This window comes from Onishia taeanensis, assembly GCF_013349955.1.
GTDB classification, from domain to species: Bacteria; Pseudomonadota; Gammaproteobacteria; order Pseudomonadales; family Halomonadaceae; genus Onishia; species Onishia taeanensis_B.
The window spans coordinates 57,672-115,342 of sequence record NZ_JABVXC010000010.1 but is presented as its reverse complement, the minus strand read 5'-3'; the positions used below and the strand labels follow the sequence as shown (position 1 = coordinate 115,342).

General features: G+C 60.4%; 44 protein-coding genes (1 of these 44 only partly in view). 25 read left to right on the top strand and 19 right to left on the bottom strand.

The features are described from left to right. Positions 1 to 112: 112 nt before the first annotated feature. The 3 genes from lon to HUS66_RS12420 all read left to right on the top strand — a co-directional run bounded on the left by lon (position 113) and on the right by HUS66_RS12420 (position 5,079). Positions 113 to 2,521 carry an endopeptidase La gene (gene lon / locus HUS66_RS12430; RefSeq protein ID WP_175071225.1) on the top strand — a complete coding sequence of 803 codons (2,409 nt, stop codon included), beginning with the start codon at positions 113 to 115 and terminating at the stop codon, positions 2,519 to 2,521. A 176-nt stretch (positions 2,522 to 2,697) separates the two neighbouring features. Next, positions 2,698 to 2,970, top strand: coding sequence for a nucleoid-associated protein HU-beta (gene hupB, locus HUS66_RS12425; RefSeq protein ID WP_092528694.1), 273 nt, complete (start codon positions 2,698 to 2,700; stop codon positions 2,968 to 2,970). A 288-nt stretch (positions 2,971 to 3,258) separates the two neighbouring features. Further along, positions 3,259 to 5,079, top strand: a complete 1,821-nt coding sequence (locus HUS66_RS12420) for a SurA N-terminal domain-containing protein (RefSeq protein WP_175071224.1) — start codon at positions 3,259 to 3,261, stop codon at positions 5,077 to 5,079. Between the two features lie 124 nt (positions 5,080 to 5,203). Here HUS66_RS12420 and HUS66_RS12415 read toward each other — a convergent pair whose 3' ends face one another. Next, positions 5,204 to 6,337 (bottom strand): histone deacetylase family protein, encoded by a 1,134-nt coding sequence (locus HUS66_RS12415; protein ID WP_282847289.1) that lies wholly within the window; start codon positions 6,335 to 6,337, stop codon positions 5,204 to 5,206. A gap of 296 nt (positions 6,338 to 6,633) precedes the next feature. On the opposite strand from HUS66_RS12415, the gene HUS66_RS12410 reads away from it, so the two are divergent. The 7 genes from HUS66_RS12410 to rpsA all read left to right on the top strand — a co-directional run bounded on the left by HUS66_RS12410 (position 6,634) and on the right by rpsA (position 17,760). Further along, positions 6,634 to 7,701 carry a CobW family GTP-binding protein gene (locus tag HUS66_RS12410; RefSeq protein WP_282847287.1) on the top strand — a complete coding sequence of 356 codons (1,068 nt, stop codon included), beginning with the start codon at positions 6,634 to 6,636 and terminating at the stop codon, positions 7,699 to 7,701. A 120-nt stretch (positions 7,702 to 7,821) separates the two neighbouring features. After that, the gene (gene gyrA, locus HUS66_RS12405) at positions 7,822 to 10,557 is read left to right on the top strand and encodes a DNA gyrase subunit A (RefSeq protein WP_175071222.1); all 2,736 of its coding nucleotides are present in this window, start codon (positions 7,822 to 7,824) and stop codon (positions 10,555 to 10,557) included. A 42-nt stretch (positions 10,558 to 10,599) separates the two neighbouring features. Beyond that, entirely contained in the window at positions 10,600 to 11,700 is a 1,101-nt protein-coding gene (gene serC / locus HUS66_RS12400) for a 3-phosphoserine/phosphohydroxythreonine transaminase (protein ID WP_175071221.1), read from the top strand. A gap of 88 nt (positions 11,701 to 11,788) precedes the next feature. Continuing rightward, positions 11,789 to 12,880 (top strand): prephenate dehydratase, encoded by a 1,092-nt coding sequence (pheA, locus tag HUS66_RS12395; protein ID WP_175071220.1) that lies wholly within the window; start codon positions 11,789 to 11,791, stop codon positions 12,878 to 12,880. 5 nt (positions 12,881 to 12,885) lie between these two features. After that, on the top strand, positions 12,886 to 15,222 hold the full coding sequence (locus HUS66_RS12390) for a bifunctional prephenate dehydrogenase/3-phosphoshikimate 1-carboxyvinyltransferase (RefSeq protein WP_175071263.1): 2,337 nt from the start codon (positions 12,886 to 12,888) through the stop codon (positions 15,220 to 15,222). Next, positions 15,219 to 15,902 carry a (d)CMP kinase gene (gene cmk, locus HUS66_RS12385; RefSeq protein WP_175071219.1) on the top strand — a complete coding sequence of 228 codons (684 nt, stop codon included), beginning with the start codon at positions 15,219 to 15,221 and terminating at the stop codon, positions 15,900 to 15,902. Before HUS66_RS12390 ends, cmk begins: the two co-directional genes overlap by 4 nt. Before the next feature lie 184 nt (positions 15,903 to 16,086). Next, positions 16,087 to 17,760, top strand: coding sequence for a 30S ribosomal protein S1 (gene rpsA / locus HUS66_RS12380; RefSeq protein WP_175071218.1), 1,674 nt, complete (start codon positions 16,087 to 16,089; stop codon positions 17,758 to 17,760). A gap of 149 nt (positions 17,761 to 17,909) precedes the next feature. Here the strand turns inward: rpsA and bioA are convergent, their stop codons facing one another. Next, on the bottom strand, positions 17,910 to 19,199 hold the full coding sequence (bioA, locus tag HUS66_RS12375) for an adenosylmethionine--8-amino-7-oxononanoate transaminase (protein WP_175071217.1): 1,290 nt from the start codon (positions 19,197 to 19,199) through the stop codon (positions 17,910 to 17,912). A gap of 247 nt (positions 19,200 to 19,446) precedes the next feature. Between bioA and HUS66_RS12370 the strand changes: the two genes are divergently transcribed. Beyond that, positions 19,447 to 19,824, top strand: coding sequence for a histone-like nucleoid-structuring protein, MvaT/MvaU family (locus tag HUS66_RS12370; RefSeq protein WP_175071216.1), 378 nt, complete (start codon positions 19,447 to 19,449; stop codon positions 19,822 to 19,824). Positions 19,825 to 20,459: 635 nt separating this feature from the next. Here the strand turns inward: HUS66_RS12370 and HUS66_RS12365 are convergent. The 6 genes from HUS66_RS12365 to pilB form a co-directional block, all read right to left on the bottom strand. Then, complete coding sequence (locus HUS66_RS12365; RefSeq protein ID WP_175071215.1) at positions 20,460 to 21,371, bottom strand: DNA replication terminus site-binding protein; 912 nt, start codon at positions 21,369 to 21,371, stop codon at positions 20,460 to 20,462. A gap of 12 nt (positions 21,372 to 21,383) precedes the next feature. Further along, positions 21,384 to 21,611 carry a DNA gyrase inhibitor YacG gene (gene yacG / locus HUS66_RS12360; protein WP_175071214.1) on the bottom strand — a complete coding sequence of 76 codons (228 nt, stop codon included), beginning with the start codon at positions 21,609 to 21,611 and terminating at the stop codon, positions 21,384 to 21,386. Positions 21,612 to 21,704: 93 nt separating this feature from the next. Further along, a complete protein-coding gene (gene coaE / locus HUS66_RS12355; protein ID WP_175071213.1) occupies positions 21,705 to 22,316 on the bottom strand; it encodes a dephospho-CoA kinase in 612 nt (203 codons plus the stop codon). Beyond that, on the bottom strand, positions 22,313 to 23,164 hold the full coding sequence (locus HUS66_RS12350) for a prepilin peptidase (RefSeq protein WP_175071212.1): 852 nt from the start codon (positions 23,162 to 23,164) through the stop codon (positions 22,313 to 22,315). The genes coaE and HUS66_RS12350 overlap by 4 nt, the downstream gene beginning before the upstream one ends. Before the next feature lie 92 nt (positions 23,165 to 23,256). After that, positions 23,257 to 24,486 carry a type II secretion system F family protein gene (locus tag HUS66_RS12345; RefSeq protein WP_175071211.1) on the bottom strand — a complete coding sequence of 410 codons (1,230 nt, stop codon included), beginning with the start codon at positions 24,484 to 24,486 and terminating at the stop codon, positions 23,257 to 23,259. 64 nt (positions 24,487 to 24,550) lie between these two features. Then, on the bottom strand, positions 24,551 to 26,320 hold the full coding sequence (gene pilB, locus HUS66_RS12340; protein ID WP_175071210.1) for a type IV-A pilus assembly ATPase PilB: 1,770 nt from the start codon (positions 26,318 to 26,320) through the stop codon (positions 24,551 to 24,553). A gap of 358 nt (positions 26,321 to 26,678) precedes the next feature. Here pilB and HUS66_RS17975 point away from each other — a divergent pair, with 358 nt between their 5' ends. Next, on the top strand, positions 26,679 to 27,146 hold the full coding sequence (locus tag HUS66_RS17975; RefSeq protein WP_282847285.1) for a pilin: 468 nt from the start codon (positions 26,679 to 26,681) through the stop codon (positions 27,144 to 27,146). A 262-nt stretch (positions 27,147 to 27,408) separates the two neighbouring features. Here HUS66_RS17975 and HUS66_RS12330 read toward each other — a convergent pair whose 3' ends face one another. The 10 genes from HUS66_RS12330 to HUS66_RS12285 form a co-directional block, all read right to left on the bottom strand. Then, positions 27,409 to 28,572 carry a GGDEF domain-containing protein gene (locus HUS66_RS12330; RefSeq protein WP_175071209.1) on the bottom strand — a complete coding sequence of 388 codons (1,164 nt, stop codon included), beginning with the start codon at positions 28,570 to 28,572 and terminating at the stop codon, positions 27,409 to 27,411. Between the two features lie 5 nt (positions 28,573 to 28,577). After that, a complete protein-coding gene (locus HUS66_RS12325) occupies positions 28,578 to 29,168 on the bottom strand; it encodes a hypothetical protein (RefSeq protein WP_175071208.1) in 591 nt (196 codons plus the stop codon). 226 nt (positions 29,169 to 29,394) lie between these two features. Then, the gene (locus HUS66_RS12320; RefSeq protein WP_175071207.1) at positions 29,395 to 29,676 is read right to left on the bottom strand and encodes a hypothetical protein; all 282 of its coding nucleotides are present in this window, start codon (positions 29,674 to 29,676) and stop codon (positions 29,395 to 29,397) included. Between the two features lie 461 nt (positions 29,677 to 30,137). Continuing rightward, positions 30,138 to 32,057: a bifunctional diguanylate cyclase/phosphodiesterase gene (locus HUS66_RS12315; RefSeq protein WP_175071206.1), complete on the bottom strand. Its 1,920-nt coding sequence runs from the start codon at positions 32,055 to 32,057 to the stop codon at positions 30,138 to 30,140. Between the two features lie 43 nt (positions 32,058 to 32,100). Beyond that, on the bottom strand, positions 32,101 to 32,805 hold the full coding sequence (locus HUS66_RS12310) for a transglutaminase-like cysteine peptidase (RefSeq protein ID WP_175071205.1): 705 nt from the start codon (positions 32,803 to 32,805) through the stop codon (positions 32,101 to 32,103). 57 nt (positions 32,806 to 32,862) lie between these two features. Next, entirely contained in the window at positions 32,863 to 34,077 is a 1,215-nt protein-coding gene (locus HUS66_RS12305; protein ID WP_175071204.1) for a cation diffusion facilitator family transporter, read from the bottom strand. Between the two features lie 204 nt (positions 34,078 to 34,281). Further along, positions 34,282 to 35,442 carry a 1-acyl-sn-glycerol-3-phosphate acyltransferase gene (locus HUS66_RS12300; RefSeq protein ID WP_282847282.1) on the bottom strand — a complete coding sequence of 387 codons (1,161 nt, stop codon included), beginning with the start codon at positions 35,440 to 35,442 and terminating at the stop codon, positions 34,282 to 34,284. Positions 35,443 to 35,491: 49 nt separating this feature from the next. Then, positions 35,492 to 36,418 (bottom strand): recombination-associated protein RdgC, encoded by a 927-nt coding sequence (locus tag HUS66_RS12295; RefSeq protein WP_175071203.1) that lies wholly within the window; start codon positions 36,416 to 36,418, stop codon positions 35,492 to 35,494. Between the two features lie 114 nt (positions 36,419 to 36,532). Continuing rightward, positions 36,533 to 37,309, bottom strand: a complete 777-nt coding sequence (locus tag HUS66_RS12290; RefSeq protein ID WP_175071202.1) for a UDP-2,3-diacylglucosamine diphosphatase — start codon at positions 37,307 to 37,309, stop codon at positions 36,533 to 36,535. A gap of 133 nt (positions 37,310 to 37,442) precedes the next feature. Then, positions 37,443 to 37,955 carry a peptidylprolyl isomerase gene (locus HUS66_RS12285; RefSeq protein WP_175071201.1) on the bottom strand — a complete coding sequence of 171 codons (513 nt, stop codon included), beginning with the start codon at positions 37,953 to 37,955 and terminating at the stop codon, positions 37,443 to 37,445. A 177-nt stretch (positions 37,956 to 38,132) separates the two neighbouring features. On the opposite strand from HUS66_RS12285, the gene HUS66_RS12280 reads away from it, so the two are divergent. Next, positions 38,133 to 39,812 carry a glutamine--tRNA ligase/YqeY domain fusion protein gene (locus HUS66_RS12280; RefSeq protein ID WP_175071200.1) on the top strand — a complete coding sequence of 560 codons (1,680 nt, stop codon included), beginning with the start codon at positions 38,133 to 38,135 and terminating at the stop codon, positions 39,810 to 39,812. 1 nt (position 39,813) lies between these two features. Next, positions 39,814 to 41,199 (top strand): cysteine--tRNA ligase, encoded by a 1,386-nt coding sequence (gene cysS / locus HUS66_RS12275; protein ID WP_175071199.1) that lies wholly within the window; start codon positions 39,814 to 39,816, stop codon positions 41,197 to 41,199. Between the two features lie 57 nt (positions 41,200 to 41,256). Here the strand turns inward: cysS and HUS66_RS12270 are convergent, their stop codons facing one another. Further along, positions 41,257 to 42,342 carry a DUF1853 family protein gene (locus HUS66_RS12270; protein WP_254628811.1) on the bottom strand — a complete coding sequence of 362 codons (1,086 nt, stop codon included), beginning with the start codon at positions 42,340 to 42,342 and terminating at the stop codon, positions 41,257 to 41,259. A gap of 56 nt (positions 42,343 to 42,398) precedes the next feature. On the opposite strand from HUS66_RS12270, the gene osmF reads away from it, so the two are divergent. The 11 genes from osmF to HUS66_RS12215 form a co-directional block, all read left to right on the top strand. Then, positions 42,399 to 43,307, top strand: a complete 909-nt coding sequence (gene osmF / locus HUS66_RS12265) for a glycine betaine ABC transporter substrate-binding protein OsmF (protein WP_175071198.1) — start codon at positions 42,399 to 42,401, stop codon at positions 43,305 to 43,307. A 26-nt stretch (positions 43,308 to 43,333) separates the two neighbouring features. Next, complete coding sequence (locus HUS66_RS12260) at positions 43,334 to 44,524, top strand: ABC transporter permease (RefSeq protein ID WP_340162760.1); 1,191 nt, start codon at positions 43,334 to 43,336, stop codon at positions 44,522 to 44,524. Next, a complete protein-coding gene (locus HUS66_RS12255) occupies positions 44,517 to 45,653 on the top strand; it encodes a betaine/proline/choline family ABC transporter ATP-binding protein (protein ID WP_175071197.1) in 1,137 nt (378 codons plus the stop codon). The genes HUS66_RS12260 and HUS66_RS12255 overlap by 8 nt, the downstream gene beginning before the upstream one ends. Continuing rightward, positions 45,643 to 46,404, top strand: coding sequence for an ABC transporter permease (locus HUS66_RS12250; protein ID WP_175071196.1), 762 nt, complete (start codon positions 45,643 to 45,645; stop codon positions 46,402 to 46,404). Before HUS66_RS12255 ends, HUS66_RS12250 begins: the two co-directional genes overlap by 11 nt. Positions 46,405 to 46,726: 322 nt before the next feature. Beyond that, complete coding sequence (locus HUS66_RS12245) at positions 46,727 to 47,962, top strand: thiamine pyrophosphate-dependent dehydrogenase E1 component subunit alpha (RefSeq protein WP_175071195.1); 1,236 nt, start codon at positions 46,727 to 46,729, stop codon at positions 47,960 to 47,962. 1 nt (position 47,963) lies between these two features. Beyond that, a complete protein-coding gene (locus HUS66_RS12240; protein WP_175071194.1) occupies positions 47,964 to 48,941 on the top strand; it encodes an alpha-ketoacid dehydrogenase subunit beta in 978 nt (325 codons plus the stop codon). Between the two features lie 28 nt (positions 48,942 to 48,969). Continuing rightward, on the top strand, positions 48,970 to 50,691 hold the full coding sequence (locus HUS66_RS12235; protein ID WP_175071193.1) for a dihydrolipoyllysine-residue acetyltransferase: 1,722 nt from the start codon (positions 48,970 to 48,972) through the stop codon (positions 50,689 to 50,691). Between the two features lie 182 nt (positions 50,692 to 50,873). Then, positions 50,874 to 52,712, top strand: coding sequence for a protein kinase domain-containing protein (locus tag HUS66_RS12230; RefSeq protein WP_175071192.1), 1,839 nt, complete (start codon positions 50,874 to 50,876; stop codon positions 52,710 to 52,712). Positions 52,713 to 52,876: 164 nt separating this feature from the next. Continuing rightward, the gene (locus HUS66_RS12225; protein ID WP_175071191.1) at positions 52,877 to 56,569 is read left to right on the top strand and encodes an ATP-binding protein; all 3,693 of its coding nucleotides are present in this window, start codon (positions 52,877 to 52,879) and stop codon (positions 56,567 to 56,569) included. Further along, positions 56,566 to 57,192 carry a condensin complex protein MksE gene (locus HUS66_RS12220; RefSeq protein WP_175071190.1) on the top strand — a complete coding sequence of 209 codons (627 nt, stop codon included), beginning with the start codon at positions 56,566 to 56,568 and terminating at the stop codon, positions 57,190 to 57,192. Before HUS66_RS12225 ends, HUS66_RS12220 begins: the two co-directional genes overlap by 4 nt. Continuing rightward, a protein-coding gene (locus HUS66_RS12215; RefSeq protein WP_175071189.1) for a hypothetical protein crosses the window boundary here: on the top strand, positions 57,189 to 57,671 show its beginning. Its footprint extends 762 nt past the window's final position; the window shows 483 of its 1,245 coding nt (coding positions 1–483); it begins with the start codon at positions 57,189 to 57,191; its stop codon lies beyond the right edge, outside the window. The genes HUS66_RS12220 and HUS66_RS12215 overlap by 4 nt, the downstream gene beginning before the upstream one ends.

The window sequence follows — 57,671 nt, the reverse complement described above, 5'->3', positions numbered from 1 at the left end:
CGGCCCCTTTTTTTCGCGCTCTTTTGTCCTGGTGGCCCGCCGCCGCGCTTGTAAAGAGCGCCCGTTGCCCCCATCACCTGTTCAATCATTCGAGCATTGAGGAACGTCTGCGATGCAGCAGAACGCCGAACAGACCCAGAGTCTGCCCCTATTGCCGCTTCGCGATGTGGTGGTTTACCCGCAGATGGTGATTCCGCTGTTCGTGGGGCGAGAGAAGTCCATTCAGGCGCTTGAGGCGGCCATGGCCGCCGACAAGCGCATCCTGCTCGTCGCCCAACGTGAAGCCGGTCAGGACGAGCCCGATACCAGCGATCTGTTCGCGGTGGGTACCGTCGCCGAGATCATGCAGCTGCTGAAGTTGCCCGATGGCACCGTGAAGGTGTTGATCGAAGGCGCCGCTCGCGCCGATGTCGGTGATATCACCGTGGTCGACGAGGGTTATAGCCGCGCCGAGGTGACCCTGCGCGAAAGCGAGCCGCTCACCGAGCGAGAGCAGGAGTCGCTGGTGCGCGTGCTGCTCAATCAGTTCGAGCAGTACGTCAAACTGTCCAAGAAGGTCCCCAATGAGGTGCTCAACTCTCTGTCCGGGATCGAAGACCCCAGTCGGTTGGTCGATACCATCTGTGCCCATCTGTCGCTGAAGATTGGCGACAAGCAGCAGCTCCTGGAAATGGACCGGGTGCGCGATCGTATCGAGCATCTGATGGCGCTGATCGAGTCTGAAATCGATCTGCTGCAGGTCGAGAAGCGCATCCGGTCGCGGGTCAAGGACCAGATGGAGAAGTCGCAGCGCGAGTACTATCTCAACGAGCAGATGAAGGCCATCCAGAAAGAGATGGGCGAGCTCGACAACGTGCCCAATGAGGCCGAGAAGTACGAGCAGGCGATCGAAGAATCCGGCATGCCCGACGAGGCGCGCGAGAAAGCCACCCAGGAGCTTGGCAAGCTTAAGATGATGGGGCCGACCTCTGCCGAGGCGACGGTGGTGCGTTCCTATCTCGACTGGCTGATCGCGGTACCCTGGAAGAAGCGCACCCGGGTCAAGCATGACCTGCTGCGGGCCCAGAAGGTCCTCGACGAAGACCACTACGGGCTCGAGGAGGTCAAGGAACGTATTCTCGAGTACCTGGCCGTGCAGAAACGTGTCAAGAAGCTCAAGGGCCCGGTGCTATGCTTGGTGGGGCCGCCCGGCGTAGGCAAGACCTCTCTGGGGCAGTCGATTGCTCGAGCGACCAACCGGAAGTACGTGCGACTGGCGTTGGGTGGTGTGCGTGACGAATCCGAAATCCGCGGCCACCGCCGTACCTATATCGGCTCGCTGCCGGGTAAGGTGGTACAGCGGATGAGCAAGGCTGGGGTCAAGAACCCGCTATTCCTGCTCGATGAAGTCGACAAGATCGGCATGGACCATCGTGGTGACCCGTCGTCTGCATTGCTCGAGGTGCTGGATCCGGAGCAGAACGACAAGTTCAGCGATCACTACCTCGAGCTTGATTACGATCTGTCCGAAACCATGTTCATCTGCACGGCCAACTCGATGAATATTCCGGGCCCGTTGATGGATCGTATGGAGATCATTCGTCTGCCGGGCTACACCGAAGACGAGAAGTTGGCGATCGCCAAGCGTTATTTGATCCCCAAGCAGCTCAAGGCAAATGGCCTCAAGGACGACGAGCTTTCCTTCGGGGATGATGCGGTGCTGGAGTTGATTCGCTACTACACCCGAGAGGCGGGCGTGCGCGAGCTGGAGCGTCAGGTCGCCAAGGTCTGTCGCAAGGTGTTGCGTGAACGTATCGAGGCGCAGGGCAAAGAAGGCGCTCAGGCACCCCAGCAGCTTGGTGCTGAAGGCATCGAGCGCCACGCCGGTGTGCGTCGCTTCAGCTATGGGCTCGCCGACCAGGAAGATCAGGTCGGGCGCGTCACTGGGCTTGCCTGGACATCGGTGGGTGGTGAGCTGCTGACCATCGAGTCCGTGCTGACTCCGGGCAAGGGCCGGATCAACAAGACCGGCTCTCTCGGTGATGTGATGAAGGAGTCGGTGAGTGCCGCGCAGACCGTGGTGCGTGCTCGGGCCAAGGCGCTGGGCATCGATTCCGAGCGCTTCGAGAAGGAAGACCTGCATATCCACGTGCCCGAGGGGGCTACGCCGAAGGATGGTCCCAGTGCCGGCATCGCCATGGTCACTGCCATGGTTTCTGCCTTCACCGGACGCGCGGTCCGTTGCGACGTGGCAATGACCGGCGAGGTCAATCTGCGCGGCGAGGTAATGCCGATCGGCGGCCTCAAGGAGAAATTGCTGGCCGCTAGGCGCGGTGGTATAAAGACCGTGCTAATTCCCGAGGAAAATCGTCGAGACCTCAAAGAAGTGCCGGACAATATCAAGGAAGCATTGGATATTCGTCCTGTGCGTTGGATCGATGAGGTGCTAGAGGTTGCTCTCGCCGAAAAGTCTACCCTCGAATCTGATGAAAATCGTCCGGATGATTCTGCTTCTTCTCAGACGGTGATCAGCACTCACTAGTGGCGATTTTTATCCCCATGCCAAGGACGAAACCTTGGCATGGTGGGGCTTGGGACCAATAGTTGCTTGACGATCTTTTGCGGCATTGCTATAAATTACGCTTTGCTGTGATCGTTTAAGTCGCCTCAAGATAGCGCCGATTTCCAGTAATTTCTGAAACAGTCAAGGGGTGAAGTGTGAACAAATCCGAGCTGATCGAAGCCATTGCCGCGTCTGCCGATATTCCCAAGGCGGCTGCAAGCCGTGCGCTCGACGCCATGGTCGATAGCGTCACTGAAAGCCTGAAGCAGGGTGATTCCGTCTCTCTGGTAGGGTTTGGCACTTTCTCCATCAAGGAACGTGCTGCGCGCACCGGCCGTAACCCGCAGACCGGTCAGCCGATCGAAATCAGTGCCGCCAAGGTGCCTAGCTTCAAGGCAGGCAAGGCGCTCAAGGATTCCGTCAACTGAGACGCTGGGCTTTGCCTGGCGGACTGACGGTCCTCTGTATGGCGCATCGCTCAGCGGTGCGCCTTTTTATTGGGCGCGATTCCCGTGGTGTCCTGGACGCAGCGCTGAGGCGCCGCCCCTGACACATGACGCTCGAGGCAGCACTTATGGCATTGAGTCATGGCACTTGAGTCATGGCACTGTGTCGATAGCGCTTGATGCAAAGTCTCTGAGTCACGGTTGCCCCAGGCCCGTACCAGGCGCCTATAATGAAACGTTTTTTCTGCCAATCTCCAGCCGAGGCCAGTAATGCTGCAACGTATTCGGGACCGCTCCACCAGCTGGGGCGCCAAGATCATCATCGGTGCGGTGATCGCGACCATGGCCCTTTTCGGGGTCGACTCTCTGGTCGGCCTGCTGTCATCCGGGGGGGATGATGTCGCCACCGTCAATGGGCAGTCGATCACCCGCCAGCAGGTCGAAATGGAGGTGCAGCGCGCGATCCGCAGCGGTCAGGTGCCGCCAGAGCAGGAGCGTCAGCTGCGTGGGCAGGTGCTCGATCAACTGATCCGTACCTCATTGCTGGATCAATACGCAGAGAAGGGCGGCCTGCATCTCTCCGAGAGTCAGCTCGATAACCTGATCGTGACGTTGCCTGAGTTCCAGGACCAGGAGGGCAACTTCTCCCGGGAGTTGTTCAAGAACCGTCTGGCCAGCGCCGGCTATACACCGCTGGCGTTTCGGGCGCAGCTGCGTGATGACATGCAGCGCCAGCAGCTGCAGCAGGGGCTTTCCGCTAGCGAGTTCATGCTCGATGACGAGCAGCAGCAACTGGCGGCTCTGCAAAACCAGACGCGGCGCTATCGCTACCAGCAGCTCGATGCCTCGGACCTAGCTGAGGCGCCGCAAGTCAGCGAGGCGGACCTGGAGGCCTATTACCAGGATCACCGTGATGATTACCAGCGTCCGGAGCAGGTGAAGCTGGCCTACCTGGTGCTCGATCGTAGTGAGTTGGCCGATCAGGTCGAGGTGGACGAGGCGCAGTTGCGCTCGCTCTATGCTGAGCGAGCCAGTGAAGCCGAGCGTCGTGTCTCGCATATCATGCTGACCTTTGGCGATCAGCGCAGTCGAGAAGAGGCGGTTGCACGTCTCGAGAAGGTCGAGGAACGTCTGGCCGCCGGTGAATCCTTCGCCTCGCTTGCCCAAGAGGTGTCGGATGATACGTCGACTAGTGATAGCGGCGGCGATCTGGGCGTGATTAGCCGCGGCTTCTTCGGCGAAGCCTTCGAGAATGCCGTGTATTCTCTGGACCAGGGGCAGGTGTCGGATATCGTCGAAACCGACAACGGACTGCACCTGCTCAAGGTCACTGAGATCGAGATTCCGTCCTTCGAGGATCTGCGTGGTGAGTTGCGCGACCAGGCAGCGCTTGCCGACGTGGATGACCTTTTCAATGAGCGTGTCCAGCAGCTGATTGATGAAAGCTTCGCTGCCGATGACCTGGCGAGTATCGCCTCGGATGTTGGTGTCGAGCTCCAGACCAGCGACTGGGTGTCGGCCGACGGCGCCGAAGGTGTGCTGGCCGAGCCTGGGGTAATGGATGCCGCATTCACGCAGGACGTGCTCGAGGAAGGCTTCAATAGTGAGGTGATTGAGCTGGATGAGGACCGCCGTTTAGTGCTGCGTGTGCGCGACCATCGTCCGGCGACCACGCTGGCCCTTGATGAGGTGCGCGAGCGCGTGTCTGCTGCGGTCGAGAGGCTCAAGGTGCAGCAGGCGCTGACGTCGCTTGCCAAGGAGCGTGTGGCTGCGCTGAGTGATGGCTCGGCACAAGTCGCCGACTGGCAGCAGGTCGAGTCTGCTACACGTCAGAATGGCGGCGATGTGCCCGCGGCGGTGAACGCGCTGGCCTTCCGGTTGCCGAATCCGGAAGGTGAAGCGCCGGTGTATGGCCAGACTGCCGTCCAGAACGGTGTGGCGCTGGTGGCCTTGGATGCCGTGCAAGAGGGCGAGGCGTCCGGTGCGACCGAGTCTCGAGTGGCTCAGCTGGTCGAGCGCCTGCGCGCGCAGGCTGCGGTCAGCGGGCTGCTCGAGCAGCTGCGCAACGATGCCGAGATCGAGCGCCTATAGTTCGGGTTGCCGGATAGCATGACCCGGCGCTTATCCGCGCATGTAAAAACGCGACCCGCTGGGGTCGCGTTTTTTTGTGGGCTTGGCTTTTGTTGGCTGCATGCGTTGATGTTTTAGTGACTCGTCAGTGCTCGGTCGGTGGTTGGGCTTCGGTCAATGGCGAGTCGGAAGTAAACGCCGTTTTATGGAAGTCGCTGGCGGCCGCCACCTCGGCCAGGCCAATTTCCTCGGGAGTGGGGGCTTCGCCACCGGCTAGGACCTGCAGCACGGTATGGACGCCCTGAGACAGAGACTCCAGGTGATAGCCGCCTTCGAGTACCAGTGCGAGCCTGCCTTCGCAGTGTTGATCGGCCAGTGATCGAACGATCTCGGTCATGGCGGCAAAGCCCTCGTAGCTCACGTTCAGGCACAGGTCGAGGCGATGCGCATCGAAGCCGGCCGAGACCAGGATCAGGTCCGGCTGGAACCAGGCAGCGGCAGGCACCAGGATGTCGCGAAAGGCACGCAAGATGGCTTTGTCGCCCGCACCACCGGGAAGTGGCACATTGACGGTGGTGCCTTCGCCGAGGCCGGCGCCCACCTCTTCCAGTTGGCCCGACCCCGGGTAAAAGGGCGCCGCGCGATGGGTATCGAACAGCATGACGTCTGGCGATGCCCAGAAAATGTCTTGCGTACCATTGCCATGATGGGCATCCCAGTCGACGATCAGGACACGCTCAATTCCCAGCTCATGCTGAGCATGGGCGGCGGCGACCGCTACGTTGTTGAAGAAACAGAAGCCTCGGGAGCGGGCCGGTTCGGCGTGATGTCCTGGTGGGCGGCAGAGTGCAAAGGCGCTTTGGGCTCGACCCTTACAGACGGCTTCCACTGCCGCTACAGCGGCGCCGGCGGCGACCTCGGCGGCTTCGATGCTGCCCGGTGATACGGCAGTGGTGTCGACATCGAGCCAGGCATGCTTGCCGCGCATGCGCTCGATTTCCCTCAGGTGGGCACTGGTGTGTACGCGCCCCAGTTGCTCGAGAGTGGCCGGCGCTGCGGTCTCGAACCTCAGGCCCGGAATGGGCTCGGCATCAAGGCGCTCCATGATGGCCGTTATCCGGCCGGGGTGCTCGGGGTACTTCCATTGAATCGCCAAGCCATTGAGTATCTCCCTGACTCGGCGATCCAGGCGCCCTGGCAAGAAAGGATCCTGGATATCGGGTTGATGATTAAGCATGCGGTCGTCATTGATCACCAGCACTGAGCGGTCGCCGATCACGAGCAATCTCCGTCATGTTAGATAGTGCCCGCCCCGGGCGCCGGGAGGGCTGCTTGCTTCAGTGTCGTCCTCTCTTGCGTCTCAGGCAATTCGGCGTGTCTGCTGGGCAGGGCTTGTCAGTCATCAAGAGGGATGCGATCTGATGAAGCGGGCAAAAATGTTATAAAGTAACGTTTCCGTGCTTGCTACATGTCTACCAACGTCATCGAGGACTCGTGCCCGTGCCTTCTCCATCGCCTTCATCCGTTTCTCGTTCACCCGCTGCTCGCTCAAGCACGCCGCTCGCGGGTATTCCCGTGCATGTGATTACCGGGTTTCTCGGCAGTGGCAAGAGCACGCTGATTCGCCACCTGCTGGCCCACAAGCCTGCCGATGAGCGCTGGGTCGTGGTGATCAACGAGTTCGGTCAGGTCGGTATCGATCAGGCCATGTTCGAAGAGCGTGAAGATGTGGTGGTCAAAGGATTGCCGGGCGGCTGTCTGTGTTGCCAGTTGGCCTTCGTGCTGCAGGCGTCGCTGGTGAATCTGCTGCATCGCCATCGTCCTGATCGGCTGATCATCGAACCTTCGGGACTCGGCCACCCCGCGGGCCTGTTGGACTTGCTGCGCAGTGAGGCCTTCGCCGAGGTGCTGGAAGTGCGCGATATCATTGCGCTGCTGGATCCACGCCGGCTCGATGATCCGCGTTCACGCGAGCACGACACCTTTCGCGATCAGCTGGCGATGGCTGATGGCGTGGCGCTTACCATGACCGATCTGGCTTCGGATCGGCAGTACCAGCAAGCCCAGGCGTATCTTGCCGATCTATGGCCTGCCAAGCGCTGGATCGAGGCGGCGCCACACGGGCAGCTGTCGGTGTCGCGTTTGCTCGGCCAGCCGGTTCATAAGGATGACTCGGCGGGGGCTTCTGAACATCAAGCCAAGAGCGCCTCGATACCGTCCCGAGCGGGGGTGCACTCCGGCGCTCATGATGGACAGGCTGCGGTCATGCTGGATACGTTCGCCTATCGTGAGCCCGCTCCTGGCGTGCCGGTATGCGACGAGGGTGGATCGCTCGGCTTTCGCAGCCTGGGGTGGCGCTTTCATGCAAGCGAGGTGTTTTCGTTGGATGCGTTGGCGCAGCTGCTGGCGTCGTTGCCTGCGGCGCTGCGCATCAAGGCGGTGGTACACACCGAATCAGGCTGGAAATGCTACAACCGGGCCGCGGGGCGGGTGACGTTGACGGCAGCCAGCTGGAGGCGGGATTCGCGTCTCGAGTTGATCATGGAGGCGGGCAGCCAAGGCGTGCCTGAACCAGTGTTGCTGGAAGCGAGCCTGCTGGCCTGTCGAGAAGCGGGATACTCAGCGCCGAACTCGCTCCGCTAGGGGCGCTGACGCTGCCTTTAAGGGGCGGTGAGTGGTACAATTTCGCATTGCTATCACGAAGCTAGCCTTGCCAGCCTCCCGTAGCGCCAAACAGTCGCAGTGCAAAGGATTTGACGACCCATGGGTGACATCGCCAGAGAGATTCTGCCAGTCAACATCGAGGACGAACTCAAGCAGTCGTATCTCGATTACGCCATGAGCGTGATCATCGGCCGGGCGCTGCCCGACGTACGTGATGGCCTCAAGCCGGTGCACCGGCGTGTGCTGTTCGCCATGCACGAATTGAACAACGACTGGAACAAACCCTACAAGAAGTCGGCCCGTGTGGTGGGTGACGTCATCGGTAAGTATCACCCGCATGGTGACAGTGCGGTGTACGACACCATCGTACGTATGGCGCAGGATTTCTCGATGCGCCACGTGCTGGTCGACGGCCAGGGTAACTTCGGTTCCATCGACGGTGATAACGCCGCCGCCATGCGTTATACCGAGGTACGCATGGCCAAGCTCTCCCATGAGTTGTTGGCCGACCTCGAGAAAGATACCGTCGACTGGGTCGATAACTACGACGGCACCGAACGCATCCCCGAGGTGCTGCCGACCAAGGTTCCCAACCTGCTGATCAATGGTAGCTCCGGCATTGCCGTGGGTATGGCTACCAACATCCCGCCGCACAATATGAGCGAGGTGATCAGCGGCTGCCTGGCGTTGATCGACGACCATACGCTGTCGATCGATGACCTGATGGAATACATCCAGGCCCCCGACTTCCCCACCGGCGGCATCATCAACGGTAAGGCCGGGATTCTCGATGCCTACCGTACCGGCCGTGGCCGCATCTATGTGCGCGCGCGTCATACCATCGAGCATGATGACAAGACCGGCCGAGACCACATCATCGTCAACGAGTTGCCGTACCAGGTAAACAAGGCGCGTTTGATCGAAAAGATCGCCGAACTGGTCAAGGATAAAAGGATCGACGGCATCGCCGAGCTACGCGATGAGTCCGACAAGGACGGCCTGCGCGTCGTGATCGAGGTCAAACGTGGCGAGAGCGGCGAGGTGGTGGTCAATAACCTCTTCGCCCAGACGCAGCTGCAGAACGTTTTCGGCATCAACATGGTGGCATTGTCCGACGGCCAGCCGAAGACGCTGAACCTCAAGGAGATGCTTGAGGCCTTCATTCGTCACCGTCGCGAAGTCGTCACCCGCCGGACGCTCTTTGAGCTGCGCAAGGCGCGTGAACGTGGCCATATTCTTGAGGGCCTGGCGGTCGCGATCTCCAACATCGACGAGGTGATCGAGCTGATCAAGGCCTCGCCGTCGGCTGCGGAAGCCAAGGACCAACTGCTGGCCCGTAGCTGGCAGCCGGGGCAGGTGACCGGCATGCTGGAGCGCGCCGGAGCGACCTCCTGCAAGCCCGAGGATCTGGAAGAGGGCTTCGGTCTCGACGAGGCAAGCCAGCAATATCGCCTCTCGCCGGCCCAGGCTCAGGCTATTCTCGAGCTGCGTCTGCATCGTCTGACCGGTCTCGAGACCGAGAAGCTGCTCAACGAGTATCTGGGTATTCTCGAGAAAATCGCCGAGCTGACTGCCATTCTGGCCTCTGCCGACCGCCTGCTCGAGGTGATTCGCGAAGAGCTCGAAGCCATCCGCGATCAGTATGGCGATGTGCGCCGCACTGAGGTCCAGATCAGTCATCTCGACCTGCATATCGAAGACCTGATCGCCGAAGAAGACATGGTGGTGACCATTTCTCGTAGCGGCTATGCCAAGACGCAGCCCCTTTCCGACTACCAGGCGCAGCGCCGCGGTGGGCGCGGCAAGTCGGCGACGGCGATGAAAGATGAAGACGTCATCGAACACCTGCTGGTGGCTTCGACCCACGACACCGTGCTGCTGTTCACCAACAAGGGCAAGGTCTACTGGCTCAAGGTCTACGAGATGCCCAATGCCAGCCGCGGCTCCAGGGGCAAGCCGCTGGTCAACCTGCTGCCGCTGGACGAGGGCGAAGCGGTGAGTGCCATGCTGCCGGTGCGCGAGTATCGCGAAGACAGCTTCATCTTCTTCGCTACCGCCAAGGGTACGGTCAAGCGTACCAGCCTCGATCAGTTCTCGCGTCCGCGTAGCGTTGGCCTTATCGCCATTGATATCGACGAGGATGACCAGCTGATTGGTGCTGCTATTACCTCCGGCTCGGACCACGCCATGCTGCTGTCTTCCAACGGCAAGGCGATCCGCTTCGAGGAATCCCATGTGCGCGCCATGGGGCGTACCGCTCGCGGCGTGCGCGGCATGCGGCTGCAGGATGGCGCGCGGGTGATCAGCCTGATCATTCCGCAGTCCCAGCAGGTCGATGTCGAAGACGATGCCGAAAACGATGCTGAGGCCCCGACGGACGTGGCGGCCAATGATGGGCAGATCTACATCCTGACCGCCTCCGAGCGTGGCTATGGCAAGCGTACCCGCCTAGAGGAGTTTCCGCTGCGTGGGCGCGGAGGCCAGGGGGTGATCGCGATGCAGACCAGCCAGCGCAACGGCGACCTGGTCGCGGCGATGCAGGTCTACTCTGCCGACGAGATGATGCTGATCACCGACAAGGGCACGCTGGTGCGTACCCGCGTCGAGGAGGTTTCCACGACGTCGCGCAACACCCAGGGCGTGATGCTGATCCGCCTGGGCGAGGGCGAAGCGCTGGTCAAGACGGTGCGCATCGACGAGCCGGAGGAAGAGGCGCCTGGCGGTGAGACACTTGACGGAGCTGCTGGCGAAACGCTTGAGACGGGTGCCGACGATGCCTCAAACGCAGCCTCCGCAGAGGGGCCTGACAGCGATGCGCCGGAAGGCGATCACTGAGCGCCGTTAGCCGAGACACCATCATTCTGGAATACAACGCTGATGACACGTCATTATAATTTTTGTGCGGGACCGGCGGCGCTGCCGGCCGCCGTTCTGGAACAGGCCCGGGAAGAGCTGCTCGATTACCAGGGGCGAGGCCTCTCGGTGATGGAGATGAGTCACCGTAGCGCCGAGTTCGTTGCCATCGCCGAGCAGGCCGAGGCGGATCTGCGCGAGCTGCTGGTCGTGCCCGATAACTATCGGGTGCTGTTCCTGCAGGGCGGAGCCTCGATGCAGTTTGCGATGTTGCCCTACAACTTGCTTGGCCAAGGCGGCACGCCCAACTACCTCTATACCGGTATCTGGGGCAAGAAAGCCATTGCCGAAGCGCGTCACCTGGGCGGCGCCCATGTGGCGGCGTCCAGCGAGGCCAACGGCCTCATTGCCGTGCCGCGCCAGACGGATATTGCGCTGTCCAGCGATGCTGCCTACCTGCACTATACGAGCAACGAGACCATCGGCGGCCTCGAGTTCGACTATGTGCCCGAGGGGCGCCTGGCCGATGGCAGTGAGGTGCCGGTGGTCTGCGACATGTCCTCGTCGATTCTCTCCGGTCCGCTGGACGTCTCGCGGTTTGGCGTGATCTACGCCGGGGCCCAGAAAAACATCGGCCCGGCCGGCCTGACGCTGGCGATCGTACGCGATGATCTGCTTGACCGTGCGCGCCCCGAAACACCGACCATGTTCAATTATAAGGTCATGGCCGAGCATGGCTCGATGTATAACACGCCGCCTACCTATAGCTGGTACTTGGCGGGTCTGGTGTTCCAGTGGCTGAAACACGAGATCGGCGGTCTTGAGGCGATGAATGCCCTCAACGATCGCAAGGCCGCCAAGCTGTATGCCGCCATCGACCAGAGCGATATGTATTCCAATCCCATCGCGGTGGCCAATCGTTCGCGCATGAATGTGCCTTTCGTGCTGGCCGATGAGCGTCTCGACAAGGCCTTCCTGGCCGAGTCCGAAGAGGCTGGCTTGCTCAATCTCAAGGGTCACCGCAGCGTGGGGGGCATGCGTGCGAGCCTCTACAACGCGGTGCCCGAGGCCGGGGTCGATACCCTGGTGGAATTCATGGCCGACTTCGAGCGTCGGCGCGGCTAGCGTCGCAGCGGACGGCAAGGCCGGGCCATTGGCGCTCGGTGCTGGCCGTACCATTGTCGAATCAGGGGTTTAGTGTAGGGGAAATCGAATGAGTGACACCCCCATCGATCTCGATGCGCTGCGTCAGCGTATCGATGGCCTGGATGGTGAGATCCTTCGCCTGATCAGCGAGCGCGCCCAGTGCGCGGGTCAGGTGGCCAAGGTAAAGACCGACTCCGACCCGGATGCGGTCTTCTATCGGCCCGAGCGTGAGGCCCAGGTGCTCAGGCGCATCATGGCCCTCAACCAGGGGCCTCTGGATGCCGAAGAAATGGCGCGGCTGTTTCGCGAGATCATGTCGGCCTGTCTAGCACTCGAGAAGCCGGTCAAGGTGGCCTATCTGGGGCCCGAAGGTACCTTCACCCAGCAGGCGGCCCTCAAGCACTTCGGTGAGAGCGCGGTCAGTTTGCCGATGGCCGCCATCGATGAGGTATTCCGGGAGGTCGAGGCAGGTGCCGTCAATTACGGCGTGGTGCCGGTGGAAAATTCCACCGAAGGCGTGGTCAACCACACCCTCGATTCCTTCATGGACTCCTCCATGCGGATCTGCGGCGAGGTGGTGCTGCGCATTCACCATCACCTGTTGGTGTCGAGCAATACGCGCCGTGACAAGGTTTCGCGGGTCTATTCGCATCCTCAGTCCTTTGCTCAGTGTCGCAAATGGCTGGATGCCCATTATCCGCATGCTGAGCGGGTTCCCGTCTCATCCAACGCCGAGGCGGCCAAGCTGGTCAAGACCGAGTGGCACAGTGCGGCGATTGCCGGGGACATGGCGGCCAAGCTGTATGGACTCGAGAAGATTGCCGAGACCATCGAGGACCGTCCGGATAACTCGACTCGTTTTCTGATCATCGGTAATCAGGACGTACCGTCCTCGGGTGAGGACAAGACGTCCATTGTGGTCGCCATGCGCAACCAGCCCGGCGCTCTGCATGACCTGCTGGAACCCTTCCACCGTCATCAGATTGACCTGACTCGCCTCGAGACGCGGCCGTCGCGCAGTGGGGTCTGGAACTATGTCTTCTTCATCGACTTCAGCGGGCATCGCGATGATGCCCGTGTGGCGGCGGTGCTCGAGGAAGTGCGGTTGCGCTGTGCCGAGCTCAAGGTGCTGGGCTCCTATCCGGTGGGCGTGCTCTGATCATGATGGCGTCTTCCAGGCCTCAGTCGGCGACGCCGTGCGCTCCGGATGCGAGTAGGCTCGGCGAATCCCAATTATTGATCGTCGGGCTCGGGCTGATCGGCGGCTCCCTGGCGGCGGCCCTCAAGGCCGGTGGCTTTACGGGAACCATTCTGGCCTGCGATCGGGATGGTGACGAGATCGCTCGCGGTATCGAGATGGGCATCATCGACGGCGGCGATACCGAACTAGCGGCGGTGCTGCCCGGCAGCAGCCTGGTGGTGCTAGCGGTGCCGGTGCTGGCCATGGATGCGGTGATGGGGGCTTTGGCTGCCGGGCTGCATACGGCCGCTGCCGATGTCGTCATCACCGATGTTGGCAGCACCAAGGCGGCCATTCGCGATACCGCCGAGCGCATTTTCGGTGAGCTGCCGGCCAATCTGGTGCTGGGGCATCCGATTGCTGGCTCCGAGAAGAGTGGGGTTGCGGCCTCCAATCCCACCTTATATCGCCAGCACAAGGTCATCTTGACGCCCGGCGAGAGGACGGCGCCCCAGCCGCTGTCCCGAGTGCGTGCCCTGTGGCAAGCCTGCGGTGCCACGGTGCTCGAGATGCCGATTGAGCATCACGACCAGGTGCTGGCTCGTACGAGTCACCTGCCGCATCTGCTGGCCTTCTCGCTGGTGGATACCCTGGCTCGCCAGGATGAGCGTTTGGATATCTTTCGCTACGCTGCCGGTGGCTTTCGTGATTTTACCCGTATCGCCGGCAGTGATCCGGTGATGTGGCGGGATATCTTTACGGCTAATCGCGATGCAGTGCTGCAGGCACTGAATGATTTCGAGGGCGGCGTGGCGCGATTGCGTCGCGCCGTGGAAGAAGGCGACGGCGATGCCATGCTGGGCATCCTCGACCGTGCCAGCCATGCTCGGCACTATTTCGATACGCTGTTAAACCAGACCAGTTATCAGGCGGGTTATCAGACCATGCAAGACAATTCCATGCGCTACCGGGTCAGCCCCGGTGGCAGCGTTTCCGGGCGCATTCGCGTGCCCGGCGACAAATCAGTGTCGCACCGTTCCATCATGCTGGGCGCGTTGGCCGAAGGTGTCACCGAAGTGAAAGGCTTTCTGGAAGGTGAGGACAGCTTGGCGACGCTGCAGGCCTTCCGCGAAATGGGGGTGGCCATCGAAGGGCCGCATCAAGGGCGGGTGACCATCCATGGCGTCGGCATGCATGGCCTCAAGGCGCCGGCAGGGCCGATTTACGTGGGCAATTCCGGTACAGCGATGCGCCTGTTTGCCGGCCTGCTGGCCGGGCAGGCTTTCGACAGCGAGCTGACCGGCGATGCTTCGCTGACCAAGCGGCCCATGGGACGGGTGGCCGATCCGCTGCGTCTGATGGGCGCGACCATCGATACCGCCGAGGGGGGACGTCCGCCGCTGAAGATTCATGGCGGACAGCCGCTCAAGGGCATTGATTATTCCATGCCGATGGCCAGTGCCCAGGTCAAATCGTGTCTGCTGCTGGCCGGCATGTATGCCGAGGGTGAGACCCGCGTCAAGGAGCCGGCACCGACTCGCGACCACACTGAGCGCATGCTCAATGGCTTTGGATATACGGTTGAACGCGACGGTGATACTGCTTGGCTCAGTGGCGGCGGTTCCCTAGCGGCAGGGCCCATCGACGTGCCCTCTGACATTTCCTCGGCGACCTTCTTCCTGGTCGCCGCAGCGATCACGCCAGGCGCCGATCTGACGCTCGAGCATGTCGGCATCAACCCGACCCGTATCGGGGTGATCAATATCCTCAAGCTGATGGGCGCCGACCTCGAGCTCTCCCACCAGCATGAGGTTGGCGGTGAGCCGGTTGCAGATATCCGGGTGCGCTATGCGCCGCTCAAGGGTATCGATATTCCCGTCGACCAGGTGCCGCTGGCCATCGATGAGTTCCCGGCGCTGTTCATCGCCGCCGCCAATGCGCAAGGCAAGACTCGCCTGCGCGGGGCAGAAGAGCTGCGCGTCAAGGAATCCGATCGTATCCAGGCCATGGCCGATGGTCTGGATGTGCTCGGTGTCGAGAATACCGTAGTGGCCGATGGTATCGATATCCTCGGCGGTGATGACGGTTCCGGCGCGCCGAATTACGCTGGCGGTCATGTCGATAGTCTCGGCGATCACCGCATTGCCATGGCCTTTGCAGTGGCCGGGCTGCGCGCGCGTGACGAGATCGTGATCGATGACTGTGCCAATGTGGCCACCTCCTTCCCCGGCTTTGTCGAGCTGGCGCGCCGTGTCGGCCTGACCGTCGCCCCTGAGTCCGACGCGGAGTCTGTGGCCAATGAACAGCAGGGGGATGCATGAGCGATGCCGAAACAAGGGTGGTGACCATCGATGGTCCGGGTGGTGCCGGCAAGGGCACCATCAGTCGTCTGGTGGCCGAGCGGCTGGGCTGGCATTTGCTGGATAGCGGCGCTCTCTATCGGCTGACCGCGCTTGCGGCGATGCGTCATGCGATTCCGCTTGATGACGAGAGTGCCCTGGCGTCGCTTGCCGCTAATCTGGACGTGGTCTTCTTGCCCGACGAGGGTGGTAGCCGCGTGCTGCTGGAAGGGGATGACGTTAGCCAGGAGATCCGCACCGAGCAGGCCGGCGACCGGGCCTCTCAGGTAGCAGCGCTACCGCAGGTTCGCGAGGCGCTGCTGAATCGTCAACGTGACTTTCTCAAGGCGCCGGGCCTGGTGGCCGATGGCCGCGACATGGGGACTGTGGTATTCCCATCGGCCCCCCTTAAAGTGTTCCTGACCGCCAGCGCCGAGGAACGGGCCAGGCGTCGCCATCGGCAGTTGCGGGAAGCGGGACAGGATGCTAGTCTACCGAGTCTTTTAAAGGAGATTCAGGCCCGCGATGCGCGAGACATGCAGCGCAGCGTTGCCCCTCTCGAACCGGCATCCGATGCCATCGAGCTGGACACCACGAGCCTGACAATTCCGGAAGTGGTGGAACGGGTGAAGGATCTGCTTGCCCAACGTGGCATTGCTTGATCGTCTAACGATCCATTACGGGCCTCGGGATGATGTAACGACATGGGCGGACAGCACGTACTGAGAGTCCGCTCAGGTCTAACCAGCGTTAACATCCCCGGGGCATATTGCAGTAGGCCCGCACTCGCTGGTGGTGCGGAGAAGGCGGTAAGCCGCCATTCAACGTTGATCACGTAGGAACATCATGAGCGAAAGCTTTGCTGACTTGTTTGAACAGTCTCTCCAAGACATCAACATGGAGCCGGGCGCCATTGTCATGGCGACCGTCGTCGACATTGAAGGTGATTGGATCACCGTCAATGCCGGTCTGAAATCCGAAGGCCAGATCCCGTCCGCGCAGTTCCGCGACGAAAACGGTGAGCTGACCATCGGTGTGGGCGATGAAGTCAAGGTCGCACTGGAAGCCGTGGAAGATGGCTTCGGTGAGACCCGTCTGTCCCGCGAGAAGGCCAAGCGCGCCGAGGCGTGGAAAGAGCTGGAAGCAGCCTTCGAGAAAGATGAGATCGTCAAGGGCGTGATCAACGGTAAGGTCAAGGGCGGCTTCACTGTCGACGTGGCTTCTATCCGTGCCTTCCTGCCGGGCTCCCTGGTAGACGTGCGTCCGGTGCGCGATACCGCTCACCTCGAGCACAAAGAGCTGGACTTCAAGGTCATCAAGCTCGACCCGAAGCGCAACAACGTGGTGGTTTCTCGTCGCGCGGTGCTGGAAGCCGAGAACAGCGCCGAGCGTGAAGCGCTGCTGGCCACGCTGCAGGAAGGCCAGCAGATCAAGGGTATCGTCAAGAACCTGACCGACTATGGTGCCTTCGTGGACCTGGGCGGCGTCGATGGTCTGCTGCACATCACCGACATGGCCTGGAAGCGCATCAAGCACCCATCCGAGATCGTTGCCGTCGGCGACGAGATCAACGTCAAGGTGCTGAAGTTCGACCGCGAACGCAACCGTGTGTCCCTGGGTCTCAAGCAGCTGGGCGAAGATCCCTGGGTCAACATCAAGGGCCGCTACCCGGAGAACACCAAGGTCAACGCGCGCGTTACCAACCTCACCGACTACGGCTGCTTCGCCGAGCTGGAAGAGGGTGTCGAAGGCCTGGTCCACGTGTCCGAAATGGACTGGACCAACAAGAACATTCACCCGTCCAAGGTCGTCCAGGTTGGCGACGACGTCGAGGTGATGGTTCTGGACATCGACGAAGAGCGTCGTCGTATTTCTCTGGGCATCAAGCAGTGCACCACTAATCCGTGGGAAGACTTCAGCGCTCGCTACAACAAAGGCGATCGCGTTGCTGGCAGCATCAAGTCCATCACCGACTTCGGCATCTTCATCGGCCTGGAAGGCGGTATCGACGGCCTGGTGCACCTGTCCGACATCTCCTGGTCCGAGACGGGTGAAGAAGCCGTACGCAACTTCAAGAAGGGCGATGAGGCCGAGGCCGTCATCCTGTCCATCGATCCGGAGCGTGAGCGCATCTCTCTGGGCATCAAGCAGCTGGACAGCGATCCGGTTGCCGAGTACCTCGCCGTCAACGACAAGGGTAGCGTTGTTACCGGTCGCGTCGTCGAAGTCGATGCCAAGGAAGCGCACGTTGAGCTGGCAACAGACGTTGTGGCCGTGCTCAAGGCGTCCGAGATCAGCGCCGATCGCGTTGAAGATGCGCGTAACGCCTTGAACGAAGGCGACAGCGTCGAAGCCCGCATCGTGAGCGTGGATCGCAAGAGCCGCGTCATCAACTTGTCCGTCAAGGCCAAGGATCAGGACGACACCCGTAAAAACATGGGTCGCCTGCGCGAGCAAGAGTCCGAGTCTACACCGACGACCATCGGTGATCTCATCAAGCAGCAGATGGGTCAGGACTAAGTCCAGCCCCGATGTCTCGGCCTGCCGAGACGTCCTGAAGCTTGAACAAAAACGCCGCCCCTCAGGGGCGGCGTTTTTTTGGTTCTGCTTGTGGACTCGGGAGAGTTATTAACCTTAGCCGCAAAGCATGCGCTTTGCCGTTGCGTCATTCAGTCGTCTGGTGCTGGCGAAGCATTCAAGAACCAGTCTTTCATGGTCGTGGTGATCTGGCGCATTTCCTCATCGAGGGTGACATAGGCGGGCATGGTATAGAGCCAGCGACCGAAACTTCTTAGCCAGACACCGCGACTGCGGGCGAAGTCCTGGGCTCCTTCGAGGCTTGCCGCATCGTGCACTTCGATCACCGCGGTAGCGCCGAGTACGCGGACGTCCTCAACGGCAGGGTGTGCCTTTAGGCTGGCATCCTCGACCAATTCCTGGCGAAGAATCGCGTTCAGAGAGGCGATCTTGCCCAGGTAATCTTCCTCCTCAAAGACCGCCAGGCTTTCCAGGGCCACGCGGCAGGCGAGCGGGTTGCCCATGAAGGTGGGGCCATGCATGAAGGCGCGGTTGGGGTCTTCGCTTAGAAAAGCTGAGTAGACGGTATCTGTGGCCAGCGTCGCTGCGTGTCCCAGGTAACCCCCGGTCAGCCCTTTGGAAAGCACCATGATGTCCGGTGTGACGCCGGCATGTTCGGCGGCAAACATCTTGCCAGTGCGCCCGAAACCGGTGGCCACCTCGTCGAAGATCAGCAGTACGTCGAATTCATCGCATAAAGCCCTTGCCGCCTGGACATAGTGGGGGGAGGTCATATTAAGGCCGCCTGCAGCTTGCAGTAGAGGCTCCATGAGCAGCGCGGCGATCTCGTGATGGTGCGCCTCGAGCATCTTTCTCAGGCCTTGGATGTCGGCTTCCACGGCGTCTCTCGGGGCGTCGAAGGCTGCCGTGGGGGCGGGTGCAAAAAGGTGTCTGGGCAAGAAGCCGGAAAACAGCGAATGCATGCCTTCTGCGGGGTCGCATACCGCCATGCAGCCTGCCGTGTCGCCATGATAAGCCTTCATCAGCGACAGCATCCGGTGCTTGCCTGGGCGGCCGCGCTGTACTTGGTACTGCACCGCCATTTTCATGGCGACTTCCATTCCGACCGAGCCACTATCCGAGAAAAAGACATGATTGAGACCTGGCGGTGTTATGCGAACCAGGGCGGTCGACAACTGGTCGGCAGCTTCATGCGTCAGTCCACCGAGCATGACATGGCAGAGAGCATCGGCTTGCTGTTTGATTGCCGCAACGAGTCTGGGATGCCCATATCCATGGATCATGCACCACCAGGAGCAAGTGGCATCAAGAAGTTGCTCGCCATTTTCCAAGGTAAAGTGCGCTCCAGTACCACCTATTACCTTTAGGGCGGCGGGTTGAGTCTGCATCTGTGCATAGGGATGCCAAAGTGGCTGGCTCATGTAGCCCTCTTTGTTAACAAGGTCATATATTCAAGGTTAACAGATTCTCTTCGTTTCGGTCATCCTCTCGGGCATCCTTTTGGCGTCTATGTAAGAATGAGTAAAAATTAGCCAATGAGAATGTGTTGGGTTTCTGATATTGTCGTTTAAAATAAAAACGATTAGACTTGGGCCAGGTCGATTACATCCCGGCTTTGCTGATCCACTATCCCGTGGTGTCTACCAGAAGCATATATAAGGAATTGCCATGTCCCTGCTCAACGATTACATGCAGAAAGAACAGATGCTCAAGCAGCTCACTGACGAGCTCCAGAAGATGGAAAACGACAATCGTTTGAAGTCTGAGCTTGAGTTCAAGGAAAAGCTCGAAGCACTGATGAAAGAGTACGCTAAAAGCGCCGCTGACGTCATCGAGCTCGTCGACCCCAAGGCCGCTTCCCGTGCCGCTGCGGGTAAGCCGGAATCTTCCGGTGGCCGTCGTAAGCGCAAGCTGAAGATTTACAAGAATCCAAATACCGGTGAAGTCGTCGAGACTCGCGGTGGCAATCAGAAGACCCTCAAGGCCTGGAAGGACGAGTACGGTAACGATACCGTCGAGTCCTGGCTGGTCCGCGTGGAAGAGTAACGTAGCCTCTTGTTCGGATATCGCCCCCGGCCTTGCCGGGGGCGTTTTTTTTGGAAGTTAAAATGTTCTTTGGGACATCAGTTCGTGGTGTTTGCTCGCTCGGTTCTTCAAGTGTGTCGCCATAAAGCAACACGTGGCTGACGGCGTTATTATGTACTTTTGCTCCCTTGTGTAGTGAAAAGGCGTTAATAGTTCCCGTCGCCAGGAAATATTTTATCGCCTGCCAGTCAGTCGTCGCCATCACTAGTGCCATGCCGCTGGTTATGACGCTTATTCTCTGCATGGTTTCCACGGGAAGCTCGGTGTGCCAGAGGCGCCATGCGGTCCAAAGGCTAATGGTTGTTTTGGGCAGGGGAGTAGTGAAATAAACTGTGGCCATGAGCCTGAAGTGGCTTCAATGGGGCGTAAGGTGTGGTCAAGGCGTATGTAAATGTATGCGGCGTATTTGCTGCCTACTGCCTGCTAGCTACTGCCTGCTAGCTACTGCCTGCTACCTACTGCCTGTAAGGGGGTTGAGGAGTATCTTGGCTGGACTCGCGGACGAGATGGGTTAATGCCCTATAGCTGGGCGAAGGCAATTTTTGCCATTTTTTTGCTACTTTTTAGCTGCTTCTTAGGAAGTTTTTAGGCAGCGCCTAGCGATAGCGGTAGATCCTAAGGCTTGGCAGGAAAGGGGTGTCCTCAAGGCGCTCGTCGCTTCTTTTGGCACGCGTGCGCTTCTCCTGCGGGGTGGGCTGGGGCTGATTATGATCAGGCAGCAGGCCATCTGGGCTGGGAATAAATAGCGGCAGTGCGACGTTCATGGCGCGACGCTCGCGGCCGTCGGCGAGTGGTTCGGTAAAGAAGAGATTGGCGCGCATCAGAGGCGCCTGCTTCTGGACCTGGGCCAGTGGCTCACTGTCAGGAATGCCGGCCAGGTGCTTGAGTTGAATGCGGATATGCGGCGATTCTGTATCGAGTGCCAGCAACTTTTTCTCAGCGTCGCGGACGCTCAGCTTCTTGATCGAGCGACCGCTTGAATACCAGGCCAGACGCACGCGGGAAAGGGGGGCATTCGCCACCGGTATGGCGCGCCAGCATTGCTTGAGGTGAAGTCTGGCAAGGCCTTGGCCGGTGAGGTGTGCATGCAAGGCCGGGTGGCGAAATGGCAGTACCGCCTTGATCTCGGGGATAAGGTCGGCGGCATGCTCACGAATCTTTGCCAGTATGCCGGCGAAGTCGTCTTTGGCTTCATTGACCTTTTCCACATGCTCGAGGATCTGCTGGTCGGCGGCAATCAGCCCGATATAGCTGCGGGTGGCGCGTCCATCCTGTCCGTCCTGATACCAGAAGTCGAGCAGTGCGGCTCTTAGCCAGTCGGCGTCGGGTGTTGTGTGGTGCAACGCCCAGGCGCCGACGCCTCTTTCACGGTTCTGTTCCCGGAAGCACTGAACCAATGCCTCGATGCGATTGATGATCGTGTCGAACGCCGCTTCCAGCTCGGCCAGTAGGCGGTACTGTAGCGGTTGAAGGTCTTTCGTCTGATCCAGGTGTTGGTCGTCCTGCATGGTACTGGTTCGTCATTCCTGGCCGCGTTCGGCGCGCATGATCATCTCGTCGATTTCGGTCTCATCCATGGCGGGCTCGCCGGCAATGCGATGGGACTCATCGGCCCAAGCGCCCAGGTCGAGCAGTTTGCAACGTTTTGAGCAGAATGGTCGATGCATGTTGTCCTCTACCCAAGCTACCGTTTTGCGACACTGAGGGCAGGCGACTTCCAAAGGGCGAGAAGCGTGTTCTTGGGTCATATGGGTCTCGTGCGGATTAAGAGTTGCGTCAGCATGCCCAATCGTCGCGGCCAAGGCAATTCAGCTTGACTGAGCCTTCCTCAAGGGACGTGCTCAAGAGGCCTCGCGAAGACGGCGATATAGGCGATCGAGTCTGGTGACCTGGTGAGCTAGGTCATCGCTATCCCCGCTGTTGTCGATAACGTCATCGGCTTTCGCAAGCCGTTTTTGCCTGGGCATCTGAGCCGCTACTATCGCGCGGGCCTGCTCTTCATCAACGCTGTCGCGGTTGGCGGTTCGGCTGATTTGCAGGGCTTCGGGAATATCGATCACCAAGCAGCGGTCAACCAGTCTATGCTGATCCGATTCGAATAATAGCGGGGACACCAGCAGGTGATAGGGGGCGTCCGTTGCCGCCATGCGCGCTAGGTGTGCTTCCAGGCGTTGCCGAATTCGCGGATGGGTGACCGACTCCAGCCATCGCCGCTCGGCTTCATCGCTGAAGACAATGCTGCGCAACGCGCGGCGATCCAGGTGACCATCGGCGGTTAGTACACCTGGGCCGAAGTGATTGGCGATATCGTCAAGGGCGGGCTCGCCCGGTTCGACGACTTCGCGTGCCACATCATCGGCATCGACCCAGTCGATGCCGTGGGCCGCGAAGGCTCGTGCAACGGTCGACTTGCCAGAGCCGACGCCACCGGTAACACCGATCGTAAGGCTCATGATATCAGGCCCAGATAGGCGGCTTGCAGTGGCGCCCCGGCCAGCAGGGCAATCCAGCCGGCCATGGCCAGGAAGGGGCCGAAGGGCATGGGAGCGCCACGCAGTCGTGGAACGGCGATCTGGATGAGGATGCCAATGATGGCGCCCACCCCAGCCGATAGTATCAGCACCATGGGTAGGGTCTGCCAGCCTAGCCAGGCGCCCAGCGCGGCCAGCAGCTTGAAGTCGCCATAGCCCATGCCCTCTTTGCCAGTGATGAGCTTGAAGAGCCAGTAAAAGCTCCATAGAGAAAGATAGCCGGCCATGGCGCCAATGACCGCCGAGGTCAGCATGAGTGGTTGAAACATCAACTGGTAGCCAAGCCCGGCCCATAGCAGAGGAAGGGTGATGATGTCGGGGAGCAGCTGAGTGCGAAAGTCGATCACTGCTAAAGTGAGCAAGGCCAGGCAAGCGCCTATCAGGAAAAGGCTCTGAAGGCTGGCGCCGTGGATGGCGATGACGGCCACTACCAGCGCCATTCCAGCAAGCTCAATCATCGGGTATTGCAGGCTAATCGGTTGCTTGCAGCTCGCGCATTTTCCCCGCCGCTTCAGGAAGCCGAGCAGGGGGATATTGTCGTGCCAGCTGATGGGAGCGTTACAGGCTGGACACTGCGAGGCTGGGGTCATCAGGTTGAAACTGGCCGGAGATTCTTCTTCGAGCTCCAGTGCTTCGCGGGCTTCCGCTCGCCAGCCTTGCATTAACATCACCGGCAGCCGAGTGACCACGACATTCAGGAAACTGCCCAAGCATAGACCGAGGGCAACGGTCAGCGGCCAGAGTAGGAGAGGGGGAAGATCGGCAAGCAAGGGGGGCTCCTAGGCTTTGCATGTTCAGGAAAAATGAGCATTGTGCCTGTTCTGGGCAGGCCCGTGGTGGCGATGGGCCTGCCAGCGTTTGGCTAGATGACGCTGCCCAGCTCGAAGATTGGCAGATACATTGACACAACGAGGCCGCCGACCAGAACACCGAGCACGACGATAATGAATGGCTCGAGCAGCGAGGTCAGGGCATCGACCTTGTTGTCGACTTCCTCCTCGTAGTACTCCGCCACCCGACTGAGCATGGCATCCAGCGAACCTGCTTCCTCGCCTATGCCCACCATCTGCACGGCGAGCGCCGGAAATTGCTCGGTCAGCCGCATGGCGAAGTGGAGCTGCTGCCCGGCCGAGACATCATCGCGCACCTGGAGTACGGCACGTTCATAAACCTTGTTGCCGGAGGCACCAGCGGCAGTCTCGAGCGCCTCGACCAACGGGACACCGGCACCGAAGGTGGTGGCGAGTGTGCTGGAGTACCGCGACACCGATGATTTGTCGAGAATGTCGCCGATCACCGGTATCTTCAGCGCCAAGGCATGCATCCGATAGGTAAAGGCATCGGAGCGTCGCATGCCCTGGCGAATCAGTATGATACTCGCAACAACCAGACCGATTCCCCAAAGCCAGTATTGCTGGGCGAATTCTGACAGGGCGATGGTCATGCGTGTCATTGCCGGGAGTTCTGCACCAAAGCCCTGAAAGAGGCTCTCGAACTGCGGAACCACTTTGATCAGCAGTAGTGCGGTCACGCCAATACCTACCGAGATGACAGCGACGGGATAATAGAGCGCTTTCTTGACGCGCCCCTTGAGCGACTCGATCTTCTCTTTGTAGCTGGCCACCTTCTCAAGCATATGATCGAGCGAGCCCGATTGTTCGCCTGCTTCGATCATGTTGGTAAATAGGCGGTCGAAGTATTTTGGGTGCCTGCGCAGAGCGTCGGAAAAGCTGGTGCCTGACGCGATGTCGTTCATCAAATCCTGGACCAGGGCGCTCATGGTTGGGTTCTTGAGGCTTTCCGCTACCACGGAGAAAGCCTGCAGCATTGGCACGCCTGCCTTGATCATGGTGGCCAACTGGCGAGCGAAGATCATGATATCGCGCGACTTGATCTTGCTCACTCCAATGCCAAAGCTGCTTTTGCGGCGTATGCTCTTGACGAGAATGTTCTGGCTAGTAAGTTGCTGCTCTACCTCATGCTTCTCTTTGGCAGCGATCTCTCCTGACACCCGCCGGCCGCCGGGGCCCTTGCCCGACCATTTCCAGCGTTGCAGCTTTGCTGACTTTTGTTGCTTGGGCTGTCGCGCCATGGGCGTTCCTCTAAGATGATGATAGGCCCGTTTGGGTCATGATCGACAACGATGTGGCGTCGGTTCAGTCCCGAATAATACGGTTGATCTCTTCAAGGCTGGTCATCCCTTGCATGACCTTGAATAGGCCACTTCGGCGCAGATCCGGGTGGCCTTCACGCCGTGCCTGCTCGTCCAACTCCAAGGCGTTGCCATTGCGCATAATCAGCTGGCTGATGGCGTCGCTGATCGGCACCACTTCATAGATGCCGACGCGTCCCTTGTAGCCAAGCGTGCAATGACGGCAGCCGACCGGGTGATAGATGGTCGCCTGCTGGATTTCGTCTTCATTGAAACCTTCTTCTCGAAGCACTTCTACCGGGAGGGTCACCGGTTCCTTGCAGTGCTGGCAAAGCCGACGTGCCAAGCGTTGGGCGATGATCAGGGACACTGAGCTTGCGATGTTGAAGGGTGCGATTCCCATATTCGACAAGCGTGTCAGGGTCTCTGCGGCCGAGTTGGTGTGCACGGTGGATAGCACCAAATGGCCGGTCTGAGACGCCTTGACGGCAATCTCTGCCGTCTCGAGATCACGAATCTCGCCGACCATGACCACATCCGGATCCTGGCGCAGGAAGGCGCGAAGGGCGCTGGCGAAGGTCAGGCCGATCTTTGGCAGCACGTTGACCTGATTGACGCCGGGTACCTTGATCTCGACGGGATCTTCGGCGGTAGAGATGTTGCGCTCACCGTTGTTGATGATGTTGATACCGGTGTACAGCGATACCGTTTTACCGCTGCCGGTAGGGCCGGTGACCAAAATCATGCCTTGAGGCTCGGAGAGCGCCTGCTCATATAGCTTTCGCTGGGGTGGTGTGAACCCCAGCGAGTCGATGCCCATCTGGGCGGTGGTGGGGTCGAGGATACGCAGCACCAACTTTTCGCCGAATACTGTGGGCAGGGAACTGACGCGAAAGTCGACCGAGCGCTGCTTGGAGAGCTTTAGTTTGACGGCGCCGTCCTGGGGTAGGCGCCGCTCGGAGATGTCCAGCCGTGACATGACTTTCAAGCGAGCAGCGATGCGGGTGCGCATGCCGAATGGAGGGCGTGCGGACTCCACCAGGATGCCATCGATGCGCATGCGAATCCGATAGCTGGATTCGTAGGGTTCGAAGTGGATATCCGAGGCCCCGCGACGAATCGCGTCCAACAGCACCTTGTTGACGAACTTGACCACCGGAGCATCGTCGCTGCCGGCGGTAATGGCCTGATCGTCTTCAGGATCGTATTCTTCGTACTCCAGTCCTTCCAGGCCGTCATTGGCGTCATCCAGGCCACCAAATATTTCGGCATTTTCATGGTGGCTGAGATAGCTCTCGAGTACCGGTCCCAACTGATCCACTGGGGCCAGCACGCCCTCGACCGTGAGGTTGGTGGCGAACTGAAGCTCGTCCAGCAAGGCCAGCGTCGAAGGATAGGGGACGGCCACGGTCAGGCGGTGCTCGCTACGGTAGAGAGGCATCACGCTCAGCTTGCGGAGAATTTTCTCCGGCATTTCCTGTGGCGGCGGCAGGCTATCCAGCCGCAGGGCGTCCAAATCCAGCAAGGGTAAACCATATTCCCAGGCCGCCGAGAGAGCCGCCTGCCGCGCCGGCACCAGGCCATTTTCCACCACATGGCGCATCAGCGAGATGCCTTCTTCTTCCGCTTCCTGCAAGGCACGCTGCGCGGCGGCTTCGGTCAAGTTACCGTCGACCACCAGGCGCTGAGCTAATCCCCGCAGCGATGAGGACATGCTGGCACCATTGGCTGGAAGGCCATGGTGGGCTTCTCCCCGCGACTGTGATTCCTGCATAGGCACTCCTGAAACAATCGCTTCGAATATGGTGACTATCATTCTATCTGGTTAGGCAAGCGTTAGGCAGTGTCAGCCCCTGCTGCACGACGCTAAGGGTCGGAATGCCGGAAAGTCGCCCATTTCAGCGCCTTGCCGTTGTCATCTGTCTAGCTTAGTGTGATGCGTAGAAACGCGCTGGTGGAAGCTACCCTTGGGGGTAATTAAGCATTAGCGCACTCAGAAATGCTGATGCCACGCAACGAAATCGCTAGTATCATGCTGTTCAGCCAGGCAAGCCAGCCGACTGAAACGTATGGATCGGCAACGTCGCCCTAACGGGCAGTCATGCAAGGGGGAAGGTATGAGGAAACAAGGTATGAAACACATCAAGGGAATGCAGTCAGGGCAGGGCGGTTTTACTCTGATCGAGCTGCTGATCGTTGTGGCGATTATCGGGGTGTTGGCGGCCGTGGCTATACCCAGGTATCAGGATTATGTAACTCGGTCTGAGGTGACTTCAGCATTTGCGACTGTCAGGGGTACACAAACACAAGCTGAAGTGGCAATTCAAAATGGCGATGATTTGTCATTGTCAGGTTCGGATGCAGGGTTCATTGGTATTGGCGCTAATGCTGCTGGAACTTTGGGTACTATCAGTGTACAAGACACTACAGATGGAGATGGTGCAGCACAAAATGCATATGTAAGGTTCACGTTCGATGGGGATGATGCAAGTTCCAATATTTCAGATGACTACATCCAGATTGAACGTCAAGATGACGGATGGACTTGCGTTACCGATGTCGATGATGCATTTAGGCCTGATGGTTGCACGAGTGTTTGATTTTTGAATATCTATGTGTAGTTGAAAGTGGTGGCTAATTTATTTTTGGCCACCACTTTTACTTTTTCTTGAGTGTTTTTTTTACGGTGTTAATCTGGCTTTTTCAATTTTTTACCATTGGGTATAGTTGGATGGTTGTTGGATCGAACCTGCTGGTTTACTGCATGATGGTTGAAAGAGCCTAGTAGAGTTTTCTGGTGTGGATTTAAACCCTGTCCGGTTTTTGAGCGTTCGTTGGTCAGGTGTTTTTTTAGCTGGAGCGTTAGCCCCTGGTGCTGGGCATATAAGATTCTACTTGATCTCTTCCGCCGGCCTTTGCTCGGTACAGCGCTTCGTCGGCCTGTGCGTAGAGAGTGTCAAAGTCGTAGTCATCCTGATGGTGAGTCGTCGTCAGGCCAATGCTGACCGTCAAGGGAATGGTATCTTCCCTATGGGTGATTATCATGCTTCTGCTGCCTCTTAGCAGCCTTTCGCAGAGCTCGTTGGCGCCTCGTGAGTCAGTGTTTGGCATCAGTAAGCAGAATTCTTCGCCTCCGATCCGTGCCAAGATGTCCGAGTCCCTTGCGCTTTGTTTTAGTTGTAGGGCGACTTGTTTAAGAACCTTGTCGCCGAAGGGGTGACCGTACTGATCATTGATACGTTTGAAATGATCAATATCTATAATGGCGAGACTAACGGGTTCGTCTGATCGCCTAGCAAGCGTCAAGATATGCTTTGCTCTGTTCATGGCAGCTCTGCGATTCTCTAGGCCAGTCAGTTCATCCGTTATCGACAGGTGTTCGAGTTCATTTTGCTGGCCAAGAATCTTTTCTATGGCGACTAGCAGTCCGAATATGACTACTAGCACCAAAGTGCCCAAGGCCATGATGATCTTTGTCATCACCGACATGATGTGCTGCTGCTCGGTGGCGCCACGGATCATAAGCGCATGAAGTTCGCTGTAGATGTAGGCCAAGCTGTTATCGATGTCCTCAGTGAGATCAAGTAGGGAGGGAACTTGTTCGGGTTGCTCAAGCGCGTTGTCTGCTATGTTTTGGGCTTTGCGGAGTAAAGTATCAAGGTGAGAAAACTCCACCATGATATGACCTAAATCCTCTTCCGTCAGGCTGCTTCGTAGAAGGTACTGTTCGATGGTGACCTGACGGCTATTGATAACCCATAGCGCTTGGAGAATCTGTCGTTGATGCAGGGCCTCTGGGTGGTCAAGCAAGTTGAGGGTGGACTGCCGTAGAGAGTCGCCGTCGTGTTGGGCTCTCACTATCTCGCTGGAAAAAGCGATGTAGTCGGCATCCATCTGCTGCCTAGCGTAGCTGTCATAAAACTTGATGGCGATTACCGCCACCGTTGACAGAATCAGGAAGCCGATACCAATCAGCAGGCGGCGACGCGAGAAAACCAAAGCGTAGTTGGCCGTGGATGCTGCCATGGCGTTTAGCTCGCGTTGATTCTGGTCAGGGCCCATATCCACTTGTCATAGGGGACTTTTCCATCAAGCACCGCTTGCTCGTCAGCTGGCACTATCAGCATCAGTGGGCCAAGCTGGCTCCGGGGTACAGGGGCGTCGTCGAAGCGGGTGACGACCAGGTAGTCCTTTTCCTCGAGATGTTTTTGGTCGAGAAAAACGGAATAATTATCGACAGCGGTTAGCCGAAGGCGTGTTGCCTCTTCCATATCGTAGGCTGAGAGCAAATCTATGAGGCGTACACCACTGTAAGTGCCTTCGGGACCCTCGGGATGTTGTAGCGTTGCATCATATAGTGGCAGGCGCTCGATGCTAGCCAGCGAAAGCTGCTCCTGGCGTTTTGAGGTCTGCAGGGTGAGAATCGGCGTGGTGTCTTGGGAGGGGACGAGCACGCTTGGCGTTAACTCTGCGGCCTGCAGGCTGGAGCTGAGCAGCAGGCCCATCAGCAGGCCCGCCCCCCAGCGCGCCTTGCCGACAGGGCATCCGCTTGTCTCTTTGGTCGTTGCTTCTGATGTGGCTGTGGGGTCGATCCAGGACAGAAATTCGCTGAACATCATCATGATTTTCCCTGCGTAGCCGCCGCCGTGCATCTTAATAGTTGATGTCGATGGCTTGTATCGTTATTGGAAGCGGTGATCATTCATGTGGCCCGGTGAGGCATCACCGCTTTGTTACCAAGGGTAACTCTAGACGAGGGGCATGCATGTGTGAACAGGAAAAAGCCACACTGAAGCTTTGATGAGCCATATAGATGCGTGGATCGCGTCAGCATCGCCTTATGACGATTCAGTACATGGCCTGTTCTTCGCCGACGATTTCCTTGAGTAGCTCCAGGTAGAGCTTGTCGGCCTCGGAGTGTTCGCTGGGATCTTCGGGGATATGCACGCTGGTGGTGTCGGAAATGTCGTTGGCGATACGGGCCATGATGGTAGCGTCCGAGCCTTCCGCCAGGTGCTTGCGAGCCACTACCAGAGACTGTTCGAGGATCTGTGGGTCCTGCAGCAACTTCTTTATGAATCCGCGTAGTTCGTTGATAACGCGTGTTTTCTGTATCTCGGATGCGGACATGTCATGTTCCTCACGATGAAAAGGTACCCGGCAGAACGCCAGAGCGGTGATGGCGTGACCATAGCATATTGACTGCCGTTTCTGTGAGGCTGCAATTGTTCCTGCTCGCCAGCGAAGGCCCTGAGTTTCGGAAGATCCTCGAACCCCGTATCTGTGAATGCTGGAACAGGCCTGCAATCCGACCAGTATTGACATGATGGATGAGCAGATGGGGTGATAGCGGTGGACAGCTCAAATGTTGACGCCTTGGCAGAGAGCTTGAATCGTTATCAAGTAGCGATGAAAGGATGCACAGGCGATGTATATGAGGGCGGTATGCAGTCGCAAGCGTAATGCCAATGAAGGGCGTGTGGTCCAACAGCGGACTTCTTGACAGCCTCGGCGCCAACTTCCAACGGCATGCGACAGTCCAATGGCTCCAACGGCCGATTATCAGGTCCTCATGCCAGGTCGCATGCCGACTAGTCATGTGATTCTTGGTCTGCGGAATTGACCGCCGTTCCCGTCACGCCATCCATGCCAAGCTCTATAAGCACTCGGTGCTCCTCTGGGGTGGATACGCCCTCGGCGATCGCCAGGATGCCCAATGAGTGACTGAGGGTGGCCATTCCACGAAGCAGGGTTTGCTGGGCCGGCTGATGATCAACGCCTCTAGTAAGCGAGGTATCGAATTTCAAGTAGCTAAGGCCACTGTCCTGAAGATCGGCTAGGTGAGTAAATTGCTGGCCGACGTGTTCGAGGCCAATGCGGCATTCGAAACGGCGCAGGTCATGGCAAAGTGACTTGAAGTCCTCCATATGGTGGATGGCAACCGATTCGGGTAGCTCCAGCCATAAACGTTTTGCCTCGCGAGGGTAGGCCCTCAGCAGTTCGATCAATCGCTGCCGGAAACCGGTACTCGAAATGGCCCTTGAAGAGAGGTTGAGTGCCAGAGGTGTCTCTGATTTTTCTAGGCAATGGAGAGCGCTGGTGATGCTGGCAAGATCCAGTGCGTCATCCATCCCGAACCGGGAGATCCAGCCAAGATAAACGCCTGCTGGTCGCCACTCGCCTGCCAGCCATAGCCGTGACGGGCATTCGTCGTGTAACAAGTTACCATTGGCATCCATGACCGGGTAACTAGCCAACTGGACGCCATGAGCCAGTGCAGTCTCCAGGGCGCTTCTCCATTCGGCATGGGTGCTAAACAGTAAGTGGTTCGCTTTCTGGTCGGCCACCCATACCGTCCTTCCGCCACGACGCTCAGCCTTGGCGAGCTCACCGTCAAGTCGACTCAGCAGAACATCACGGGATTCGTGTCGTGAGATGTCCACAATGCCGATGGGCAGGTTGAGGAGCACAGGTTGTCGATCGGCAATCGGGTGCAGGCGCCGCTTGAGCTGGTCCGCCACATCATCAGATGACAGGTCATTGGGTACCAGCAGCGCAAAATCACTGCCATTGAGTCGGCCTGCCTGGCTTCCTGGATACTCCAGGGCAAACTGATGGAGTGTGGTGGCCAAGTCATGGAGGAGGCGGTCGGTCTCGGGGCGCCCCATTCCTTCATTCAGGCCTTCGAGGTCGGTCACGCGCACTAGTGCCAAGCAGCCATGATGGAGTTCTTCGTCGCTTTCCAGCATGTATTCAAGGCGTGTCATGAAGTATGCACGGTTGGCAATGCCAGTGGTTTCATCCTGTTGCAACTTGCGCCTTAATTCTTCGAGCTGAGCGCTTTCCCGGGTCAGCATCTGGCGCACGCTACCAGATAGTCTGTTCATGGCCATGACAAGGTCGCGAAGCTCTCGCGTCTTTGGCTCTGGTGAGGTTGTGAAGCGCCGGTTGCCAATGTCGTTGGCCTGGGCAATCACAGCTGAGAGCGGGCGGCGGACCTGCAGGACAAGCAGCCAGGCGATCAGCATGCTGATCAGGGCGGCGAAGGCGAACCAGGTAACCAGTTGCTGGCTACTCCGCCAGAGAGAGCGGTAGGCATAGCTATGCTGACTCTGCAGTGTCAGCGTGCCGTACTGACGCCAGTTGTCTTGAACGACAGCGTTGCCGGCGGGCACGGTGATGCGCGCCAGATTGACGAACCAGGCCGGTACGTCGCCGATGAAGGGGGATGCTTCACGGCGCAGAATGAGGTTGCCCTGGGGGTCACGTAACTCGATGCGCTGATAGTGACCGGTATCGAACTGGGCGGACAGCAAGAGCTCGATGTTGACGGGGTCTTTATCGAGCTGACTCATGGACAAGGCGAGGGCATTGGCATTGTCCTCGTTTTTGATGCGTACTTCCTGCTCGATGTAATGCCGACTGGTCGATAAGCCCACGATCAAACTGCCGCCGAATGCCAGCAACAATACGACTGCAATGGAGAGCCATAGCTTTGTGATCAGAGACATTCCGTGGCCCCTCCGTGCCGCCCATGGGCGGTGCTGTCTATCATCATAGGAAACCTTGCTCCTGCATTCTGGCCAGCACGTTACGCCAGCGCGATAGCCGCTGGACGGGATCGGCACGCGAGCGGCTGGAGCCGCCTGCCCAAAGGCCGTTGCTATTGAAACTGAACACGGGGGTGAGATCGATCCGCTCGCTAGCCGGTTGGATAGTCTCCACTAGGTTGTCCAATACCTGCGGTTCTGCCCCGGGAAGCTGGTAATAGCCCAACACCATGTGTGCTTGCGAAAGCCCACCACGCCCAATGCTCGCGCGCACGTAGATCAGTCGTAGCCGCTCGATAGGAATACCTAGCTGCATCAGGGTGATGTACTTGGCGATGGTAAAGTCCTCGCAGTCGCCATCACCCTTTCCCAGCGTTTCCAGCGGCGTTGCCCAGTAATCTTCTTGCTGCCAGATGGCCCGGTCATCCAGCCAGCGAATTCGTTGGTTGAAGAAGTCGTTGACGCCCCTTAGCTGTGCGGCGATACCCAGTGGTTGCAGGCGGTCAATCAAAGCCAGCCAGTCGTTCAGGGCGGCCGTGCCCTCGGCGCCGAAGCGAGACTGCATAACCTGGCGTAAACGTGCGGGGTCGGGGGCCGCGGCGACCTGCGGCGACAGGCCCAGGCAGGCACCCGCCAATAAACTTCCCAACCCCATCAACAACTGACGTCTCTGACGGCGAAAGGTGGGGCTGGCAAGTGGTCGAGCCATCGACGATTTCCTGCCCGAAGGGCCTGTAGGAGAGGTTTTTAAGCCAAGGCGAATATATCAGGCCCTGCCTGGCCCCTGCCAAATACGTAACCGGCCGAGCCAGGGTAAGCTGGCAGCGTGTTTACGCAGACTATCGGCCGCCTCGTCGAGGTTAACCTCGGGCTGCAATGGCTGGACGTAGAGGGACACGTCGATGTGCTGATCCAGATAATGCAAATCCAGTGTCAGCCTGGATTCCCAGGCGGCGAGTCCGCACCAGGCCTTGGTGAGTTCGGCCTCCACTTCCTCACGTAGCGGCAGCGCATGAAGACAGCTTTGCGGTGGTGCGTACTGATCGTCTTCGGGGTCAATGTGGAACGTCACATCGCTGAGGTCGGGAAATGACTGATGCAATTGCCGGCAGACCTCATTACCGACTTCGTGGGCTTCAGAGACGGTGACGCGCGGGTTCACCACCAGGTGCAGGTCGAGCAATATCTGGCCACCGACGGTGCGCGTGCGCAGGTCGTGCACCCCGCGAACACCCGGGACCTGTGCGGCGGTTTCTCGCATGCGTTGCTGGTCGGAGGCGGGGAGCGCGGTGTCGATCAGTTCTTGGCTCGCTTCCCACAAGAGCGAGCCGCCTATCTTGCCGACCATGACGGCGACCACGACAGCCGCTGCGCCATCCAACCAGCCGGCCCCGAACTGAGCGCCAATCAGGCCAACCAGCACCACCACGGTAGATAGCGCATCGGAGCGCGAGTGCCAGGCATTGGCCTCGAGAAGTTTGGAGCCTACCTGCTTGGCGATCTTCATCGTGTAACGGTAGATCCACTCCTTGGCGAGTAGCGCCACTACGGCGATGCCGATGGCCCAAGGCCCTGGCGCCAGAACCGGAGTGCCGCTGAAAAGTCGCTCAAGACTGGCCCAGGCGATGGCGCCGGCAACGAAGATCAAGATGCTGCCCAGCCACAGCGTCGCCAGCGTTTCGATGCGGCCATGGCCATAGGGGTGACCGCTATCGGGCGCTTGACGACCGAAGTGGGTGGCCCCGATCACGAAGATGTCGGTGAGGATGTCCGAGAAGGAATGAATACCATCGGCCACCAGGGCCGCCGAGCCGACCATTAGCCCCGCCACCAGCTTGAGCATGCCCACCACGAAGTCGATGCCTGCACCAATCAGGGTGACCCGGTGTGCGGCCCGGGTGTCGGCAGCGTGACGGTCGGCCGGGTGGTTGACCGTGTTATTGACAGCGTGATCGCCAGTCGAGGTGGGGGGCTGAGCCATGGGGATTACCTCAAACGGGTGGCCCATCGCGATGGAGCCGGTGGCTGAGAGTGTGGTCGAAAGTGTGGCCTAGAGTGTGGCTTAGGGTGTGGCAAAGAGTGTAGCTGAGAACGCGGTCGTGCCCGGCATTGGGCGGTGCCTGGGCAGTGGGCACCGCCCAGGCGATAGGGCGTAGGCGGGCCCTATCGTGCGGGCTTGTCGTAGCTAGAGTCGACCGGCGCGGTTGAGTACCGGGTTGGCGTATTGGGCAAGCCACCAGTCACGTAGGTGAGTGGGAACCTCTGCCAGTCGGGCATGAAAACGCTGGCGATCAATGTCGGTGACCTCGGTCAGGTCGACGAGATCTGGCGCCAGTCCGCTGGCTTCGAGGGCCAGTTGGTGACTCGGGAAGAGATGATAGCCTTTCATGACTTGCTGATCGATCTCTTGGGCAACTGCCTCAGGACTTTCAAAATCCGCTGACAGTGGCGTGCCGAAGGTCAGCTTGATGCGTCCCTTGGCGCCGGTGATGCCGGCGACGATGGAGCGAATGTCCTCGAACTCGATCTTCTGGTAAGCGCCCTCGGTATGCATGGCATAGAGCTCACGGGCCTTTTGCAGGTCGCAGGGGTCATACTCGTAGCTGATCGACACGGGCACCATGCGCAGCTCGCGGATGATATCGCCAAGCTTTGCCTGTTTGTCGGCCTGGCGTCCAGACATGGTCAGCATCTTGATGATCGCCGGGTCGGCACGGTCGATACCGTCCTTGGCGCGGCCTTCTCGCTGTGCCATCCAGATTGAATGATTATCCTCGCCAATCGAATGGCGAATATAGCTTGAGAGTTGCTGATAAGCCGCCAGCATGGCGCGCTTGCCCTTGGCCGAGCGCGGCACGATGAAGCTTTTATTGAGGCGCATCAGGTCTGACACATAGGGCTTCTGCAGCAGATTGTCGCCGATAGCGATACGCACCGTGCTGCGGCCAGCCTGATAGAGCGCGTAGTTGACGAAGGCCGGGTCGAGGGCGATATCGCGATGATTGCCGATGAACAGATAGGCCTGGTCATGCTCCAGGCGATCAAGGCCTTCCACTTCGAATGTATCGGTCGTGGTGCGGATCATGCGCTGCATGTAGCTGGCGATGCGCATCTGAAAATCATAAACGCTATTTACCCCCCGCATTTCGCGGCGGATGGCGAAGCTGGCGATGGTGCGTGCCAAGCGTGGCGCTAGCCGGGCGAGCCTTGGCAGTTTGAACTGGGTTAGGGCATCGAGCAGCTCGGCATTATTGGCCAGCCGTACGATGACCTCGGCCACCTCGTCGTCCTTGTAGGGACGAATATCGGCGAAGGGATCTTTTGTTGTGGCGGAATCTGTGGTCACGATGAAGAAATCACGAGGTTGAAGACTAAAAAGAGGTCATTAGGGCCGATCATGGACTGGGCGCGGCAGCATGGGCTTCGCCGTCCAACCAGCCGACCAGGCGTTCCACGACGTCGGCCAGCGTCTGCGCCATCAGCACGAAGTCGGCTTCCATTCGCAGTATGGCGTCGTCACCGTCATTGGCCTGGCTGGCCTCATCGAGCAGCGCATCGGAAAAACGCAGAGACTTGAGCGCCAGGTCATCGTGCAAGACCAGTGACAGCTGCCCCTCTACCTCGATGGCTAGCTTGTGGGCTTGGCGTCCGCCTTCGAGCAGGGTTTGAATCTCTTCGCTGTCCAGATCCACGGCCCGGGCTCGCAGCACGCCATCATCTCCCTGAGCCTTGAGCTCGACCTGGTCGCCGAGTATCAGCCCGGTCGGGCGAGTATCCGCTTCCTTGAGCCAGGCCGTCATGGCACGAATTGGCAAGGCCTGGGTGGCAAGCGGTGTGACCTTGAGGCTGCCCAGTGTCTGGCGCAGAAGATCGAGAATTTCCTCGGCACGGGCACGACTGCTGGCGTTGACGGCGATCAGGTCGCGGCGGGTGTCCCACCACAGGTCTATCTTCTGGCTCTTGATGAAGGCGCGTGGCAGCAGCTCCTCGTAGACCTGTTCCTTGATCGTCTGCTTTTCCTTGCGCGGCAGCGGGCGGCCCTCGGCGGCCTCGCGGTCGGCACAGCGTTCCTCGACTTCCTCGCGCACCACGCTTGCTGGCAACACGCGCTCCTGGCGAAGTGCCGACAGCAGGCGATGGCCCTGGATCTCATGGAGGTGGCGCTCGCTGGCGCGTCCGCCCGGTGTGCGCCAGCCCAAACGTGTGGCTTCGCTACCCCCTAGTGGGCGGAAAGCCTGTTCGGCGAGCTGGTCGTCCAGGTCGTCGTGGGCGATCTGCGGGGCTTCATGCAGGCGATAGAGATGCAGGTGCTTGAACCACATGGCAAGTCTCTGACAAAAAAGGAGCAACATTATGGCCAAAGGGGGCCTTCGGTGCCAGCGCTGGGCCGGCGGCGCGCATTTCTTTAGAGCCTAGGCGCGCGTTACTGCCAGGCCTCAGACGCTGGGCGGTGCGTCAAGCGGGAAGTCGCGCAGCTCGGGGTCTTCACCTGTCTCGAAGCGGATATCCCAGCCTTGATCGGGCTGCCAGTCGCCCAGCACGATGCGCTTGGCTGGCTGGCCATCGAGCGTGAGGTCATGAACGTCCGGACGGTGCGTATGGCCGTGGATCAAAAGGGCAGTGTTATGCGCCTGCATGGCCTCGACCACTTCCTCCGGCGTGACATCCATGATGTCTTCGGCCTTGTTGGAGTTGGCGTCGCCCGATTGTTCACGGATCTGCTTGGCCAGCGCCAGTCGTTCGGGAATCGACATGGCCAGGATCTGCGCCTGCCACTGCGGGTCGCGGGCCTGGGCACGAAACGCCATATAGGCCTCGTCCCGGGTGCAGAGGCTGTCGCCGTGCATCAGCAGGACCGGCTCGCCGTCGTTGTCGAGCTTGGTAGGATCGTCGAGCAGGGTGGCGCCGCAGGTATCGGCGAAGCGCTTGCCGATCAGGAAGTCGCGATTGCCGTGCATCAGATAGATCGCCGTGCCGGCGCTGCTCAGGGCGTAAAGCGCCGTCGCGACGCGCTTTACGAGGCTGGCGTTGCCGCTGGGTTCAGACTCCGGCAAGTCGAGAATGTCATCGCCGACCCAGGCTTCGAAGAAATCGCCGAGGATGTACAGCGCGTCCGCCTTGCTGGCTGTCTGCTCCAGATAGGCAAAAAATCCATCGGTGATCGCGGGGGCGCCTGGGTGCAGGTGCAGGTCGGAAATCAGCAGAGTCGTCATGGCGAGCCTGTTTATGTAAATGCGGTTCGTTTTCGATCCGCCTGGCTGGATCGATACGACGGGCCAATCCAATCGGCCAATAAAACGAGAGACGCCCGCACGAACGCGGGCGTGTCCTTCCTGGGGACGACTCTCAGGCGTCGCCTTGAGCGTCATCCTTGATATAGGCGCGCTGAATCACCACGTCGTCGGCGGGTACGTCGGCGTGCATGCCGCGGCGAGTGGTGGGTACCGCACGAATCTTGTCGACCACGTCCATACCGTCGACCACCTTGCCGAACACGCAGTAGCCCCAGCCCTGCAGGTTCTTGCCGCTATGGTCGAGGAAATCGTTGTCGGCGATGTTGATGAAGAACTGGGCGGTGGCGGAATGCGGATCCTGGGTGCGCGCCATGGCCAGGGTGCCCTTGCGGTTCTTCAGGCCGTTGTCTGCTTCGTTCTCGATCGGTGCGCGAGTGGGTTTCTGATTGAAATCGGTATCGAAACCACCGCCCTGAACCATGAATCCGTCGATGACGCGGTGGAAGAGGGTGTCGTCATAGTGCCCGTCGGTCACGTACTGCTGGAAGTTCTCGGCGGTCTTGGGCGCCTTGTCGAAATCGAGCTCAATGGTGATATCGCCGTAATTGGTCTGGAGAACAATCATGTCAGTTTCCCGGAAGTCTTGGTGGGCGCCTTGGCGTTGCGCATCTGCGTCGCGCTATAATAGCTGTTTTGCATCGACGCGCGAAGTCGGCATCCGCCATCCGTCCATGTCAGTTTGGATGGGTGAGAGGGCCGGCCTGTCGCCAGCGTACTCCATCAAGAGGTTCCTAGACGCCCCATGAGCAATGACAGCACCAGCGCCCCGAACTTCATTCGCAATCAGATCAGCGAAGAGATCGAGGCTGGCAAGGTCGACAAGATCGTTACCCGTTTTCCGCCGGAGCCCAATGGCTTCCTGCATATCGGCCATGCCAAGTCGATCTGCTTGAACTTCGGCCTGGCAGAGCAGTTTGGCGGCGACTGTCACCTGCGCTTCGATGACACCAACCCGGCCAAGGAAGAGCAGGCCTACATCGATGCCATCAAGGAAGACCTGCATTGGATGGGCTTCGAATGGGCCGGCGGCGTGCGCTATGCATCCGATTACTTCGATCAGCTCTATGCCTGGGCGCAGCATTTGATTCGCGAAGGCAAGGCCTATGTCGACGACCTGTCGCCGGACGAGATCCGCGAGTATCGCGGCACCCTGACAGAGGCCGGTCGGCCCAGCCCCTATCGCGAGCGCAGCGCCGATGAGAGCCTCGATCTGCTCGAGCGCATGAAACAGGGCGAGTTCGCCGAGAGCGAGAAGGTGCTGCGCGCCAAGATCGATATGGCGTCACCCAACATCAATCTGCGCGACCCGATTCTTTACCGCATTCGCCATGCCAGCCACCACCAGACCGGCGAAAAGTGGAAGATCTACCCGTCTTACGACTTTGCTCACGGCCAGTCGGACGCCATCGAAGGCGTGACCCACTCGATCTGCACACTGGAGTTCGAGGATCACCGCCCGCTCTACGAATGGTTCCTCGACAACCTGCCGGTACCGGCCAAGCCGCGGCAGATCGAATTCGCACGCCTCAATCTGAATTACACCCTTACCTCCAAGCGCAAACTCAAGCTGCTGGTGGATCAGGGTATCGTCGATGGCTGGGACGACCCACGCCTGCCGACGATTTCCGGCATGCGCCGCCGCGGCTATACACCGGCATCGATTCGCAAGTTCTGCGACATGATCGGCGTGACCCGTGCCGACGGCGGCCTGGTCGAGATTGGCATGCTTTATCACGCCATTCGTTCGGACCTCGAAGACAATGCGCCGCGCGCCATGTGCGTGATGAAACCGCTCAAGGTGGTGTTGACCAACGTGCCCGACGATCACGACGAGGTGTTCGAGGTCTCCGGCCATCCGGCCCGTGATGACATGGGCACCCGCAAGCTGCCGTTCTCGCGCGAGATCTGGATCGACCAGGACGACTTCATGGAGGAGCCGCCGAAGAAGTTCTTCCGCCTGGCGCCCGAAAAGGAAGTGCGGCTACGCAACGGCTATGTGATCCGCTGCGATGAGGTGATCAAGGACGATGCGGGTGAGATCAGCGAGCTGCGCTGCTCGGTGGATTTCGAGACTCTCGGCAAGAACCCGGAGGGCCGCAAGGTCAAGGGCGTCATCCACTGGGTCAGCGCCGAGCACGGCGTGCCGGTCGAGGTGCGTCAGTACGACAACCTCTTCCAGGTCGAGCAACCCGACAAGGACAAGGAAACCGACTTCCTGGAGCACCTGAATCCAGAGTCGCTGGTGACCGTCCAGGGTATCGCCGAGCCCTCGATTCGTGACGCCGCTCCCGAGTCGCGCTATCAGTTCGAGCGGGTCGGTTATTTCTGCGCCGACCGTCATGCCTGCGCCGACGGCAAGCTGGTATTCAACCGCACCGTGGGATTGAAGGATGGTTGGGCCAAGGCACAGAAGAAGGGCTGATATGCAGATTTACAACACCCTGACGCGCCGCAAGGAGCCGCTTTCCCCGATCGAACCCGGCAAGCTTGGCATGTACGTCTGCGGCATTACCGTCTATGACTACTGCCATATCGGGCATGCCCGGGTGATGGTGGCCTTCGATGTCATTACGCGCTACCTGCGTTCGCGGGGCTACGCCGTCAATTACGTGCGCAATATCACGGATATCGACGACAAGATCCTCAAGCGTGCCGAGGAGAACGGCGAAGCGATCGGCGCGCTCACCGAGCGCATGATCAGCGCCATGCACGAGGACGAGGACCGTCTCAAGGTGCTGCGTCCGGATCACGAACCGCGCGCTACCCGCCATATCGATGACATCGTTGCGATGATCGAGACGCTGATCGCCAAGGGCTTTGCCTACGCCGCCGACAATGGCGATGTCTACTACCGGGTTCGCAAGTTTGCCGACTATGGCAAGCTCAACAACCGCGACCCGGATGAGATGCGCTCCGGTGCACGTATCGATGTGGGTGAGCATAAGGAAGACCCGCTGGACTTCGTGCTGTGGAAGGCCGCCAAGCCGGGCGAGGCCAGTTGGCCCTCGCCCTGGGGTGAAGGGCGGCCCGGTTGGCACATCGAGTGCTCGGCCATGTCGACTTGCTGCCTGGGCGATACCTTCGATATTCACGGCGGTGGGCCGGACCTGACCTTCCCGCACCATGAGAATGAGATCGCCCAGAGCGAGGCGGCGACGGGTCAGCACTACGTGAATACCTGGATGCATGCCGGCGCGGTGCGGGTCGACAGCGAGAAGATGTCCAAGTCGTTGGGCAACTTCTTCACTATCCGCGAGGTGCTCGAGGTGCATGATGCGGAAGTAGTGCGCTACCTGCTGGTGGCCAGCCACTACCGCAGCCCTATCAACTATGCGCCGGACGCTCTGGATGACGCTCGCCGCTCGCTGGAGCGCTTCTACAACGCCCTGAACGGCGTCGAGGCGGCCGAAGGTCAGGTAGAGGCCCGCTTTGATGCGCGCTTTACAGCGGCCATGGACGACGACTTCAATACCCCCGAGGCCCTGGCGGCGCTCTTCGATCTGGCCCGTGAGCTGAACGTGGCCAAGAAAGAGGCTCCCGAGACTGCCCCGGCGCTGGCCTTCGAACTCAAGCGCCTGGGTGAGGTGCTGGGGCTCTTCGATCAGGACCCAGCGGCCTTCCTGCAGGCGGGCGCCACGGCGCTTGCCATTGGCGAGGACGAGATCGAGGCGCGCATTGCGGCGCGTGCAGCGGCGAAGAAGGCCAAAGACTTCGCCGAGGCCGATCGCATCCGCGAGGAGCTCACGGCGCTGGGTATCACTCTCAAGGATTCCCGCGAGGGTACGACCTGGGTCGTCGATCGCGACTAAGTCGTGGTTAAGTCGTGACTAAGTCGTGACTAAGGCGATGCCCGGCCTTCACTCGTTTCAGCGAGTGAAGGCCACCGGGGCAGGCGGCAGTGGCAGTCTGCGCGGCCAGTCGTCGCCGACCACAAACAGCCGATGCCACCTGTCATCCTCATCCTGGAGGACCAGGGGCAGCGGGGCGGCTCCGGTGGCGAAGCGCTTCGCCAGATAGGCGTCGACTTCCTTGAGTGGCCGGAGTTGCTCGGGTAGCGGCGGCGCCAGCCAGTGAGGCTTGTGCAGCCAGGCTCCTCGTGTGTCCGCCGTTAGGCCGGCGCGAAAGGCTGGCCAGTCATGCCAGGCGAGCCAATGGCCGCGCAGGTGCTCATGGGTGGCTTCGACGGGCGGCGGGAGTGAGGGTTGATCCGCGTCGCGCCGCCAGGGATAGAAGAGCACGCCAGGCATCGCCATGCGCTGCCCCAGTCGTATCTCTTCATGCTCTGTGGCATTGAGCCCGCTCGGCATATCGCTGGTGAACGCATTGACGGCGAGACGCGCTTCCGGGGTGTCGATCAGCGGCAGTTGGTGGTGGAAGAGGTGGCTTCGCTTGCCAGCCAGACTGTCCGCGCATCCGGGCCCCACCCAACGCGCCTGGTCAGTGGCTTCGCCGGGGCCCTCGGTGAGGCCCAGATAGAACTTGATCGCGACTTCCAGATGGATCGGCTGCTGGCGCCCCGCTTGCCGGTAGACCATATCCAACTCACCCAGGGTGCGCCGTTCTCGCATCACCGCCAGGTTGTGGGCCAACAGCCGGGTATTGGGTGAGCTCTCGAGCAGGAACTGCCAGAGCCGTTCGTGATAGTGCCCCAGGCGTGCGTTCATGGCGCCGCCTACCCAGTCTTCTAGTGCCTGAGGAGCAGCTTCCAGCCGATCCAGGTAATCTCGCCAGCCACCGTTTGACAGCCCCAATTCATCAAGCCCCGGCCGCCCAGGGCAGGGCATGCGCAGCAAGTCCGCGATCAAACACAGCCAGCCCAGGTCCCGCACCAGCGGGTGGCGCCAAGTGTTCAGCATGCCGTCGGGGTTTACTACACTGTCGTCGTCCATCGATTCCTCAAGCCAGGACAGGCGTTTAGCGTTGATGTCATGCCGGCCTATCCATCCTGACATTGTAACGTCAGTTCCTTATACTGCCTGAATACTTGCATACCACTGGGGTAGGGGCGATGAAGCGGACATTGACATGGATAGCGGCATTGGCAACCAGTGCCATGGTCGGGCAGGCACAGGCGGCCGCCCCAGTGGTGGTTTCCTCGAAGATCGATACCGAGGGCTCGGTGCTCGGAGAATTGATCATGCAGTCGCTGGAAGCCGGCGGCATCGAGACGGAAAACCGTTTGCAGCTTGGCGGAACCAGCATCGTACGTCAGGCGATCATCGCCGGCGAAATCGATATCTACCCCGAGTACACCGGTAACGGTGCCTTTTTCTTCGACATGGCAGACAGCCCGGTATGGAAGAAGGCCGCCGAGGCGCATGCCAAGGTCAGTGAGCTGGATCGCCAGGCCAATGGCTTGGTGTGGCTGACCCCCGCCGAGGCCAATAATACCTGGGCAATGAGCGTGCGCGGTGATCTGGCCCGGGAGCATGACCTCGAGTCCCTCGAGGATCTATCGACGTATCTTGCTCAAGGAGGGGAGTTCAAGTTCGCCGCCAGCGCTGAATTCGTCGAATCCGAGGCGGCCTTGCCGGCATTCGAGGAAGCCTATGACTTCGACCTCGACTCCGACCAGTTGGTGGTGCTCTCCGGCGGTAACACCGCCGCCACCCTGCGCGCCGCCGCACTGCAAACCAATGGTGTCAATGCCGCCATGGCCTATGGCACCGATGGTGGCCTGAATGCGCTGGACCTTCGCGTGCTCAAGGACACCCTGGGTGTACAGCCGGTCTATCAGCCGGCCCCTGTGGTGCGCCAAGAGGTGCTCGATGACTATCCGCAGATTCCCGAACTGCTCTCGCCGGTGTTCGAGGCGCTGGATCTCGAGACGCTACAGCGCCTGAACGGTGAAGTCGCCGTCAACGGCGCCGACCCGGCCAAGGTCGCGGCGAACTTCCTCGACCAGCTTGAGCAATAAGCATTTCTGGGCGGGCTCTCGCAAGCGTGTCGGCTTCTTCTGCCGTGTCACAGCCGCATTCGGCGTCCCCTAACCGGGTGCTGCTGGCCCTGATGCCGGTAGCACTTGCGGCGCTTGGGTGGCTGGATATCGCCAGCGTTCAGCCCAATCGCATCGTGCCGGGGCAGGGCATGAATCTATGGGCGATCATGGGGCCTGCCGGTGTGCTGCTGGCCTTACTGCCGCTGGCAGTCGGCGGCCTTGCCTGGCGGGCGACGACGCTCAGAATGCGCTGGGCCCTATGCCTGGTCGTGCTGGCCATGCTCGCTCTACCCTTTGGGCTGGCCGCTTTCTGCCGTGCTTTTATCGACCCCGATGCGCCCTACGCCCGAGTGGGGTTGGCGGCGGGGTTCTGGGTGCTGCTGTTCGTGTTTATGCTGGCGCTGATCGAGTTCAAGGCGAGCCTGCGGCTGCCGCGGGGCAGTTGGTGGGGGCTTGGTGCCCTGATGCTCGGGGCCTGGAGCCTGTCGCTTGCCAGCGGGGCGCTGGATAAGCTGGCCCTGATGCAGGAATATCTGGGGCGAAGCGACAAGTTTAGCGAAGCGCTTGTGTACCACAGTCTGTTGGTGACCTCGGCGGTAGGGCTTAGCCTGGTCATGGGGTTTGCCCTGGCGCTGGCCATGCGCCGCTGGCCGCTCCTCGAGCGAGGCATCAACGGGGTTCTGAGCCTGATTCAAACCATTCCGAGTCTTGCACTGTTCGGTCTGCTGCTGGCGCCGCTGGCCTGGCTCGCCGATCGCTATGAATGGCTGTCCGCGCTTGGCGTACAGGGCATCGGCGCGGCCCCTGCACTGATCGCCCTGGTGGGGTACAGCCTGCTACCCATGACGCGCAATACCTTTGTGGCACTGGGTGATGTCGACACCGGGATTATCGAATCGGCCCGGGGCATGGGCATGAGCCCAAGCCAGATATTCCTCCAGGTGCGCTTGCCGCTGGCACTGCCGGTCATGATCGAGGGCGTGCGCATTACCAGCATCCAGGCGATTGGCCTGGCGGCAGTCGCGGCGCTGATCGGTGCCGGGGGGCTGGGTACCTTCGTCTTCCAGGGCCTGGGACAGGCCGCCATGGATTTGGTGCTGCTGGGTGCCTTGCCGATCATCGCCATGGCCGTGATCGTCGATGGCCTGCTGACTGCTTTGGCCGGCGCCCTGCGACAAGGAGTTCGTCATGACTGATCAGGTGCGTATCGCGCTGCTGAATGTTTCCAAACGCTTCGGTGAGGACACCGCCGTTGACGGCCTATCGCTTGCCATCGCGCCTGGAGAACTCTGTGTGCTGGTGGGCACCTCGGGCTGTGGCAAGTCCACCACGCTACGCATGATCAACCGTCTCATCGAGCACAGTGACGGTCAGATTCACATCGACGGTCAGCCGATTCGCGAGATCAATGAGCAGGCGCTGCGCCGACGCATCGGCTATGCCATCCAGAGTACCGGGCTATTCCCGCATTGGACGGTAGCCCGCAACATCGGCCTGGTGCCACGGCTGCTGAAATGGCCTGCCGAGCGTATCCAGAAGCGGACCCGCGAGCTGATGCAACTTTTGGGGCTCAGTGAAACCGAGTTCGCCGGTAAGTATCCCCATCAGCTCTCGGGCGGTCAGGCGCAGCGGGTCGGCGTGGCCCGGGCCCTGGCCGCCGACCCGGACATCCTGCTGATGGACGAACCCTTCGGCGCACTGGATCCCATCACCCGAGAGTCCTTGCAGGACGAGCTGCTCAGACTGCAGGCGCGGTTGCACAAGACCATTGTTTTCGTCACCCACGACATGGAAGAGGCGATGAAGCTCGCTGATCGCATCGTGGTCATGGATGGCGGGAAGGTCGTGCAGCAGGGTAGCCCTCAGGACTTGCTGACGGCGCCGGAGAATGCGTTCGTGGAATCGCTGCTGGGCGGGCGTGATCGAGGCCTCAAGCAGGCGGGGCTGATACCTGTGCGAGACGTGATGCACCCGACCGGTGCGCGTCGCCAGACCACGGCGGCGGCCGTGAGTGCAGATGACGACTTGCGTGGTGCCTTGTCGTTGATGCTTTTGCACCGCCTTTCCAGTCTGACCGTGGTGGATGAGCGGGATCGCACCGTAGGCACTCTGGGGGTCGATGACATCATGCATCGCAAGAACCTGCTTCCTGCCGCCTCGGCCAAGCCCGCTAACCAGTCCTCCAACCAGTCTTCCAATCAAGCCTACAACCAGCCTGCTTCTAGCAGTGATGACGGCGATGCGGTCGAAGATAAGGCCAAGGTTGAGGATGGCGCCGAACAAACGTCACCATCCCAGGACCGGGGGCCTCGGCATGAGGAATGATCCCGCTATCCTGAGCGATTCTGACCTGTTGACCTGGCGACATTGGTCGGCGCCACTTGGCTGGTTCGCGGCGCTGGGCATGCTGCTTGTCGCCATGCCGCACTTGGGGTCGCTGTTCGCGGCTCTCGACCCCGAGGCCCGTGAGCCCATCTATCGTCGTGATGCCTTCGTCGATCTGTTGGCCAATCACCTGCTGCTGGTGGCCGGGGCATCGTCCATTGCCATCCTGAGCGGGGTGAGTGCCGCGATCATGGTCACCCGGCCCTGGGGGCGCGATTTTCTGCCACTGGTCAGTCAGCTGGCCTCCATCGGTCAGACCTTTCCGCCGGTCGCGGTGCTGGCGCTCGCCGTGCCCTGGCTGGGCTTTGGCGGGCTACCGACGGTGGTGGCGCTAGTGCTCTACGGTCTACTGCCGGTCGTGCGCAATACCCTGGTCGGTATCGGCGAGGTGGATCCCGCCACCCGCGAGGCCGCTCGCGGCATGGGCATGTCGCCACGCCAGGTGCTCTGGCAGCTCGAGCTGCCGCTGGCCGCGCCGGTCATTCTGGCCGGTATCCGCACCTCGGTGACGGTGGGGATCGCCACCGCGGCGATCGGCTCGACCATCGGCGCCAAGACCCTGGGGGACCCGATCATCGCCGGCATCATCAATGGCAACACCGCCTACATCCTGCAGGGTGCGATCCTGATCGGCGTGCTGGCGCTTTCCATCGACAGCGTCTTTGCGCGCCTGTTGCCCTCGCGGCGCTGACTGTTTCCCTATCGAACTCTTATCTCGAGCCGCTTCCCCGCTTTTTCCCCATCGTATCTCAAGCTGTTTCGGTACCTCCTGCTCGTCCCTTGCTACTTGCTTGTAGCGGATGACGGACCATTTATGACGCCTGCGACCATGGTCTCAGGCACCGTGGCTATACAGCGCCCCATATCGGGCTCTATCTTACGTTAACGTAAACTTTAGGTGGCTGATGGTCACCAGCCGGTATGCCATCGCTTGGGTTTATGACTACCTTCTGAATAACCATGCCCTCACAAGGGGCGTGAGGCTTTTCACCATCACCCCAGGGAAGAGCATCATGACAACAACCACTTCCTCGCTCGTTCACTCCCCGACCTTTCTGAAGGGCGATGAGTTTTCGATCGATACCTTCGCCTTGCTCAAGCAGGACGGCAGCCTCTTTGAAGGGGCCGTGGCGCCCGATCTCGATCGCGACAAGGCGCTGCGCATCTACCACGCCATGGTCTTCACCCGCGTGCTCGACGAGCGCATGCTGGCCGCCCAGCGCCAAGGTCGGCTCTCTTTCTACATGCAGTGCACCGGTGAGGAGGCCGCAGTGATTGGCAGTGCCGCGGCCTTGGATGACCAAGACATGATCATGGCGCAGTACCGCGAACAGGGGGCGCTGGCCTATCGCGGCTTCAGCTGCGACGAATTCATGAACCAGATGTTCGGCAACGCGCGTGACTACGGCAAGGGACGCCAGATGCCGATCCACTATGGCTCGGCCGAGCTGCATTACATGACCATCTCCTCGCCGTTGGCGACACAGATTCCGCAGGCCACCGGCTATGCCTACGGGCAGAAGCTCGCGGGCGATGGCCACTGCACCATCACCTATTTTGGCGAGGGGGCCGCCTCGGAGGGCGACTTCCACGCGGCGTTGAACATGGCCACGGTGCACAAGGTCCCGGTGATCTTCTTCTGTCGCAACAACGGCTATGCGATCTCTACCCCGGCGGTCGAGCAATTCGCCGCCGATGGTGTCGCTCCCCGAGCCTTCGGCTACAAGATGCGAGTCATCCGGGTCGATGGCAACGATGTACTGGCGGTCTACCAGGCCACCATGGAGGCGCGTCGGCTGGCCGTGGAGCATAATCAGCCGGTATTGATCGAAGCCATGACCTATCGCCTGGCGGCCCATTCATCTTCCGATGATCCCTCGGGCTATCGCAGCAAGAAGGAAGAAGAGGCCTGGCGGGAAAAAGACCCGATCCTGCGGCTGCGTCGCTGGCTGGAATCGTGCCAGTGGTGGAACGATGAAGAAGAGAAGGCCCTGCAGGAGCGCCTGCGTCGTGAGGTACTGGAGACCATGAAGGTAGCCCAGAAGCGCCCGGCGCCGCCCCTGGAGAGCCTGGTCACCGATGTTTACGATACCCCCACGCCGCAGTTGAACGAGCAGCTTGCCAAGCTTCAAGCCCATATCCGGCTATATCCAGAGGCCTATCCCAAGAGTGCTGCTCAATGCTCGACCGAACCTTCGGCCCAGATGGCTAACTCATCGGGCACCGAGAACGGCCAGGGAGGGCACTGAGATGGCGAATCTCAATCTACTGCAGGCCATTAATCAGGCGCTGGATATCGCCATGGCCGCCGACGAGCGGGTGCTATGCTTCGGCGAGGACGTCGGCGGCTTCGGTGGTGTCTTCCGCGCCACCAGCCACCTGCAGGAAAAGTACGGCAAGGCGCGCTGTTTCAATACACCGCTGGTTGAGCAGGGCATCATCGGCTTCGCCAATGGCTTGGCCGCCCAGGGCTCAACGCCGGTGGCGGAGATCCAATTTGCCGACTATATCTTTCCGGCCTTCGACCAGATCGTTAACGAGTCGGCCAAGTTCCGCTACCGGTCGGGGGATCTGTTCAATGTCGGCGGCCTGACCATTCGCGCGCCTTACGGTGGCGGCATCGCCGGCGGCCTCTATCATTCCCAGTCGCCGGAGGCCTACTTCGCGCATACCCCAGGCCTCAAGGTCGTAGTGCCGCGCAATCCGCACCAGGCCAAGGGCCTGCTGCTGGCGGCGATTCGCGATCCCAATCCGGTGCTGTTCTTCGAGCCCAAGCGGCTCTATCGCGCCTCGACCGGCGAGGTGCCGGAGAGCGATTACCAGCTTCCTCTAGGCGAGGCCGAGGTGATCAAGGAGGGCAGTGATATCACCCTGCTGGCCTGGGGCGCCCAGATGGAAGTCATCGAACAGGCCGCCGAGCTTGCCGAGAAGGAAGGTATCTCCTGTGAGGTCATCGACCTGCGCAGCATACTGCCCTGGGACGTCGAGACCGTGGCGACCTCGGTCTTGAAGACCGGCCGGCTGTTGATCAGCCACGAGGCTCCGCTGACCGGCGGCTTCGCCGGCGAGATCGCTGCCACCATCCAGGAGCGCTGCTTCCTGTACCTGGAATCGCCGATCAGCCGAGTCACCGGCCTGGACACGCCCTTCCCGCTGACGCTGGAGAAGGAATACCTGCCCGATCGCCTCAAGGTCTTCGAGGCGATCAAGGCCAGCGTGGCGTACTAGCACCCGGTATCCGGACAGGAGAGCAATGATGAGCGATTTTATGCTGCCCGATATCGGCGAAGGTATCGTGGAGTGCGAGGTGGTCAAGTGGCTAGTCAGTGAGGGGGATGTGGTCGAGGAAGATCAGCCCGTGGCCGAGGTGATGACCGACAAGGCGCTGGTGGAGATTCCTGCCCCCTATCACGGCCGGGTCTCCCAGCTGTATTACCGAGAGGGTGACATCGCCAAGGTGCATGCGCCGCTCTTTGCCCTGGTGGGAGACGAGGGCAGCGAGGCGGGGCAAGGGCAATCAGAGCCAAGTCCGGAAGAGGAAAGAGCTGCGGCGCCGGATTCCTCGCACCCAGAGCACCATACTGCTGCTGATAAGGCGCCAACGCCACGGGAACACGACACTCGGGCCATAACGTCTGCGGCCGGCGCTGTCGACTTTATCCTGCCGGATATCGGCGAGGGTATCGTCGAGTGCGAGATCGTCGAGTGGCGTATCCAGGAAGGCGATGAGATCGCCGAAGACCAGCCGGTGGTCGATGTCATGACCGACAAGGCGCTGGTGGAGATCACCGCGCCGGAGGCCGGCCGCGTGAGCCGGCTTTACTATCAGCAGGGCGAGCATGCGCGGGTGCACTCACCGCTGTTTGCCTATCAACCAGAGGCGTCGTCCATATCCGCCGGGTCTGCCGCAGCAGCCGAGCCGCAAGAGAACCGTCCTCAAGAGAGCCGTCCTCAGGAGCGCCGACAGCCAGACGCTGTTGATGAGGGCGCGATGTCGTCGTCGAGCGCGCCACAGCAAGGGCGTGCCTCAAACCAAGGCCAGGGGGCTTTCGGGCGGGTTCCGGCGAGCCCGGCGGTGCGCCGGCTGGTACGAGAGCATGCGCTGAGCCTTTCTGATATTCCCGGGTCAGGCAAGCATGGCCGGGTGCTCAAGGACGACGTGCTTCGTTTCCTCGAACAGGGCGCACAAGACGGACAGGGCGGCGAGCATCGCCAAGCAACGTCTACTGCAATGCCTGCGCCGTCGGCAGCCGATGCAACCTCCGCGGTGGGCGAGGTGCGCATCGAGCCCCTCAAGGGTGTTCAAGCGGTAATGGCGCGGCGCATGGTGGCGTCGGCCAGCAGCATCCCGCATTTTGCCTACGGTGACGAAATCGATGTCACCGAACTGCTGGCGCTGCGCGAACGCCTCAAGCCCGATGCCGAGGCGCTGGGGGTGAGGCTGACTTTAATGCCCTTCTTCATGAAGGCCCTGGCGCTTGCGGTGCAGGAATTCCCGATTCTCAACAGCCGTCTCAATGATGAGGCGACCGAGATTCACTACCAGAGCGCCTGTAATATCGGTATGGCGGTGGATAGCCGTGTCGGCCTGATGGTGCCCAATGTGAAAGGCGTCGAGCGCAAGAGCCTGCTGGCCATCGCTGGCGATATCGCCCGGCTGACTCAGGAAGCACGGGAAGGCCGCGTGCAACAGGCCGATCTCAAGGGGGGCACCATCAGCATCTCCAACATCGGTGCCCTGGGTGGCACCTACGCCACCCCGATCATCAATGCCCCGGAGGTAGCCATTGTGGCGATCGGCAAGACCCAACGGCTGCCGCGCTTCGATGCCGACGGCCAGGTGGTGAGCCGAGCGATCATGACCGCGACCTGGTCGGGCGATCATCGCCTGATCGACGGTGGCACCATCGCTCGTTTCGTCAATCGCTGGAAGGGGTATTTGGAGTCACCGCAGAGCATGATGCTGCACCTTGGCTAGGCAATGTATGCCGACTTGCCGGCGGTGGGGCAGGTGGACGCGAGGGTCTTTCGCCAGGGATGGCGAAAGTAGCGCCCATGGAAGGGGTTACAGCGCCCTCGCGGTAACCTGCCGCCAACCCGAGTAGGTGTTGACGTACACTCGATGGCCAATACTGAATGACATCGTAACGGGATGAGCCCATGACGGCGACGTCGCTCCAGCAGTTCTATATCCCGGAAGAGCAGTCGATCTACCTGCTCAGCCATGACGATGCCAAGAAGCTCAAGGATTGGGTGGCGCTCTGCCAGACCCAGCTCGAGCAGCTCGGCTATCGTGATATCGCCCTGATCGGCAAGGGCGCCTATGGCTTCGTGTTCGCCGGTCGGGCGCGGGGCCGGGCCGGCGAGGTCGAGCACGTCTTCAAGTTCACCCGGGTAACGCTTCCCCAGCAGTTGCAGGATCGGCTCGAGGAAGAAGCCTTCATGCTCGAGCAGGTCGAGCACTCGCGGGTGCCAAAGCTGATTGCCTATCAGCGGGTACGCAATCAGTCGATCCTGGTCATGGAGCGGGCGCCGGGGGAGAACCTCGAAGAGGTGTCGTTGCGCCATGGTCGATTGTCGCCGCGGCTGGTGGTGCATATTGCCGCTCAACTGGCTGACATCCTGCGTCACCTGCGACGTGAGTCCGGGCGGCGCAAGCCGCTGGTTCATGGTGACATCAAGCCCTCGAACCTGGTCTTCGATGCCGCCACCGAGCGTATTGCCCTGATCGACTGGGGCTCTTCGGTCTTTGCTCAGCTCGATGAACGCTTGCAGCACGTGGCTACCAACGTCATGGAGCTGATGTCCGATAACCTTCAGCAAACCAACGCCCGCCTTGGTGATGTCTATTTCATTGGCGAAGAGCAATTGAATGGCGCGCTGTCATCGCCACGTTTCGATGAGCAGGGCGCGGCCGGGGCGCTATATGCCTTGGCCTCCGGGCAGTCCTGCCGCTTCGGGCACCGGGCGATACCGGCCACCTCGCTTGGCCTGCCGATGGAATTTGCCCGCATGCTCGATGCCATGCTCTCGCCGGACCCGGCGCTGAGAATGCGGGCCGGGGACTACTTTCTCGAGCAGATGCCCCGGCTGGCGCGTACTGTGATGGTCGAGCTCGACGAGCCCCCCGAGGCGTCGTTGCTGCCCGTCTGGGTGCGTCCGGTTGGGCGCGAGATCGACACCGTGGTCTATAGCTCGCGCAAGGCCTTCCTACGCGAGGAAGGCGCGCCGGAGCAGATGAGCGAGGTCAACGACGTTCAGCTCGACCGTTACTACAAGAATTTCATGCAGGGCATGGGGGAAACCGAGAAGGCCTTCCTGGCGGCGGTCAGTCGTCTCGGTCGCTATCCCGTGGTAGGTGGCCTGGCGATTCGCTGGGAAACGGACGGCATCTACGTCGATATCTCGCTTAACCTGCATGATCCCGCCCTCAAGGCGGCCTTCGTCAGCGCCGTCAACAACATGATTAATCTGGCGAGGGCCATCTACCGTCGCGGGATCTTCAAGAGCTGCCTGTTCAATGCTCGTGAGACCCTGCACGTCGACCGGCTGGGGCCTGATCGGCCTTTTATTCTCACCCCGGACATGCGCCTGCCTTACGAGGTCAGCGCGGTACCCGAGCTCGAGGATCACACCCGGGTGCATTCCTATTTCGAAGATGGCCCCGACCCGGAAGAATTTCTGGTGCTGCCCGATGAGATCATTGCCTCTCTGGAGGCGCTCAATGATATCCACCATACCGGCATGATCATCTTCGAGGCGCTGCCCACCCACCTGAAGATCCACAGCTACTACCGGCTGCTGGATCCGGGCCGCGAGTCGGAGTTTCGCAAGCGACTGGATGATATCCTCTCGGCGGTGGGGTTGATCGAAGGCCTTGGCGTCTCGGGCTTCATGAAGATGCCTTACAAGGACACCAAGTTCTTTGCCCACATCGAGCGCATGCCGGAGCGCTTCTATCCCAAGAACCCCTATCTAAAGAACCCCTCCGCCTCATAAGGCAGTCTGCCAACCGCGCCCAGCGCACTGGCAGCTCAAGGGCCTAACCATTCTCGAGCCAGATACCGATGAGACCGCTACCGGGGTGCCTGCTCGGGCTACATCCAGGCGCTGCCTCTGGCAAGATAGGGGGTATGGATGTCAGTAATGAATAAGGACGCGGCATGGCCCATCTTTTACGCATCGTGATGATTCACGGCCACCTTGACGGTGTGGTCGAGCTGAACGTCGACGGTCACACCAATATTTGCGGGACCAACGCCTCGGGAAAGACCACCTTGCAGCGCCTGGTGCCGGTGTTTTACGGCGAACTGCCCAACAAGGTCGTGCCCAAGACGCGCATGAAGTTCGATGCCTTCTATCTGCCGCATCGCAACAGCTACTTGGTATATGAATATCGGCGCGAGGCCGGCAATGTCTGCCAGGCCGTGTTGACGCGCAAGAGCGATGGTGGCGTCGAATATCGCTTCGTGGGCGCGCCTTATCGCCCACAAGACTATCTGGTGGAGAGCGAGGCCGGTGTGGCGGCCCTCGATTACAGTCAGTGGGCAAGCGAATTGCGCCGCAATGGGGTGAGCGTATCGGCCAAGCTGGGGGCTACCTCCGAATACCGCTCGGTGATCCAGAACGATTTCACCCAGCTGCATGGCAACAGCCGTGATGGCCTCAAGCTGCGCCAGATAGCCGCTCAGTTCAGCCTGGTGAAGCCCGAACACCGCATTCGCCACATGGAGAAACTGATCTCGGCAGTGCATGCCAAGGAGGGCAAGATGGATACCCTCAAGACCATGCTGGCGGCGATCTTCGAGGAAGATGGCGTCGAACTGCCGGTGACCCGGATTCGCAATACCAAAGCCCGCGACTGGATCGCGCAGATGCGTCAGTCGATGCGCCTGGAGCCCATGCAGCAGTTGGTGACGCGGCTTGGGGAAGTGGATCGCGATATCGCTGACCTGGAAGCCACGCTATGGCAGCTCAAGCCCCAGCTGGAAGCCGACCGGCATCGTGCCGAGCGCGGCCTGGCCGATAGCGATGAGCAGCTCGGCGCGCAGCAACGTGACTTCCAGGCCCGCGAGCGGGACTACGAACAGACCCGTGACGCCCTTAACGACCGCTTCAGCGAGTTGAACAGCGAGCTTGAACGTACCCAAAACGAGCTGACCGATCTTCAGCAGCAGTACGAGCGTTTCGCCGAGGCGGACATGCCGGCCCTGGAGCGTGACCTGGAAGCCTTGCCCCAGTGGCGTGAGCAGCACCAGCAGCTTCGCGAACACCTGAATCACATGCAGGAAGCCGTGCAGGCCAGCCAAGCGCAGCTGGATGGCCGCCTGCGCGAGCTGGCCGATGTGCTGGCGCGGCAGACAGAGGAAACCCAGGGGATCGTCGATGCGCTGGGCGATGAAAAAACCGCGAGTCGCGAACAGCAATGGGAGGCCGAGCGCAACATCGAGTCGCGCTACCAGGGCGAGCGTTCGAGCCTCGAAGATAGTTACCAGGCGCGTCTTGCCCAAGGCGTAGAGCGTTTGGCCGAACTCAAGGCGCAGCTTGCATCCACCGCCCAGACCGCGGAAGAGGCCCAGGAGGCCGAACTGGCCCAGGCACGCCTGGACCAGGCGCAGAGCGATCGTAATGCAGCCTCCGAGAGCCTGGATGGCGTGCGCCACGAGCACGAGACCCTCAAGCACGAACGTGACGCTGCCGAGCGAGAGCGCGAAGCGGCCAGACAGCGGCTGTCGGAGGCTCGGAACCACGGTTATGCGCTTCATCAGCAACGTGACCCGGCCCAGGGCAGCCTGCGACATTTCCTGCGCTACCACCGCCCGGGCTGGGAGCAGCAGCTGGGCAAGGTGATTGCGCCCGAGTTGCTCGAGCGTCGCGATCTATCGCCGCAGCTCTCGGAGGAGGCGCCCGAAGGGGAGCCGCGTGACCTTTTCGGTGTGACGCTGGATCTGGCGGCGATTGACCTGCCCGATTACGCCCAGGACGAAGCCAGCCTGATGGCGGCTATCGAGGCGGCCGAAGAGGCGCGTCAGCGGGCGGAGGTCGAGCTCCAGTCGGCCGAGAAGCAGCTCAAATCAGGCCACGACCGTGTTCGGCAGGCCGATGAGCGCCTGGGGCAGGCGCGAATTGCGCTCAGGCGCGCCGACGAGGAAGTGAAGTACGCCTTCGAAGCACGCAGCCATCAGCAGGAAAGGCATGCCCGGCAGCAGAAGGAACGTCGTCTGGCGGGCGAAGAAGCGCTGGCGGTTCAGGAGGCGGCTCAGCAGGCGTTGCGTGACGAAAAGCGTGAACAACTGGAGGCACTGTCGGAATCTCACCAGGCGCAGCTTTTGGAGCTGAAGGCCGATGGGCAGAGCCGGCTGGATGGTCTGGACGAACAGATTCGCCAGCATAGGCAGCGGCTCGTCGACTTGAAGGATGAACACCGGCGTCAACGCGAGGAGCTGGAAGCCGCCTATGATCGAGAGCTGCAGGAGCAGGGCGTGGACCCCGTTACGCTGCGAGACACCCGCGCGCGTTTGACAGCGCTCGATGAGCGTATCCGGACCACGGCTCGGCGCCGGGAAGAGCTCGACGCCTATACTCGTTTCATGCGCGTTGATTGGGGCGAGCGCAAGCCACAGCTGGTCGACAAGGAAGCGGTGTTGTCCCGTGACCTCCAGGCGGTCAAGCGCGAGCTCGAGCAATGCAGGCAGGATTTCCAGACAGCCAAGTCGGCACATCAGGATAGGGTCAAGACACTCAAGGCCCAGCGCGACTCGCAGCAGCAGGTGATCGACGCCCTTAAACCGCTGCTGAGCCAATTGGACGGCCTGGGGCTTGGCGCCTCGACACAGCCGATCAGCGAGATGCCCGGTGATGTGCATGAACGCATGGAGCGGACACGCCAAGCCCTGGCCAGTCGCAGTCATGAACTGGACACCCTGCGCAAGGGCTGCGAACAGGTGGAAGGCGAGTTGATCAAGGGCGCCAGCGCGGGCTTCGTCGAGACCCTCGACGCCGAGCGGGCCAAACTCGTGGAAGATGATCCTGAGCAGGCCGGTAACCCTCGACGCCAGCTACCGTTGCTGCGTGGCATGCTCCAGCTGCTGGAGGATCAGCAGCAGCAGTTGATCCAAGAGGGCCGCAACCTGGGCGATGACCTGGACAAGTTCTTTACCGTGTTTCGCGACCTCAATCGCCGCATCAGTGCTCAGAGTCGTCGTCTGTCCGAAGAGGTCGCCGATGACCTGCGCCTCGAGGGCATCAGCAAGGCCGAGGTGCGCATCCAGTCGACCATCGATGAACTGGGCTTCTGGGAGCCGTTGAAGCTGTTTGCCGAGCATTTCAGGGCCTGGCGCGGCGACGGCCTGCCCAGCGATGACTATCTCAATGCGCTGGCCGATGTGGTGGACCTGCTGCGCAGTGATCAGCAATACAGCTTCGAGAGCCTGCTGCGCCTCGAGCTTTACTTGAACGAGGGTGGCAACGACCTGGTGATCAAGAACGATCGCCAGCTTCTGGAGTCGTCTAGCCATGGCATGGCCTACCTGATCCTGTGCAAGTTCCTGCTTGCCTTCACTCGCTTGCTGCGCGGCCAGGCGGGTATCGCCATTCATTGGCCCATCGATGAGATTGGCACCTTGGCCTATCACAACGTCGAAAAACTCTTCGATGCCTGCGACAGCAACCGCATCCATATCGTGGGCGCCTTTCCCAATCCCGAGTCGGACGTGCTGATGCTGTTCCACAATCGCTATCTGATCGATCGCGATGATAGCCGCGCCAACCGTCGTTGTCTGAAACGAATCGAACCGCGACTGAGTCGCCTGGCCGAGCGGCTGCAGGCCCGCGCTACCGAGGAGGTCGCAGGATGATCGAACATGGCCCCTTGATCGAGCGCCTGTTGGCCGGTGACTTCATCTGTGCGGTGAGCGACGAGAACGCCTTTCGTCGTCTGCAGGACGAGCAGACCCGCGAGCAGCTCGATACCTACCTGCGCCCGCTCAATCGGCGGCTGGCCGCCAACCCGGAGGGCAGCGTCTATTTCCTCGCCTGGCGAAACGTCAACGACGAGGCACGAGAGCAGCTCTCTCAACAGCTGGGCGAGACGCTTCATAGCCTATTGCCGTTGCTTGAATGGCTGCGGCTGGTGCAGGAGGCGTTGGGGCGCGATGCCCTGGTTGCCCCTGGCGATGTGCTCAAGCCGGCCGAATTCAGCGCCAAGTGTGAGGATAACCAGAGTCTTCGCGAGCGGCTGGAGAAGCTTGCCACCGATAGCTTCTTCGGCTCCCAGAGCGAGCAGCTAGACGCCCAGTTGAAACAGGTCTTCAAGCGCCTCAAGGAGCATGGCTATCTGCTCCAGCCGCATGCCGACCGTCAGGTCTATCTGGTGACCGGCAAGGTCGACTATCTGATCGATCTGGTGCGTTTCATTCGCGACGAAGAGAACCTGCCCATCGACGAGGAGGCGCCGACGACTCAGGAGGCCCTGCTGTGAGCGAGGTCCACACCCTGGAAAGCCGACTGTTGACGACCGGTACCGAACGCCTCGCGCTGCTGGGCAAGCACGCCGATGCACTGATGCAGGGCTACACCCGCGATGAGGTGCCGCTCGAGGCACTGACGGATGCCGCGCTGCGCAAGTTGCTCGCGGCTCGTATTCTGTGGCGCCCGGATGAGCAGGGCGGTGTGAAGCTGTCTCCCAAGGTTCGGGATCTGATCGCCGAGATGCTGGCCGACGAGACCCGGCGGCACGTCAATGCCGATGTCGCCGAGACCCTGGAGCTTATCCGCAGCCTGGTGCAGAGCTACCGCGAGGCGCGAAGTCGCGGTGAATACTGGCAGCAGGAGCAGCAGCTCTTGCGCCTGCGTCAGGAGGTGGATGACCTCAATGGTCGCTTCGCCGATGCCATCGACAGCCTCTGGCAGCGCCTCAACAGCGATTTTGGGTTTGTCAGTCGTTTGAACGACAAGATT

Bases quoted from the DNA above. Each gene is read 5' to 3' on its own strand.
- lon (WP_175071225.1), top strand. From the start codon at position 113: ATGCAGCAGAACGCCGAACAGACCCAGAGTCTGCCCCTATTGCCGCTT.
- HUS66_RS12420 (WP_175071224.1), top strand. From the start codon at position 3,259: ATGCTGCAACGTATTCGGGACCGCTCCACCAGCTGGGGCGCCAAGATC.
- gyrA (WP_175071222.1), top strand. From the start codon at position 7,822: ATGGGTGACATCGCCAGAGAGATTCTGCCAGTCAACATCGAGGACGAA.
- serC (WP_175071221.1), top strand. From the start codon at position 10,600: ATGACACGTCATTATAATTTTTGTGCGGGACCGGCGGCGCTGCCGGCC.
- pheA (WP_175071220.1), top strand. From the start codon at position 11,789: ATGAGTGACACCCCCATCGATCTCGATGCGCTGCGTCAGCGTATCGAT.
- HUS66_RS12390 (WP_175071263.1), top strand. From the start codon at position 12,886: ATGGCGTCTTCCAGGCCTCAGTCGGCGACGCCGTGCGCTCCGGATGCG.
- cmk (WP_175071219.1), top strand. From the start codon at position 15,219: ATGAGCGATGCCGAAACAAGGGTGGTGACCATCGATGGTCCGGGTGGT.
- rpsA (WP_175071218.1), top strand. From the start codon at position 16,087: ATGAGCGAAAGCTTTGCTGACTTGTTTGAACAGTCTCTCCAAGACATC.
- bioA (WP_175071217.1), bottom strand. From the start codon at position 19,199: ATGAGCCAGCCACTTTGGCATCCCTATGCACAGATGCAGACTCAACCC.
- HUS66_RS12370 (WP_175071216.1), top strand. From the start codon at position 19,447: ATGTCCCTGCTCAACGATTACATGCAGAAAGAACAGATGCTCAAGCAG.
- HUS66_RS12365 (WP_175071215.1), bottom strand. From the start codon at position 21,371: ATGCAGGACGACCAACACCTGGATCAGACGAAAGACCTTCAACCGCTA.
- yacG (WP_175071214.1), bottom strand. From the start codon at position 21,611: ATGACCCAAGAACACGCTTCTCGCCCTTTGGAAGTCGCCTGCCCTCAG.
- coaE (WP_175071213.1), bottom strand. From the start codon at position 22,316: ATGAGCCTTACGATCGGTGTTACCGGTGGCGTCGGCTCTGGCAAGTCG.
- HUS66_RS12345 (WP_175071211.1), bottom strand. From the start codon at position 24,486: ATGGCGCGACAGCCCAAGCAACAAAAGTCAGCAAAGCTGCAACGCTGG.
- pilB (WP_175071210.1), bottom strand. From the start codon at position 26,320: ATGCAGGAATCACAGTCGCGGGGAGAAGCCCACCATGGCCTTCCAGCC.
- HUS66_RS17975 (WP_282847285.1), top strand. From the start codon at position 26,679: ATGAAACACATCAAGGGAATGCAGTCAGGGCAGGGCGGTTTTACTCTG.
- HUS66_RS12330 (WP_175071209.1), bottom strand. From the start codon at position 28,572: ATGGCAGCATCCACGGCCAACTACGCTTTGGTTTTCTCGCGTCGCCGC.
- HUS66_RS12325 (WP_175071208.1), bottom strand. From the start codon at position 29,168: ATGATGATGTTCAGCGAATTTCTGTCCTGGATCGACCCCACAGCCACA.
- HUS66_RS12320 (WP_175071207.1), bottom strand. From the start codon at position 29,676: ATGTCCGCATCCGAGATACAGAAAACACGCGTTATCAACGAACTACGC.
- HUS66_RS12315 (WP_175071206.1), bottom strand. From the start codon at position 32,057: ATGTCTCTGATCACAAAGCTATGGCTCTCCATTGCAGTCGTATTGTTG.
- HUS66_RS12310 (WP_175071205.1), bottom strand. From the start codon at position 32,805: ATGGCTCGACCACTTGCCAGCCCCACCTTTCGCCGTCAGAGACGTCAG.
- HUS66_RS12305 (WP_175071204.1), bottom strand. From the start codon at position 34,077: ATGGCTCAGCCCCCCACCTCGACTGGCGATCACGCTGTCAATAACACG.
- HUS66_RS12295 (WP_175071203.1), bottom strand. From the start codon at position 36,418: ATGTGGTTCAAGCACCTGCATCTCTATCGCCTGCATGAAGCCCCGCAG.
- HUS66_RS12290 (WP_175071202.1), bottom strand. From the start codon at position 37,309: ATGACGACTCTGCTGATTTCCGACCTGCACCTGCACCCAGGCGCCCCC.
- HUS66_RS12285 (WP_175071201.1), bottom strand. From the start codon at position 37,955: ATGATTGTTCTCCAGACCAATTACGGCGATATCACCATTGAGCTCGAT.
- HUS66_RS12280 (WP_175071200.1), top strand. From the start codon at position 38,133: ATGAGCAATGACAGCACCAGCGCCCCGAACTTCATTCGCAATCAGATC.
- cysS (WP_175071199.1), top strand. From the start codon at position 39,814: ATGCAGATTTACAACACCCTGACGCGCCGCAAGGAGCCGCTTTCCCCG.
- HUS66_RS12270 (WP_254628811.1), bottom strand. From the start codon at position 42,342: ATGTCAGGATGGATAGGCCGGCATGACATCAACGCTAAACGCCTGTCC.
- osmF (WP_175071198.1), top strand. From the start codon at position 42,399: ATGAAGCGGACATTGACATGGATAGCGGCATTGGCAACCAGTGCCATG.
- HUS66_RS12255 (WP_175071197.1), top strand. From the start codon at position 44,517: ATGACTGATCAGGTGCGTATCGCGCTGCTGAATGTTTCCAAACGCTTC.
- HUS66_RS12250 (WP_175071196.1), top strand. From the start codon at position 45,643: ATGAGGAATGATCCCGCTATCCTGAGCGATTCTGACCTGTTGACCTGG.
- HUS66_RS12245 (WP_175071195.1), top strand. From the start codon at position 46,727: ATGACAACAACCACTTCCTCGCTCGTTCACTCCCCGACCTTTCTGAAG.
- HUS66_RS12240 (WP_175071194.1), top strand. From the start codon at position 47,964: ATGGCGAATCTCAATCTACTGCAGGCCATTAATCAGGCGCTGGATATC.
- HUS66_RS12235 (WP_175071193.1), top strand. From the start codon at position 48,970: ATGAGCGATTTTATGCTGCCCGATATCGGCGAAGGTATCGTGGAGTGC.
- HUS66_RS12230 (WP_175071192.1), top strand. From the start codon at position 50,874: ATGACGGCGACGTCGCTCCAGCAGTTCTATATCCCGGAAGAGCAGTCG.
- HUS66_RS12225 (WP_175071191.1), top strand. From the start codon at position 52,877: ATGGCCCATCTTTTACGCATCGTGATGATTCACGGCCACCTTGACGGT.
- HUS66_RS12220 (WP_175071190.1), top strand. From the start codon at position 56,566: ATGATCGAACATGGCCCCTTGATCGAGCGCCTGTTGGCCGGTGACTTC.